Below are 55,499 nucleotides of genomic sequence, written 5' to 3' on the forward strand. Positions count from 1 at the left end.
CGAGGTGCGGGGCGTGGCGTACGTGCTGATGCGGGAGCGGGATCTGCACGCGGTGGCCGCGGACCGGTTCGAGGGCGCGGAGGACTCGACGGGCCTGTACCTCTGAGATGGCGGGTGTCGCCGGATCCGGCGACGAGGAAAGGGCTGGTGACCACGGTCACCAGCCCTTTTGCCGTTGTTTTGCTATGTTCGAAGGAGCCCGACGAGACGCGCCGTACCGGGATGCAGGCAAAGACGACGCACCAGGAATGGTTCCGTCTGCCGGAGGTGTGTCGTCGTGGCGTGGGTTCTGCTGGTTGTCGCCGGTCTGCTCGAGGTGGCCTGGTCGGTGGGGATGAAGTACACCGACGGGTTCACCCGGCTCGTGCCGAGCGTGTTCACCGGCGCCGGGATCGTGGCCAGCATGGTGCTGCTGTCGTACGCCGCGAAGTCGTTGCCGATCGGTACTGCGTACGGCGTGTGGGTGGGGATCGGCGCGGCCGGGGCGGCGGTGCTCGGCATGGTGGTGCTGGGTGAGCCGGTCACCGCCGCCCGTGTCTTCTTCGTCTGTCTGCTGCTGGTCGCCGTGGTGGGGCTCAAGGCGACCAGCGGCCACTGACGGTCGGTCCTACGGTTGGCCCCCGGTGGCCCCGGTGTCGGTGCCTCCGCCAGTGTCGAGGCCTCCGGTGCTGCCGCCGGGTGTGCCGCCGCCGGTGTCCGTGCCACCGCCCGTGGTCGCGCCGCCGTCCGTGCCCCCGCCCGTGGTGGCGCCGCCGTCGGCCGTTCCTCCGTCGGTGGTGGTGCCGCCCCCGTCGGTCGTCGTGCCGCCGTCGGTGGTGCCGCCGTCGGTGGTGGGGGTGCTGCCGGTGGTGCCGCCGTCGGTGGCCGGGGTGCTGCCGGTGGTGCCGCCGTCGGTGGGCGTGCCGGTGGTGCCGCCGTCGTCCTGGGAGCCGGTGCTCGGGTCGCCGGAGGGGTCGACCGGGGCCTGGGTCTGGTCGGCGCCCGGCTGGAGCTGGAGGTCGAAGTCTCTGACCGGCTTCCCCTTCAGGGCGTCGCGGGTGTACTGGGCCCAGATGGCGGTGGGCGGGCCACCGCCGTTCATCCGGGGCTGGCCCAGCGCGTAGTACAGCGACTTGTGGGCCGCGGTGACCGGGTCCTGGCCCATGACGGAGACCACGGTGGCGAGGTCCGGGGTGTAGCCCGCGAACCAGGCGGCGGTGTCCTCCTCGGCGGTGCCGGTCTTGCCGGCCGCGGGGCGGCCCGCGGCCTGGGCGGCGACGGCGGTGCCGTTGTCGACGACGCTCTGCAGGATCGAGGTGGTCGTGTCGGCGGCCTCACGGGTGACGGCCCGCCTGGTCTGCCGCTCGGGCAGCTCGATCTGCTGGGTGCCGTCCTTGGTGACCTTCTCGACCATGGTGTACGTGGCGCGCTCACCGTGGTTGGCGAGCGTGGCGTACGCCTCCGCCATGTCGAGGACGCTGGCGGTGGCGGTGCCGAGGGCGATGGACGGGTAGGGCTGGAGGTCCTTGGTGCCCTCGGGGATGCCGAGGTCGACGGCGGTCTGCTTGACCTTGGCCGGGCCGACGTCGACGGCCATCTGGGCGTAGACGGCGTTGACCGAGAGGTCGGTGGCCTTGCGGACGGGGATGTCGCCGTACGACTTCTCGTCCTCGTTGGCGGGGTTGTAGCCGCCGCCGGTCCAGCCCTGCACGGGGCGCCTGCTGGTGCCGTCGTAGATGGTGTTCGGGGTGATGGGCCGGCTGTCCTGCGTGGTGGAGCTGTTCTGGACGGCCGAGGTGAACACGAAGGGCTTGAAGGTGGAGCCGACCTGGAAGTCACCTCGGGTGGCGCCGTTGGTGTACTGCTTCACGTAGTCGATGCCGCCGTACATGGCGACGATCTTGCCGGTCTTGGGGTCGACGGAGGCGCCGCCGGCGCGGACGTAGTTGTCGGCCTTGCGGTTCTTCTTGTCGAGCTTGGAGATGAGCTGGTCGTCGACGGCCTTGACGAAGGCGTTCTGCCGGTTCTTCTGGATGGTGGTGGTGATGCGGTAGCCGCCGGCCTCGAGCTGGTCGGAGGTGACGATGTCGTTGCTGATCAGGTACTGCCTGGCCGCGTCGACGAGGTAGCCGCGCTGTCCGGACAGGCCGTTGGGGAGGGTCTGCTCCTTGGGCGTGGGGAACTTCAGGCCCACGCGCTCGCCCTTGGCGAGCCAGCCCTCCTTGACCATGCCGTCCAGGACGTAGTTCCAGCGGGCGACGGCGGCGGGCTTGTTCTCGGGGTGCGCGACGACGTCATACTCGCTGGGGGCGTTGACGAGGGCGGCGAGGTAGGCGGAGCGGGCCGGGTCGAGGTCCGCGGCGTCCTTGCCGTAGTAGGCCTGGGCGGCGGCCTGGATGCCGTAGGCGCTGCGGCCGAAGTAGCTGGTGTTGAGGTAGCCCTCGAGGATCTCGTCCTTGGACTTCTCGCGGTCCAGCTTCATCGAGATGAAGAACTCCTTGGCCTTGCGGGTGACGGTCTGTTCCTGGCCCAGGTAGTAGTTCTTCACGTACTGCTGGGTGATCGTCGAACCGGACTGCCTGCCCTTGCCCAGGGCCGTGTTCCAGCCGGCGCGGAGCATGGCCTTGGGGTCGACGGCGGACTCGGAGTAGAAGTCGCGGTCCTCGGCGGCCAGTACGGCGTGCTGGGCGGCCTCGGAGACCTGGGCGAGGCTGACGTTCTCGCGGTTGACCTTGCTGTCGCGGGTGTCGCGGGCGAGCTGCGAGCCGTCGGCGTAGAGATAGACGTTGCTCTGCTTGGTCGCGAGGGCGTTGGCGGACGGGATCTGCACGAGCGAGTAGCCGAGGAAGAACAGGCCGATGATCAGCATGACGCCGATCACGAAGGTGCCGAGCAGCATGCGCCAGGTGGGGATCAGGCGGCGCCATCCGGTCCGCTTGGGCCGCTTGGGCTTCTTGCCCTTGCCGCCTCCGCCACCGGCTCCGCCCCCGCTGTCCGCGTTGGCGGTGGCGGTGGCTTCGGTGGCGGCGGTGTTCCCGGAGGATGCGGCGGCTCCGGCCGTGGCGGCCCCGGCCTTGGCCGCACCGCCACCGGCCGTCGCGGCCCGGGCGCCCTTGGCCGCGCCGCTTCCCGCGGCGGCCTGAGCTGCCGCGGCCGCGCCGCCGGCCATCGCCGCCCGGCCCTTCCCGGCGCCGCCGGGCGTGGCGGCCCGGCCGCCGCTGCTCGCGGCGGAGGTGCCGTCGCCCGGCCGGGTCGGCTCGGACGTGGTGGGGGTCTTGACCTTGCGGAGGACCTGGGTCGTCTCGGGTACCTGGGCGGCCCCGGATCCCTGCGGGCCGCCGGACGCCTTTCCGCCGTCGCCCTTGCGGGCCGCTTCGGCTCCCTCGGCGGCGGAGGCGCTGACGCGCCGGAGCACCTGGGTGCTCTCGGCCGCGTCGGGCTTCTCGGGCTTCCCCGGCGCCCGCGACTGCCCCGACTGCTGGGGCACGCCGGGACGCTGAGACCCCTCGGACCGCCCCGTCCCCGGCTTCCGGGAACCCTCTCCCTCACCGGGCGCCTGCGGAGGCACCCCGGGCCGCCTGGCTCCGGCCGACCGCTCGGCCGCCGGCTCTTCGGAGCCCGAGGACCGCGTGGACGCCTGCCCCGGCTTCCCCGACTGGCCGGACCTCCCCGGCGCCCGCGACTGCCCCGACTGCTGAGGCAGGCCGGAACGCGGTGACCCGGCGGAACGCCCGGCCCCCTGCCCCTCGGCGCCGTCGGACTTCCCGGAGCCCTGCGGCTTGCCCGACTGCGGAGGCACACCGGGGCGCTGCGACCCCTCGGCCCCCGGCTTCCCGGAGCCCTCGCCCTTCCCGGGCGCCTGCGGAGGCACGCCGGGGCGGTGGCCCTCGGCGGCATCGGGCTTTCCGGGCTCCCGCGACTGTCCCCCCTGCTGGGCGGGCAGGCCGCCCTGCGGCTTGCCCGGCGCCCCGGCGCCAGTGCTTCCGTCGCCCGCGCGGCCGGCCCGGCCCATCTGGGCGGCCAGGGCCGCGCGGCGGGCCCGGGCGGCCTGGTCCACGCCGGTACCCGGCGACGGCTGACCACCGGAGACGCCGTCGGCCTGCGGCGCGGCCTTCTCCTCCCGGCCGGCCCGAGCCGACCCGGCGACCGAACCGTCCCGGCCCCGGTCCCGTCCCTGGCCCTGGCCCTTGTTCGAACCCGGCCGGTCCTTGCTGCCACCCCGGTCCTGGTCGTCACCGTCCCCGGGCCGGGTGTCTCCGGTGGCACCGCCGGCGGCCTCACCGGATTGTGCGGGCCCTGCAGCCGGCAGCGGTTGTTCCGGTGCCCCGCCCTTGTTCGGCTGCTGCGGCTGCGGCTCGTCGCTCATGTCGTGCACGGACTCCTGTTTCGCGTCGTACGTTTCCCGTACGCCTCGTACGCCTCTGCGGCCCCCAGTTTGAAGACTCTCGCACCTGGCGATCCGTTCCCGGAATCCGGCACGCTTCCGGCGCGAAATTGCGTCGCCGGTCGCCGGGCCTCCGGACTAGGCTCCTGCGCTTCGGTGTCGAGCGGTCCGGGGAGGTTGACTGACGTGGGCGCGGGACGGTTGTACGCCGCCGTCGCGACGGGGGGATTCAGACGGTACGCGACGTATCGGGCGGCCACTGCGGCAGGGGTGTTCACGAACACGGTCTTCGGACTGATCCTCGTCTACACCTATCTGGCGCTCTGGGAGGAGAAGCCCCACCTCGGGGGCTACGACCAGGCGCAGGCCGTCACGTTCGTCTGGCTGGGACAGGCCCTGTACGCGACGCTCGCGATCCAGGGGGGCGGCTTCGAAACCGAGTTCATGGAACGCATCCGTACGGGTGAGGTCGCGATCGACCTGTACCGGCCGGTGGACCTGCAAGTGTGGTGGCTGGCGAACGACTTGGGCCGGGCGCTGTTCCAGCTGCTCGGGCGCGGGGTGGTCCCGTTCGCGTTCGGGGCACTGGTCTTCCCGACGGCGCTGCCCGACGAGGTGGGTACGTGGCTGGAGTTCCTGGTCTCCGTGGCACTCGCGATGATCGTCAGTTTCGGTATCCGCTACCTGGTGGCGCTGACCGGGTTCTGGCTGATGGACGGCACCGGGGCGCTGCAGGCTCTGATGGTCACCGGCATCTTCTGCTCGGGGATGACACTGCCGCTGAACGCCTTCCCCGGGACGCTCGGCGAGGTCGTACGGGCGCTGCCGTGGGCGGCGCAGCTCCAGGTGCCGGCGGATGTGCTGATGGGGACGGCCGACCCGCTGCCCTCGTTCCTCTTCCAGGCGGCGTGGGCGGTGGTGCTGCTGGCGGCGGGGCGGCTGGTGCAGACGGCGGCGGCCCGGCGGGTGGTGGTCCAGGGTGGGTGAGTACAACCCGCTGGCCGAGGGGCTGCGCGCCTACCGGCTGATCGCCGGGATGTGGATCCGCTCCACGCTGACCTACCGGGCCTCCTTCGCGATGACCGCGTTCGGCGGACTGGTGGTGACGGGCCTCGACTTCGTGTCGATCATCCTGATGTTCTCGCGGGTCGACGTCCTGGGCGGCTACTCGCTGCCCGAGGTGGCGTTCCTGTACGGCCTGTCGGCGACGTCCTTCGGTATGGCGGACCTGGCGATCGGTTCGGCGGGCCGGCTGGGCACCCGGGTGCGCGACGGCACGCTCGACACCCTGCTGGTGCGGCCCGCGCCGGTGCTGGCGCAGGTCGCCGCCGACCGGTTCGCGTTGCGCCGGATCGGCCGGATCGCCCAGGGAACACTGGTGCTGGGCTACGCGATCGTCGCGTCGGACATCGCCTGGACACCGGTCAAGGCGCTGATGGTGCCGGGGATGCTGGTCTGCGGCGGGGTGATCTTCTCCGCGGTGTTCGTGGCGGGGGCGGCCTTCCAGTTCGTGGCGCAGGACGCGTCCGAGGTGCAGAGCGCGTTCACCTACGGCGGCCAGACGCTGCTGCAGTACCCGCCGACGGTGTTCGGCAAGGAGCTGGTGCGGGGGGTGACCTTCATGTTCCCGCTGGCCTTCGTCAACTGGGTGCCGGCCGCCTATGTGCTGGGGCGGCCGTATCCGCTGGGCGGGCTGCCGTGGTGGGCGGCCTTCGCGCCGCCGCTGGTGGCGGTGGTGTGCTGCGCGGCGGCGGGGCTGGCGTGGCGGACGGGCCTTCGGTCGTATCGGAGCACAGGGAGTTAGCGGTGGACGCGTTCATCGAGGTGGACAGGGTCGAGAAGGTCTTCGAGGTGCGCCGGAAGACCGGGTTCATGAAGCGGGAGCGGCGGCAGGTGCGGGCGGTGGACTCGATCTCGTTCACCGTGGCGCGCGGCGAGATGGTCGGTTACATCGGCCCGAACGGGGCCGGGAAGTCGACGACGATCAAGATGCTGACCGGGATCCTCACGCCGAGCGCCGGCCGGCTGCGGGTGGCGGGGATCGATCCGTCGCGCGAGCGGACCCGGCTGGCGCACCGGATCGGTGTGGTGTTCGGGCAGCGGACGACGCTGTGGTGGGACCTGCCGCTGATCGACTCCTACCGGCTGGCGCACCGTATGTACCGGATCCCGGACGCCCGTTACCGGGAGAACCTGGACCGCTGTGTCGAACTGCTGGAGCTGGGCGAGCTGTTGGACGTGCCGGTGCGGCAGTTGTCGCTGGGGCAGCGGATGCGCGGGGACATCGCGGCGGCCCTGCTGCACGATCCGGAGGTGCTGTACCTGGACGAGCCGACGATCGGTCTGGACGTGGTGTCCAAGGCCAAGGTGCGGGACTTCCTGAAGGAGCTGAACGCCGGGGGCGGCACGACGGTGCTGCTGACGACGCACGACCTGCAGGACATCGAGCAGTTGTGCTCCCGGGTGATGGTGATCGACCACGGGCGGCTGATGTACGACGGCGCCCTGGCCGGGCTGCACGAGGCCGGGGAGGGCGAGCGGACGCTGGTGGTGGACCTGGAGCGGGAGTTGCCGCCGATCGAGGCGCCGTCGTGCCGGGTGGTGCGGGTGGCGGGGCCGCGGCAGTGGCTGGCGTTCCCGGCCGGGCAGTCGGCGGCGCCGCTGGTGGCGCACATCGCGGCCGAGTACCCGCTGGTGGACCTGTCGGTGCGGGAGCCCGACATCGAGGCGGTCATCGCGAAGATGTACGCCGAGAAGGCGGTCTCGTAGGCTGCTGCCATGACCGACGACGCAAGTCCGGACCTCCGGGCGTCCGACGCCGACCGTGAGCGGGTCGCCGAGGTCCTGCGGGACGCCCTCGCCGAAGGGCGCCTGGACATGGGGGAGTTCGAGGATCGGCTGGAGGCGGCGTACCAGGCGCGCACCTACGGTGAGCTGACGCCGATCACCCGCGATCTGCCGGCCGGCGGCGCGGCGGCGCCCGCTCCCGTCTCCTTCTCCAAGGCGCCCGCGGAGCGGGGTGGCTGGGCGGGCCGGATCGTCGGGGGCGAGGGTTCCTCGACGGGCGGGTTCGCGGTGCTGTCGGGGTTCGAGCGCAGGGGCCGCTGGACGGTGCCGAAGCGGTTCAACTGCTTCGCCTTCATGGGCGGCGGCGAGATCGACCTCCGGGAGGCGAACTTCGCCGACCGTGAGGTGGAGATCAACTGCGTGGCGATCATGGGCGGGGTGCAGGTGATCGTGCCGCCGGGCGTCGAGGTGGTGGTGCGGGGCATCGGCGTGATGGGCGGCTTCGAGCACCCGAGGGACGACGCTCCGCCGGAGCCGGGCGCCCCGCGGGTGATCATCGGCGGCTTCGCCTTCTGGGGCGGGGTGGGCGTCGAGCGCAAGGTGACCCGGGCCGAGCGGCAGCGGCTGAAGGAGCAGCGCCGGCAGGAGCGGCTGGAGCGCAGGGAGGCCCGGCACGAACTGCACCGCGCGCGGCGCGAGGACCGGGAGCGGGACTAGTCCGGATCACGCCGGGAGCGGGGGTGGTTCCGATCGCGCCGGGCGCGGGGGTGCTGAGCGCGCTCCCCCGGGCCCGGCGGTCCGCGTCTACGAGGTGCAGACCTTGGTCAGTTCGCCCGCGGCGTCCGTGACGGGGCTGACGTCGGGGGTCCGGTCTCCGTTCGCGATGGCGGTGCGGACGTTGTCGACGGCCTTGGAGAGGTCGTCGACGGCCTTGTTGACGTCTGCGTCGTCCGTCTTGTCGCCGATCTTGTCCAGGTTCTTCTCGATGGAGTCGAGGGAGGCGTCGGCCTGGGTGGGGTCGTCGCCGGCGTTCTCCACGGCCTGCTGGAGGTCGGTGACGCTGTCGGCGATGGAGTCGGCGGTCTGTACGCAGTCCAGGGCCTTGTTCACGGCGTCGCAGCCGGTGGTGAGGCCGGCGGTGAGCGCGGCGGTCGCTAGGGCGGCGGCGACGGCGGTGAGCCGGCTTCGGCGTCGGCTGGCGGCCATGGTTTTGGGTCCCTCCCCTGGTACGGCTGGCCGGGCGCTCGGTGGTGGACCGCGCGCCCGTACCCATACGGACGTCGGGAAGGATGCGGGGGTTGCTCCCGCGTACCGGCTTTTTTGGCGGTCCCTTTACTTTGCGAGGGCGGCCGCCAGCGCCGACCGCTGGGCCGCCGCGAGCTGGTCGCAGCCGGCCACGGCGAGGTCGAGCAGGGCGTTGAGCTCGTCGCGGGCGAAGGGCTCGGCCTCGGCGGTGCCCTGGACCTCGACGAAACGGCCGTCGCCGGTGCAGACGACGTTCATGTCGGTCTCGGCGCGCACGTCCTCCTCGTAGCAGAGGTCGAGGAGGGGCACCCCGCCGACGATGCCGACGGAGACGGCGCTGACGGTTCCGGTGAGCGGCTGCCGGCCGGCCTTGATCAGCTTGCGGCCCTGGGCCCAGGCGACGGCGTCGGCCAGGGCGACGTAGGCGCCGGTGATGGCGGCGGTGCGGGTGCCGCCGTCGGCCTGGAGGACGTCGCAGTCGAGGACGATGGTGTTCTCGCCGAGCGCCTTGTAGTCGATGACGGCGCGCAGGGAACGGCCGATGAGCCGGGAGATCTCGTGGGTGCGGCCGCCGATCCTGCCCTTGACGGACTCGCGGTCGCCGCGGGTGTTGGTGGCGCGGGGCAGCATGGAGTACTCCGCGGTGACCCAGCCCTCGCCGCTGCCCTTGCGCCAGCGCGGGACTCCTTCGGTGACGGAGGCGGTGCAGAAGACCTTGGTGTCGCCGAAGGAGACGAGGACGGAGCCCTCGGCGTGCTTGCTCCAGCCGCGTTCGATGGTGACCGGGCGGAGCTGTTCGGGGGTGCGGCCGTCGATTCGAGACATGCGGACGAGCCTAGCCGTACGCGCGGAAGGGGCTCCTCCCGCGTCGGGAAGTGCCCCTTCCAGGCGAACCGGGAGGCTCACATCATGTCTTCGATCTCCGCGGCGATCGGGTCGGCGTCGGTGCCGATGACGACCTGGATGGCGGTGCCCATCTTGACGACGCCGTGGGCGCCGGCGGCCTTCAGGGCGGTGTCGTCGACGAGCGAGGGGTCGGAGACCTCGGTGCGGAGCCGGGTGATGCAGCCCTCGATCTCCTCGATGTTCTCGATGCCGCCGAGGCCGGCGACGATCTTCTCAGCCTTGCTGGCCATGTTGCTTCTCCCTGATCCGAACCGCTTTGTCGCAGTAACCCACAGTTGGCCCATCTTCGCGAGCGGCCGTGCGGTACGTGCCCAATGATGGCGATCACCACAGCGGAACCGTCCGTCGACTGGTCTACACCACCGGGGGGACGGCAGCCAAACCGGCTTGCGTGCCGAGGGGTTCGGCCGTCGGGCCGGTGTCCGAGGTCGAGGGGTCCAGGGAGGACGCCGATGAGCGGCGAGAGCACGGCCGGCCCCGCGCGCGTCCGGCTACACCGGCTCTACCAGGGCCTGCAGAAGATGGGCCGCAGTCTGCAACTGCCGATCGCCGTGCTGCCGGCCGCGGGCATCCTGATCGGGCTGGCCCAGCCGGGCGTGGTCGGCGAGGGCGGCCTCGGCTGGACCGCGGTCTCCAAGGTGATGCTGGGCGCGGGCGGCGCGCTGCTCGACGGCTCGCTGGGGCTGCCACTGCTGTTCTGCGTGGGCGTGGCGATCGGCATGGCCAAGAAGGCCGACGGCTCGACGGCGCTCGCGGCGGTGGCGGGCTTCCTCGTCTACTACGGCGTGCTGCACGAGTTCCCGGAGGACTGCCCGGCCGGCTCGAAGGCGGTCGAGCACGTCGGCTGCCAGGTGGCGGACGGATCGGTGACGGCCTTCACCTTCCAGAACCCGGGTGTCTTCGGCGGCATCGTGATGGGACTGCTGGCCGCCTTCTTCTGGGCCCGCTTCCACCGCACCCGGCTGGTGGACTGGCTGGGCTTCTTCAACGGCCGCCGGCTGGTGCCGATCATCATGTCGTTCGTCGCCATCCTCTTCGCGGGCCTGTGCCTGTGGGTCTGGCCGCCGATCGGCAGCGGCTTGGAGAGCTTCGGTCACTGGCTGCGCGACGCGGGGCCGTGGGGCGCGGGGCTGTTCGGCGTCGCCAACCGGGCGCTGCTGGTGATCGGGCTGCACCAGTTCCTGAACGTGCCCCTGTGGTTCCAGTTCGGCAGCTACACCAAGCCGGACGGCACGGTGGTGCACGGCGACATCAACATGTTCCTGTCGGGCGACCCGAACGCGGGCCAGTTCACCTCGGGGTTCTTCCCGATCATGATGTTCGCGCTGCCTGCGGCGGCGCTGGCCATCACGCACTGCGCGCGGCCGGAGCGGCGCAAGGAGGTCGGCGGGCTGATGCTGTCGGTGGCGCTGACGTCGTTCGTGACGGGCATCACCGAGCCGATCGAGTACTCCTTCCTCTTCGTCGCACCAGCGCTGTACGCGATCCACGCGGTGCTGACGGGGGTCTCGATGGCGGTGACGTGGGCGCTGGGCGTGCACGACGGCTTCGCCTTCTCGGCCGGCCTGATCGACTACGTCATCAACTGGCACCTGGCGACGAAACCGTGGCTCATCATCCCGATCGGCCTGTGCTTCGCGGCGGTCTACTACGTGGTCTTCCGCTTCGCGATCACCAGGTTCGACCTGAGGACGCCGGGGCGGGAGCGGGCGGAGGAGGTGGAGGACGTCACCAAGGCATAGGCGCCCCGCGAGGGCACGGCGAGTAGCGCGGCGGTAACGGGAATCGCGGGTTCCTTACACCGCCTTCATCGTGCTACAACAGGTCTACACCACTGAGTGGTGTAGACCAGAGACGCCGCCGTCCTCCCTCCCCACGCACGGGCGGCGCCATGCCCACATGGAGGAAGTTGTGACCACGGCCAGCGCCGCTCCCGCGGCCGAGAAGAAGAAGGGCGCCGGCGCGATGGCTGTGCTGCAGCGCATCGGCCGCAGCCTCATGCTGCCGGTGGCGGTCCTGCCGGCCGCCGCCCTCCTGGTGCGCCTCGGCAACACCGACATGCTGGGACGCCCGTCGTTCCCCACGTTCCTGACGAAGATAGCGGGCTTCATGGCCGCCGGCGGGAACGCGATCCTCGACAACATGGCGCTGCTGTTCGCCGTGGGCATCGCCATCGGCTTCGCCAAGAAGTCGGACGGCTCGACGGCGCTCGCCGCGGTCGTCGGCTACCTGGTCTTCAAGAACGTGCTAGGCACGTTCACCGACAAGAACCTGCCGAAGGTGGCGACCGCCGTCGACGGCAAGGTCGTCATGACGGACGCGCCGGTGGACGCCAAGGTCCTCGGCGGTGTGGTGATGGGCATCGTGGTCGCCCTGATCTACCAGCGTTTCTACCGCACCAAGCTGCCCGACTGGGCGGGCTTCTTCGGCGGCCGGCGCCTGGTCCCGATCCTGTCGGCCTTCGCCGGTCTGATCCTCGGCATCGTGTTCGGCTACATCTGGCCGGTCCTGGGCACGGGCCTGCACAACTTCGGTGAGTGGCTGGTCGGGTCGGGCGCGGTCGGCGCCGGCATCTTCGGTGTGGCCAACCGCGCGCTGATCCCGATCGGCATGCACCACCTGCTCAACTCGTTCCCCTGGTTCCAGGCCGGCGACTACCACGGCAAGAGCGGCGACATCGCCCGCTTCCTGGCCGGCGACCCGTCCGCCGGACAGTTCATGACCGGCTTCTTCCCGATCATGATGTTCGGCCTCCCGGCGGCCTGCCTCGCCATCGTGCACTGCGCCCGGCCGGAGCGCCGCAAGGTCGTCGGCGGCATGATGTTCTCGATCGCGCTGACCTCGTTCGTGACCGGTGTGACCGAGCCGATCGAGTTCACCTTCATGTTCATCGCGCCGGTCCTGTACGCCATCCACGCGGTCCTCACCGGCGTCTCGCTGGCGCTGACCTGGGCGCTGGGCATGAAGGACGGATTCGGGTTCTCGGCCGGCGTGGTCGACTTCGGCCTGAACCTGGGCATCGCGACCAACCCCTGGGGCCTGGTCCTGGTCGGTCTGTGCTTCGCGGTCGTCTACTACGTGATCTTCCGCTTCGCGATCATCAGGTTCAACCTGCCGACGCCGGGCCGTGAGTCCGACGAGGAACTGGCCGAGCTGCAGAAGGCGGAGGCCAAGTAGCCTCCCCGGCATGGCGAAGGCCCCCGGAGCCGCTCGGCTCCGGGGGCCTTTCCGTGTGCGTGTCCCGGGGTCAGATCTCGTACGTCGTCCCCGGCGCCGCCAGGTCCACCCGGCCGGTGAAGACCTCGCGGGCGTGGGCCGCGTTGAGCCGGGGGTCGGTCCAGGGCGGGATGTGGGTGAGGACCAGGCGGCGGGCGTTCGCGCGGGCCGCCGTCTCGCCGGCCTCGCGGCCGTTGAGGTGCAGGTCCGGAATGTCTTCCTTGCCGTACGTGAACGCGGCCTCGCACAGGAACAGGTCCGCGTCCCGGGCCAGCTCGTCCAGCGTCCCGGTGACGCCCGTGTCGCCGGAGTACGTCAGCACCTTCCCGCCGTGCTCGATCCGGATCCCGTACGCCTCCACGGGGTGCCGCACCCGCTCGGTGTGCACGGTGAACGGGCCGATCTCGAACGTGGACGGCTTGACGGTGTGGAAGTCGAAGACCTCGCTCATGGAGGAGGCGGAGGGGGTGTCGGCGTAGGCCGTGGTCAGGCGGTGCTCGGTGCCCTCGGGGCCGTAGACCGGTATCGGGGCGCAGCGGCCGCCGTCGAAGCGGTAGTAGCGCGCGACGAAGTAGGCGCACATGTCGATGCAGTGGTCGACGTGCAGATGGCTCAGGAAGATCGCGTCGAGGTCGTAGAGACCGCAGTGGCGCTGCAGCTCGCCGAGGGCGCCGTTGCCCATGTCGAGGAGCAGCCGGAAGCCGTCGGCCTCGACGAGGTAGCTCGAACAGGCCGATTCCGCGGATGGGAACGACCCCGAGCAGCCGACGACGGTGAGCTTCATGAAGCAGAAACCTCCGTTGGCGAAAGGCGGCGGGCGGGGAGCCGGCGCAACGGGCCGGGGCATGGCAAAGGGGGGTCGTGCGGTCCGTCGAGCGTAAGGCGCAAAAGCGCGGGTCGCTCCTCCGCCAGGGGCCGTTGTGGGCGAACTCACCTGTGCTGTCACCGGTTCGGCTGGAACAGGAGCGCGTAAGAACAGAGGAGGGCGCGCAATGCCGGGCGCGCGCCGGTAACGTCGTCCTCATGGACACGTCCTGGTGGCTGGCCCTCGCGGCGGTGGTACTGCTCGCGCTGGTCGCCACGCTCGTCGACGGCTGGGGGCGGGGCCGGCGGCCCGGCGGGCGCAGGCTGCGGCCGCCCGGACGCCCAGGGGCGCGGGACCGGGTCCTGACGCGCCCGCACCCCGGGGACATCTGGTGGGCGAACGTGCCCTACGAGGACCGGGCGGAGTCCAAGGACCGCCCCTGTCTGGTGCTGGCCGTACGCGGCAACCGGGCCACGGTCGCGAAGATCACCAGCAAGTACCACGACGAGCGTGCCGGGGTGATCCCGCTGCCGCCCGGCGCGGTCGGCGACGCGCACGGGCGGCCCAGCTTCCTGCAGACCGACGAGCTGCGGGAGGTTCCGGTGGGGGAATTCCGGCGCCGGGTGGGCGTGGTCGACCCGGTCCTGTGGGACCAGGTGCGGCACCTCGCGGGCTGAGCGGGGCCGGACGGCTACTGGTGGACCGTCACCGTGACCGTCCACTCCTGGATGCCCTTGCAGGAGACCTGGCCGGAGGCCGTGGGCTCGGGGCACATGGGCCGGGAGGACGTCAGCTTCGTGGTGCCGGCGGCCTTCGCCCGGTAGGCGGCACTGGCATCGCCCGGCTGGATGACGAAGCCCGAGTTGATCGCCTCCAGGGCGGGGCCGCTCGCCGCGACCGGCTTCCAGGGGCGGTCCTTGGTGCCGTCGAGGGTGAGCCGCAGCTCACCGCCCTTGGTCAGGCAGATGGTGTGACCGTCGTCTGCGGCGGTCAGCTCGGCGTGGGAGACGCACCCGCCGGAGGAGGGTGAGCCGCTCGCCGACGGTGACACCTTGCCGCTGCCGCCCCCGGTGTCGTCCCCGCCGTCCCCGCCGCTCTGCGAGCCGCAGCCCGCGAGGAGCAGCGCGGCTGCCGCGAGGGCGAGGGTCGTGGTTCGACGCATGGGGTCCGCCTTTCGTCCGTGGCCGGCTGTCCGGCCGCTGGTACGGATGTGACGTACCACCGGCGCGGACGGATCCCGCATACGGAGGACCAAATTCCCCGCAAGGGCGGGCCAGGGCCTCTCGCCAGGCGAGCCCGGCGTGATCCGAACGAAAGGCCCTAGGCCCAGAGCTGGCCGTGCAGGGTCTCGATGGCCTCTTCGGTGGTGGCGGCGGTGTAGACGCCGGTGGAGAGGTACTTCCAGCCGCCGTCGGCCACGACGAAGACGATGTCGGCGCTCTCGCCGGCCTTGACGGCCTTCCTGCCGACGCCGATCGCCGCGTGCAGGGCGGCGCCGGTGGAGACGCCCGCGAAGATGCCCTCCTGCTGGAGTAGTTCACGGGTGCGGGTCACCGCGTCGGCGGAGCCGACCGAGAAGCGGGTGGTGAGGACGGAGGCGTCGTACAGCTCGGGGACGAAGCCCTCGTCGAGGTTGCGCAGGCCGTACACCAGGTCGTCGTAGCGCGGTTCGGCGGCGACGATCTTCACGTCCGGCTTGTGCTCGCGCAGGTAGCGGCCGACGCCCATGAGGGTGCCGGTGGTGCCGAGGCCCGCGACGAAGTGGGTGACGGAGGGCAGGTCGGCGAGGATCTCCGGGCCGGTCGTGGCGTAGTGGGCGCCCGCGTTGTCCGGGTTGCCGTACTGGTAGAGCATCACCCAGTCGGGGTGCTCGGCCGAGAGTTCCTTGGCGACGCGCACGGCGGTGTTGGAGCCGCCCGCGGCCGGGGAGGAGATGATCTCGGCGCCCCACATGCCCAGCAGGTCCCGGCGCTCCTGCGAGGTGTTCTCCGGCATCACGCACACCATGCGGTAGCCCTTGAGCTTGGCGGCCATGGCGAGGGAGATGCCGGTGTTGCCCGAGGTGGGCTCGAGGATGGTGCAGCCCGGGGTCAGCCGGCCGTCCTTCTCCGCCTGCTCGATCATGTGCAGGGCCGGGCGGTCCTTGACCGAGCCGGTCGGGTTGCGGTCCTCCAGCTTGGCCCAGATGCGGACGTCGTCGGACGGCGAGAGCCGCGGCAGGCGCACCAGAGGGGTGTTGCCCACCGCGGCCAGCGGGGAGTCGTAGCGCATGGGGGATCAGGCCATGCCGCCGGCGACCGCCGGCAGGATCGTCACGCTGTCGCCGTCGGCCAGCTTGGTGGAGATGCCGTCGAGGAAGCGCACGTCCTCGTCGTTCAGGTAGACGTTCACGAACCGGCGGAGCTGCTCGCCGTCCACGATGCGGGCCTGGATGCCCGGGTGCCGGGACTCGAGGTCGGCGAAGAGTTCGGCGAGGGTGTCCCCGGTGCCCTCCACGGCCTTCTGGCCGTCGGTGTACGTGCGGAGGATGGTCGGGATGCGGACCTCGATGGCCATGGCGTCAGGGCTCCTGTCGGAATGAGTCAGGTCGGTGGGCGCGACAGCGCGGGCGTCTCGTGTACGCGGGGTGGGGCGCCGTCGGCTCACGGCCGTACGGCGGCAGGAGGGTGTTGCGTCAACAGATGGCGCTGGCCAGCCTGCACAGGTCGACGTGCAGCCGCGCCACGAGCAGCGTGCCCGGCGTCTTGTCGCTCACGTCTCGGATAACCATGAGGTCATCGTATCGATTCCCGCCCCCGCACTCGGAGTGTCGTCCCACACTTCGGATGGTCGTCGGCCACTGGCTGAGACTTCCGAGTTCAGCGCGCCTTCCGTTGCGCCCGGGACCTGGCCGCATGCCCGTCAGTACGCCTGCACGACCTTGACCTCCTCCTCCGTGACCTCGCCGTCGAGGATGCGGAAGGAGCGGAACTGGAAGTCGCCGAGGCCGTCGGTGTCGGCGGTGGAGACGAGGACGTAGTGGGCACCGGGCTCGTTGGCGTAGCCGATGTCGGTGCGGGAGGGGTAGGCCTCGGTCGCGGTGTGGGAGTGGTAGATGATCACCGGCTCCTCGTCGCGGTCGTCCATCTCGCGGTAGAGCTTGAGCAGGTCCTGCGAGTCGAACTCGTAGAAGGTGGGCGAGCGGGCCGCGTTCAGCATCGGGATGAAGCGCTCGGGCCGGCCGGCGCCCACCGGGCCCGCGACGACGCCGCACGCCTCGTCGGGGTGGTCCTCGCGCGCGTGGGCCACGATCTGGTCGTACAGGGCCTCGGTGATGGTCAGCATGGGGGTCAGGATAAGCGGAGGGGCCGCCCCGTACCGAGGTGTGGTACGGGGCGGCCCACATGCTGGACGTCCTGAGCGGTGGCCACCGGGACTGCCACGAGTACTCCCGGCGGCCGGACGTCCTGGGGGAAGGTTTCCGCGGCGGTCAGCCGACCTTCTCGAACGCCTGCTCGTCGCGGTCCGCGAGCTGCGGGGCGCGCGACTTCATGACCATCCAGCCGATGCCGAGCGCGACCGCCCAGCCCGCCATCACGTACAGGCAGACGCGGGAGTCGGCGTCGTACGCGATCAGGCCGGTGACGAAGAGCAGGAACGCGATGGCGATGTACGAGCACACCGCGCCGCCCGGCGCCGGGAAGGAGGAGGCGGGCAGCCGGCCCGCGTCGACCGCGCGGCGGTAGAGGACGTGGCTGACCAGGATCATCAGCCAGGTCCAGATGCCGGCCGCGGTGGCGACGGAGGTGACGTAGCCGAAGGCCTTCTCCGGGACGACGTAGTTCAGGACCACGCCGATGCCCATGAACAGCACCGAGACGGTGATGCCGAGCGCCGGGGTCTTGGTGGCCGACAGCTTCGCGAAGGCGCGGGGGGCCTCGCCGTTGTCGGCCAGGGTGCGCAGCATGCGGCCGGTGGAGTACATGCCCGAGTTACAGGAGGACAGGGCCGCGGTGAGCACCACGAAGTTCACGATGCCGGCGCCGGCCGGGATGCCGATGACGGCGAACGCCTTCACGAAGGGGCTGACGCCCTCGGCGAACTCGGTCCACTTGACCACGCACAGGATGACCGAGAGGGCACCGACGTAGAACAGGGCGATGCGCCACGGCAGGGTGTTGATCGCCTTCGGGAGGGTCTTCTCCGGGTTCTCGGACTCGCCTGCGGTGACGCCGACCAGCTCGACGGCGAGGTAGGCGAACATCACGCCCTGCAGGGTCATCAGCGAGGAGCCGACGCCCTTCGGGAAGAAGCCGTCGAACTGCCAGAGGTTCGCCACGTGCGCGGTGTCACCGGCGGCGCTGAAGCCGAAGGTGAGCACGCCGAGGCCGATCACGATCATGCCGATCAGGGCGGTGACCTTGACCATGGAGAACCAGAACTCGATCTCACCGAACAGCTTGACCGAGATCAGGTTGGCCACGAACAGGACCACGAGGAACACCAGGGCCGTGACCCACTGCGGGACGGCCGGGAACCAGTAGTTGACGTAGATGGCGGCGGCCGTCAGCTCGGCCATGCCGGTGACCACCCACATCAGCCAGTACGTCCAGCCGGTGAAGTAGCCGAAGAACGGGCCGAGGAACTCCCGGGAGTACTCGGCGAAGGAGCCGGAGACCGGACGGTAGAGCAGCAGCTCGCCCAGGGCCCGCATGATGAAGAAGATGATCACGCCGGCGAGGGCGTACATGAGGATGAGGCTGGGACCGGCCTTGGCGATGTTCGCCCCGGCTCCCAGGAACAGGCCGACGCCGATGGCGCCACCGATGGCGATCATCTGGACCTGACGGCTGCCGAGCCCGCGCTCGTACCCCTCTTCGGGGGCTTCTGTGACCCTCTCGGAGGCCATGTGTGGTGCGCCTTTCTCCATGCCGACCCGGGCCTTTCGTCGGCCTCGGATCGGGTTTCGATCCCCCCGGATTGATGGAGCTGGGCGGGGCTTCGCGAGCCCGCCCGTGCCTGGCCGGCGGTTGCCGGCTCGGTGGCGCACCCGGCCGGACATGGGTGGTGTCGGCCGGGCGGTCGTGAAGATTTATCACGGCCGCAATATTGAGCACAGGGGGCGGTTGTGACGCACCCCACAGGGAGAAGCGGACAAAGAGCGCCCGAATGTGTGAAAACCGGCTGGAGTGGTGACGCGATCGTTATCCGGATTTGAGTGTCCTTTGAGCGAACACCAAATCAGGATGATCAGGGCATCAAGGTCGTCACGAGCGTTTCCTGGAGCCCGCCCAGCCACAGATAGGCCATCACCATCGGCTTGCGCGCGTCCTCGTCCGGCAGCCGGTAGAGCAGTTCGGTGTCGTCCTCGTCGGTGATCTCCAGCCGGGCGCCGATCGCCAGCCGGAGGTCGTTGAGGGCGCCGAGCCACCAGCGCGACTCGTCCGGGGACAGCTTGAGGACCGCCCCGCCCGCGTCCGAGGCGTTCAGCGCGTCCAGGGTGCGGATCACCGCGAGCGCGTTCTCCCGCTTGCCGGCGCGCAGGTCGTTCTCGGTGTAGCGGCGGAACTCGGCGGAGTACGCCTGCCGCTCCTCCGCCTCGGCCGGCGAGCCGGGCTCCCGCTCGGGGTCGCTGTAGGCGTCCGGGAAGAGCCTTCTGAGGACCGGGTCGGCGGGCGGCTCGCTCGGTCCGTCGGCGAACAGCTCGGCCAGCGGGTCGGCGGCGGCGCCCTCGGCGGGGCCGGGGCCGATGAGCTCCAGGAGCTGCACGGCCAGTGACCGGATGATGGAGATCTCGACGTCGTCGAGGGCGACGGCCGCGCCGCCACCGGGGATCGGTTCGAAGGTTCCGGGCATGGAGGGGATCGCTACTTCCGGTCCTGCTGGAGGGTGGCCCACAGTCCGTAGCCGTGCATCGCCTGCACGTCGCGCTCCATCTCCTCGCGGGAACCGCTGGAGACGACCGCCCGGCCCTTGTGGTGGACGTCGAGCATGAGCTTGGTGGCCTTGTCCTTCGGGTAGCCGAAGTAGCTCTGGAACACGTAGGTCACATAGCTCATGAGGTTGACCGGGTCGTTGTGCACGATCGTGACCCAGGGGACGTCGGGCTCGGGTACGGCGAAGACCTCCTCCGCCGACTCGGTGCGTTCGATCTCTACGGGCGCGGGTGACGTCACACAGCCCATGCTGCCACGCGCGACAGTATTCGTCACACTGACGAAATGGGGGTAGCATCATCGTCATGCTGCACCTACCGGGGGCCAACCCCCGGGCCCCCGGCCGGTCCTGGGGTAGCCGGGCAGTCACGAGCTGACGGAGGTAGTGGTGGACGTGGCGGACCTGGGGCTGCCGGTGGACGTTCCCTCGACGGCGCTCTTCACGGACCAGTACGAGCTCACGATGCTGCAGGCCGCCCTGAAGGCGGGTACGGCCGAGCGCCGCAGCGTCTTCGAGGTCTTCACCCGGCGGCTGCCCCACGGGCGCCGTTACGGCGTGGTGGCGGGCACCGGGCGGGTGCTGGACGCGGTCGAGAACTTCCGCTTCGACGAGGGCGTCCTCGGCTTCCTGCGGGAGCGTGGGATCGTCGACGAGGAGACCCTGAAGTGGCTCGCCGGCTACCGCTTCAGCGGCGATGTGTGGGGCTACCCCGAGGGGGAGGTGTACTTCCCGGGCTCGCCGATCCTGCGGGTCGAGGGCTCCTTCGCCGAGTGCGTGCTGCTGGAGACCGTGATCCTGTCCATCCTCAACCACGACTCGGCGATCGCCGCCGCCGCGTCCCGGATGGCCTCCGCCGCCGGCGACCGGCCGCTGATCGAGATGGGTGCCCGCCGCACCCACGAGCTGGCCGCCGTGGCCGCCTCCCGGGCCGCCTACGTCGGGGGCTTCGCGACCACCTCGGACCTCGCGGCCGGCTTCCGGTACGGCATCCCGACCGTCGGCACCTCCGCGCACGCCTTCACCCTGCTGCACGACCGGGAGCGGGACGCCTTCCAGGCCCAGGTGGAGTCCCTCGGCCGGGGCACCACGCTCCTGGTGGACACCTACGACGTCGCCGAGGCCGTCCGTACGGCGGTGGAGGTGGCCGGGCCCGAACTGGGCGCGGTGCGCATCGACTCCGGGGACCTGCTGCTGGTCGCGCACCGGGTGCGGCAGCAGCTCGACGAGCTGGGCGCGACCGGCACGAAGATCGTCGTCACCTCCGACCTGGACGAGTACGCCATCGCCTCGCTGGCGGCGGCGCCCGTGGACGCGTACGGCGTCGGCACCCAGCTCGTGACCGGTTCCGGGCACCCGACGTGCTCGATGGTCTACAAGCTGGTCGCGCGGGCCGATTCCGCCGACCCGGCGGCGCCGATGGTGCCGGTGGCGAAGAAGTCCAGCGGGGGCAAGGCCTCCGTCGGCGGCCGCAAGTGGGCGGCGCGGCGGCTGGACCGGGACGGCGTCGCGGAGGCCGAGGTCGTGGGCACCGGACCGGTCCCCGACGAGCTCGCCGGACAGCAGCTCCTGGTGCGGCTGATCGAGGACGGCGAGGTCGTCGCGCGCGAGCCGCTGGACGTGCCCCGCGACCGGCACATCGCGGTGCGCGCCGCCCTGCCGCTGTCCGCGACGCAGCTCTCCCGGGGCGAGCCCGTCCTCCCGACGGAGTACACGCAGGGCCTCTCGGGTAGCTAAAGCAGGACGCCCGCCGCTCCCCCGCCCGTCGACCCCCTCCCGCAGGGCACGCGAAGTCTCTAGGCTCAGTTACTCAACCGGACAGTCGAAGGACACCCACCATGCGCCGCGCCTTGATCGTCGTAGACGTGCAGAACGACTTCTGCGAGGGAGGCAGCCTGGCGGTGGCCGGCGGCGCCGACGTGGCCGCCGCCGTCACCGAGCTGATCGGGCAGGCCGGGGGCACCGCGTACCGCCATGTGGTGGCCACCCGAGACCACCACATCGCGCCCGGCGGCCACTTCGCCGACGACCCCGACTTCGTCCACTCCTGGCCCGCGCACTGCGTCGCGGGCACCGAGGGCGTCGGCTTCCACCCGAACTTCGCGCCGGCCGTCGCCTCCGGCGCGGTGGACGCGGTGTTCGACAAGGGCGCGTACTCGGCGGCCTACAGCGGCTTCGAGGGCGCCGACGAGAACGGCGTCCCGCTGGCCGACTGGCTGCGCGCCCGGCACATCGACGAGGTGGACGTGGTCGGCATAGCCACCGACCACTGCGTACGGGCCACCGCGCTGGACGCGCTCCGGGAGGGTTTCCGCACGCAGATCCTCCTCGACCTGACCGCGGGCGTCGCCCCGGAGACGACGGAGCGGGCCCTGGAGGAGCTGCGCGAGGCCGGGGTGGAGCTCACCGGCAAGCCGGTGGTCGGCGGCTAGGGTCTTCCGTTCGGATCAGGCCGGACCAGGCTGTCCGCGGCCCGCCCGGGGTGCTCAGCCGCGCTGGGCCACGGCAGGTGCGCGCAGCAGGGCGCGGATCGGGTGCCACAGCTCGGTCACGGTGACATCGCTGTCCGGAGCCGTGCGCCATATCAGGCCGTCGGGATGGTGCAGCACCGCCGTGATCTCGTCCGGGGTCGGCGGGGCGGCGTTTCCCCGCAGGTAGATCGCGCGCAGACCCAGGTTGCGGAGCCTGGTCAGGGCTCGTGCGCGGTTCTGGGCGTGCACCAGGACGCGCACCCCGGCGGAGCCGCCGGCCGGGCTGGGGCTGGGCAGGTTGAGTGCCACCACCACCGTGCCGTTCGGCAGTTTGCTGAAGCCTCCTGCGGCCATGCGGTCACATCCCCGTTTCGGTCGGTGTCAATAAGCGAGCCACAGGACGCACCTAAACACGATCGGCGGCGACCCGCCAGGGGGTCACCGCCGATACGCTTTTGACCTGCGGATATATCCGCTACTTCACCGCGGGGCCGACTTCGAGCTCGATGGTCGTGCCGCCGCCGCTCTGCTTGACGATCTTGACCTTGGTGTTGGTGTCAGTGATCTTGACACCGCCCGTCGGGTTCGACGCGTCGTAGTAGGTGCTGGTGTGGTCGTTGAAGACCGGCACACCCTTCTGCGACTTGATCTTGAGCGCCTTGTCGGCCTTGTGCAGCGTGAACGCGTCCGTGGCGTCCAGGCCGAACGTCGAGTCGAAGGCCTGGATCCGGTTGCGCAGCAGCGTGCCGTCGGACCACTTGAGCGCCTTGTAGTGCGCGTCCACGGGCAGGATCAGACCGGTGCCCGGGTGACCGTTGGTGCTGTTCGTGTTGTTGTCCGCCTGGGAGGTGTCCCACTTCCAGATCAGCAGGCCGTTCTGGTACGGGTAGTGCTCCACCCAGTCCGGGCGCGACGAGAAGCCGAAGTTGTACGGACCGACCTTGAGGGTCTTGTCGTACGAGACGTACTGGCGGTTCTCGGCGAGGTAGTACTGCTTGTAGTCCTTGGTGAAGGACGCACCGACGCGGGAGAAGCCGTTGGCCGTCCAAGCGGCGTCCGCGGACTCGGCGTTGTCGGAGAACACCGGCGTGCCGTCGGCCGTCACCGTGATCTCGTCGGCCGTGAAGCCCTTCAGGGCCACACCACCGTCGGTCTGGTAGCGGAAGCGCAGCTGCACCTTCTGGCCGGCGTAGGCGTCCAGCGAGTACGACAGCTTCTTGTAGCCGTCGACCGAGCCGGTCAGGGCCGGCTTGCCGGAGGCGTCACGCGGGATGGCCTGGCCGTCCACCGTGCCGTCGAGGGCGGTCCAGTTGGCGCCACCGTCGGTCGACACCTCGGTGTAGAGGTAGTCGTACTCGGACTCGATGTCGTACCAGCCGTCGAGCGAGAGGGTGGCCGACGTCTTGCCCGTGAGGTCCACGGAGCGGGTCAGGGTGTTCTTGAGGTCGTCGCCGCTGCCGCTCCACCACTGGGTGGCGCCCTCGGCCGGGGTGACGATCTCGGTCTTCACGGCCTTGTTCGGCAGCGAGACGACCAGCGCCTGGCGGTACTTGGTGTTGTACTCGGCGACGCCCAGCTTGTGCCAGGACTTGACGCCCGCCTTGGCGGTGTCGTAGTTCAGCCAGCCGAGCTGCAGCTTGTCCCAGGCGTTCATGTCGCCGGGCAGGTCGCCGATGGACTCCTTGCCGGTACCCAGCCAGGAACCGGAGGACATCAGCGTCCAGAAGCCGGTGGAGTTGTCGCCGCCGGCGGTGTCGTACTCGTCCGGCAGACCGAGGTCGTGGCCGTACTCGTGGGCGAACACACCGAGGCCGCCGTTCTCCGGCTGGATGGTGTAGTCGCCGACCCAGACACCGGTGTCGCCGACCTGCGTGCCGCCGAGCTTGTTGTCGCTGGGGCCGGTTGCGCCGGCGTCGGTGCCGAAGGCGTACCAGCGGTGCGCCCAGATGGCGTCCGTGCCCTGGGCGCCGCCGCCCGCGGACTCGTCCTCACCGGCGTGCACGAGCTGGAAGTGGTCGACGTAGCCGTCGGGCTCGTTGAAGTTGCCGTCGCCGTCGAAGTCGTAGCGGTCCCACTGGTCGTACTTGGCCAGGTCCGCCTTGATGTCGGCGTCGGACTTGCCGGCCTTCTTCTGGTCGGCGACCCAGGCGCCCAGACCGTCGCGGACGACGTTCCACACGCTGGAGCAGTTGGTCTGACCGCAGGCGTTGTTGCCGTAACGGGCCTCGTTGTACGGGACCTTGACCCAGTCCGAGACCTCGCCGTCGACCGAGTAGCGGCCCGAGGACTGCTTCTCGTAGTACTTCTTCAGCGACTCCTTCTTCGAGCTGGTGCCGAAGTACAGGTCCTGGAAGTGCTTCTGGTTGTAGTCCTGCTGCCAGGCCGTCGAGTTGTCCTTCTTGCGGTCCGGCTTGGCGATCGTGTTGTGCAGCGGACCGGCGGTACCCCCGTACTTGGGGTCCGTCTGGTCGCCGAACTCGACCAGGATGGTGAAGATCTTGTCGGTCTTCTCCCGGCTCAGCTCGACGTACTTGCTGTCGCCCTTCTTGCTCTTGAGCTGGACGACCTTCGAGCCGTTGCGGTCCTTGGCCTTCGTCTTGCCTGCTATGAGCTGGTTCAGGGCCTCCTGACGCTGGGCGCGCTGCGTCTTGCTCAGCGGGCCGTCGAGGTCGTGGGCCTTCTGCTTCACCGGGGCCGGGTCGTGCCGGTTCGCGGCTGCCGACGGGGCCTGGGTGCTCGCCTCGGCGACCGCGAAGGTCGCGTAGGTGGCGGAGGCCGTCGCGAGCGCCACACCTATGGCGGCGGCTCTGAACGTCCAGGGTCTGCTGGTCACTTGAGTTCCTCCCCCGCGCCGCGCTGCACGGACAGGGGGTTCCCATTTGATGGAGAGTTCCGTGCGCGCACGTTCAACGCGTGTATCAAGTGACGTCATTTGACTAGAGGTTTAGAAGAAAAAACAGACCTTGACTTGAGCAGGACAAGTGCACTATGCGGAGAACAGGTTCGCTTTACGAACGCCGTGGGTGCCGTCCGACGGGCGCGTGGGACCGTCCGCTTCCCGGACCCCATGACTCCGTGCGCCCCCTGTGCACCGGTACCGTGGGTTAGGTCATGCTTACCGGGCGCGCTGCTCGGGCATGCACCGCGAAGAGAGTCGAACGGCACCCCGAATCCCCCGAGATGTTCCGAGGACACGATTGCCATGCCTCGTCCGACCGCCGCACAGCTCGCCTACGGTTCGTGCACCGTGATCCTGTCGACACTCGCCATGCTGTTGCTGTCGCAGGCGAGTTCGGGCCTCGCGATCTCCTTCATCGCCCTGGCCGCGCTCGCCCTGGGGCTGCTCGTCGCGATGACGGTGCCCCTGCCCAGGGCGCGCACCGTCGCGATGCCCGCCGAGGCGGCGCGGGAGAGCGAGCGGGTCCCGACCACGCTCTGAACGGCGCACACGTGAGCGGCGGGTCCGTGGCATCCACGAACCCGCCGCTGTCGTACCAGAACCCCGCGCGCCTCAGCGGGTGTCGACCTCCACCGTCTTGGCCGCCTTGTCGTGCAGGCCCTGTTTGTACGGCTTGTCGAAGTAGCTCCAGCCGCCGCAGATCACCGTCCAGACGCAGGCGCAGCAGAAGGCGAACGGCAGCCACAGCACCAGGGCGCGGACCAGCGAGGTCTGCGTCGAGGGCGTGGCACCGTCGTTCAGGTTGGCCACCCGCATCTTGAGCCACTTCTTGCCGAGGGTCTGCCCCGACTTGGCGATCAGGATCGTGTCGTAGGCGACGTAGAGGACGGCGGCGACGAAGGACTGCCAGAGGGACCGGCCGACCTCCATCCGGTTCCCGTTCACGTCGTACTGGTGCACCCCGAGGGGCCAGGTGACCAGCCAGACGACGATGCCCACGAGGATCATGTCGATGATGCGGGCGAGGGTGCGCCGGCCGCTGTCCGCGAGCGGGGGCATGCCAGCCAGGGGGTCGGCGGGGCCGCCGTACGGGCCACCGCCGTAGGGGCCCCCGGCGCCGTGGGGGCCGCCCCCGTAGGGGCCGCCACCACCGGGGGGTTCACCACCACCGCCGTAGGGGGGCGGCTGCTGTCCTCCCCAGGACGGCGGGGGCTGCCCGCCCTCGCCGGGGGGCGGCTGTCCGCCGCCGGGCGGCGGGGGCTGCCGGTCGCCGTACGGGCTGTCGTACGGCGAGCCCGCCCCCTGGTCCGACGGGGGCCGCTTCCTGAACGGGTCGTCCTCGGGGGGCTCCGCGCCGGAGCCGGGGGGCGGTTCACTGCTCATGTGCCCGAGTGGACCGCGAACGCAGCGGCTCCGCATCCGGCAGGCGGCCGTACGGGTTACGGGGCCCCGCCGGCCCGCGTCGGCCCCCCTCACTCCGCGCCGGTCCGTGCCGGTCCGCGTCGGTCCAGGTCAGTCCGGGTCAGTCCGCGACGAAGGTGTGGGCCGCCTTGTCGTGCCAGCACTGGCGCCACGGCCGGTCGAACAGGCACCACAGCACACCGAGCAGGCCGACGCCGAGCAGGCCGGGAACGCTGTAGACCAGCCAGCGGCGCAGGGCCGCGCCGAACCCCGGCGGCTCGTGCCCCTCGATGTCCCGGACCTCGATCCCGCACAGCTTCTTGCCCAGCGTGCGGCCCCACTTGGCGGTGGGCAGCGCCTCGTACAGCACGCCGAAGACCAGCAGGACGCCGAGGACGATGCCGAGCGCGGTGCCGGTCGTGCCGTCGATCAGCCAGACGGTGACGGTGCGGCCGGACAGCTTGGCCTCGTCGATCTTGTCCTGGATGTGGTCGACCGCCTGGGTGCCGAGCGGGACGGCGGCGGCCGCGGTGACGGCGCCGAGGACCAGGTTGTCGATCAGCCGGGCCGCGAACCGCTTGCCGAGACCGGCCGGACGGGCCGCGGCCTGCCGGCGGGCCACCGCCTGGAACGGGTCCTCGACCGGCGGCTTCCACGGCGCCACGGGCTGCTCGTCCGCTCCCCCGGCCAGCCGGTGCACCTGCTGCGCCCAGGACGCCTGGCCGCCACCGGGCCCGGCGGTCAGCGGCGTTCCGGAGCCGCCGGGCTGCCGGGCTGCCGACTGCTGCGGCACGGCCGGCTGGGACGCGGCCTGCTGCGGCGCGGCCGGCTGCGGCGCGGCCGGCTGCGGCGCGGCCGACTGGGGTGCGGCCGACTCGGGTGCGGCCGACTCGGGTGCGGCCTGCTGGGGTGCGGCCTGCTGGGGCACGGCGGAGGCCGCGGCCGCCGGGGCCGCCGAGACCTGGGGCGGCTGCGGGCTCTGTGCGCCCGCGGCACGCGCGGCGGCGGCCTTCCCGGCGCCGAAGCCGGGGCCCGCGGCCGGGCCCTGCGCACCCCCGCCGCCGGACCCGGCGGCGCCTCCCGGACCCGCCTGCGGCGCCACGGCGGGCCCCTGGGTGCCGAAGCCCCCGGAGGCCTGGCCACCGGAACCCGTGACGGCCGGGCCGAAACCAGGGGTGCCGGCGGTACCGGGGGCGCCGCCCGCTTCGGGGGCGGAGGCCGCGGGCGTGCCGGACTGCCGGCCCTGGGCCGGGTTCTGTCCCTGCCCAGGAACCTGACGGAACGTCATGGTGCCGGAGTCCTGGACGGCCGCGGGACCCGGGACCGGCCGGCGGAAGATGAAGGTGCCGCTGGGGTCGGGCTCGTCCTCGGCCGGCGGGATCGACGCCGTGCCGTCGGTACGGGCGGCGTGCCCGGCCGGCTGGGACGGGGTGTCCGCGGGGACCCGCGGGTCGGCGCCCCAGGCGGACGCCTGCCGCTGGTCGGGCCGCTCGGCGGCGGGTCCCGGCTGCGGGTCCTCGTCGAAGAAGTGCGGGCCCGTCTCCTCCACGGCCGGGACCGGCGGGTGGAACCCGGGCGGCGGGTTGAGCGGTTCGCCGTCCCGCGGCGCCGGCCGGCTGGTGCCCGGCACCCAGGAGGCGCCGTTCCAGTACCGGACGTAGCCGGGGATGGACGGGTCCGGGTAGTAGCCCTCGCGGGGCCTGTCGTCACCGGGGGCCGGGGTTGGGGCGCTCATGTCCGTCGTCCCGTATCTGCTCGGGGGTGGTAAGGGGCTCCACATCTATCAGACCGGCGCATGCCGCACCGCCAGTCCCGCCGTACCCACCCCTTTCCGGGCAACGCCGTCCACGGATCCCGCACCCGGCCGGAGAAACTTCCCCGAACCCGCGTAATGATCGTGCCCCTGCCCCCTCTCCCCCGGTGCGGGCCCACTCGGAAGCGGCCCCGGAAGAGAGGAAACACAGGTCATGCAGCAGACCGTGGTGGAACGGGAGCTGGAGATCCAGCTCGTCCTGTCGCCCGAGCGGAGCGTCCCGGTGCCGGCCCGGCTGGGTTACCGGTCCGGCGACCCCTACGCCGTGCACCTCACCTTCCACACCAACTCCGAGCAGCCCGTCGAGTGGACGTTCGCCCGGGAGCTTCTGGTGGACGGGGTATTCCGGCCGTGCGGACACGGCGACGTGCGGGTGTGGCCGACGAAGGCCGAGGGCCGTGGCGTCGTCCTGATCGCGCTGAGTTCGCCGGACGGCGACGCCCTGCTGGAGCTGCCGGCCACACCGGTCACCGCCTGGCTGGAGCGGACGCTGCGGGCGGTGCCGCCGGGCACCGAGGAGGGGCAGCTCGGCATCGACGACGCGCTCGACGAGCTGCTCGCCCGGTGACACCCGGCGGCGGCTCAGAAGAGCTTGCCCGGGTTGAGGATGCCGAGCGGGTCGAAGACCCGCTTCACCGCGCGCTGCATCTCCACGCCGACCGGCCCGATCTCCCGCGCCAGCCACTCCTTCTTGAGCACGCCCACACCGTGCTCGCCGGTGATGGTGCCGCCGAGTTCCAGGCCGAGCGCCATGATCTCGTCGAAGGACTCGCGGGCCCGCCGGGACTCGTCGACGTCCTGGGCGTCGAAGCAGACGGTGGGGTGGGTGTTGCCGTCTCCGGCGTGCGCGCAGACGCCGATGGTGAGGCCGTACTCGGCGGCGATCCGCTCGACGCCCTCGAGCATCGCGCCGAGCTTCGAGCGGGGCACGCACACGTCGTCGATCATCGTCGTGCCCTTGACCGCCTCCAGCGCGGTCAGCGAGAGCCGCCGGGCCTGCATCAGGAGTTCGGACTCGGCGGCGTCCTCGGCAGGGACCACCTGGGTGGCTCCGGCCGCCTCGCACAGCGCGCCGAGGGCGGCGAGGTCGGCGGCGGGGTCCGGGGTGTCGAAGGCGGCCAGCAGCAGCGCCTCGGTGGTCTCCGGCAGACCCATGTGGGCGAGGTCGTTGACCGCCTTGACGGTCGTACGGTCCATCAGTTCGAGGAGGGACGGCACATGCCCGCCCTCCATGATCCGGCAGACGGCGTCGCAGGCGGCGGCCGACGAGGCGAACTCGGCGGCCAGCACGAGCTGCGGGGGCGGCTTCGGCTTCAGCGCCAGCACGGCCCGCACGACGACGCCGAGGGAACCCTCGGATCCGACGAACAGGCGGGTCAGGTCGTAGCCCGCCACCCCCTTGGCGGTGCGCCGGCCGGTGGACATCAGCCGGCCGTCGGCGAGGACGACGTCGAGGCCGAGCACGTACTCGGCCGTGACCCCGTACTTCACGCAGCACAGTCCGCCGGAGGCGGTGCCGATGTTGCCCCCGATGGTGCACGTCTCCCAGCTCGACGGGTCCGGCGGGTAGTACAGGCCGTGCTCGCCCACCTCGCGGGAGAGCGCCGCGTTGACGACACCCGGTTCGACGACGGCGATCCGGTCGACCGGGCTGATCTCCAGGATGCGGTCCATCCGGGTCAGGGACAGCACGATGGAGCCGTCGGTGGCGTTGGCGCCGCCGGACAGGCCCGTGCGGGCACCCTGCGGGACCACGGGGACGCGCAGCTCGGTCGCGGTCCGCATGACGTGCTGCACCTGCTCGACGGTGCGCGGCAGCACGACCACGGCCGGGGCGCCGGACGGGCAGAAGCTCGCCATGTCGTTGGCGTAGGAGGCCGTGACGTCGGGATCGGTCAGGACGGCCTCGGGGGGCAGGCCGGCCAGGAGCCGGTCGGTGAGGTTGCTCGTCACTTCGTCGCGGGGCGCTTCGATACGGCTCACGATCACAGCGTGACACTCGGGGGCCATCGGTGTGAACCCCGTCCGTGCCGTCCTTGGGCCACCCGGATGTGCCCGGTGCACTGCCGCACAGTGAGCGGTATGGAGATCCGACCGTACGGCAGCTCCGCCCCCGGTACATCGCTGGTGGCCGAGCCGCCCCCGCCCCGCCGCGCCCGGCGCCTGCTGCGCCGCCTGCTGGTCACCGTGCTGGCGGGCTCGGCCGCGGCGGGCGGCGCGCTGATGCTGCTGCCGCCCAGGCCCGCGCACCACCGGGCGCCCGCGCCCGCCGCCGGCCCGCGGGCACAGGCGCCCGCGCTGACGGCCGCCGCGGTCACCTCCGGGGTGCCGGCCGCGCTGCCGGACCTGACGGCGCTGATCGGGCAGCAGGAGGGCGCGGTACGGGCCCGGCCCCGGGACGCGCGGGCCTGGGCGGTGCTGGGGTCCGCGTATGTGCAGCGGGGGCGGACAGCCGCCGACGCGGCGGACTTCCCGAAGGCGGACCGGGCACTGCGGACCTCGCTGGAGGTGGCCGGCACCCGGCCGGCGGAGCGGGCGGCGGCACTGGGCGGGCTGGCCGCGCTGGCGAACGCGCGGCGGGACTTCCCGGCGGCGAAACGGTACGGCGAGCAGGCGCTGAAGCTGACCCCGAAGCGCTGGTCGGCGTATCCGCCGCTGATCGACGCCTACACCGGGCTCGGCGACTACAAGGCGGCCCGGGGCGCCCTGGACAAGCTGCTGGGGCTGCGCACCGGGGCGGCCGACCGGCCGGCGGTGATGGCGCGGGCCTCGGCCGTCTACCGGGACCGGGGCTGGCGCGAGGACTCCGCGGCCCAGCTGACGGACGCGGCGGCGGCCGCCCGCACCCCCGCCGAGCAGGCCGCGTATCTGACCGGGGTGGGCCAGCTCGCCTGGGAGCGGGGCGACCGGGAGGACGCGCTGCGGCACTTCGAGGCGGCCGTACGGCTGGAACCCGGCCGGCGGGCCGCGCTGTCCGGGAAGGGCCGGGCGCTGGCCGCACTGGGCCGCACCGACGAGGCGGTGGCCGCGTACCGGGCGGCCATGGCCCGGCAGCCGGACGCGCGGGACGCGATGGAGCTGGGCGAGCTGTACGAGTCGCTGGGCCGGTACGAGGACGCCGAGCAGAGTTACGCCCTGCTGCGTGAGCAGGTCCGGCGGTCGGTGGCGGGCGGGGTCGACGAGGAGCTGCTGATCGGGCAGTTCGAGGCGGACCACGCCGACGCGGAGGACGCGGTGGAGCGGCTCCGCGAGGAGTGGCGGCGCCAGCCCGGGATCGAGGTGGCCGACGCCCTCGGCTGGGCGCTGCACCGGGCCGGCGAGGACACCGAGGCGCTGACCTACGCCTCGGCCGCGACGGACAAGGCGAAGGGCGGCGGGGTGCTCAGCGCCCTGTACGCGTACCACCGGGGCATGATCGAACGCGAGCTGGAGCTGGCCGGGCCGGCCCGGCGGCACCTCGAGGAGGCGCTGCGGATCAACCCGTACTTCTCGCCGCTCGGGGCCGCCGCGGCGAGCGAGGCCCTGCGAGGGCTCGGGGGGATTCCCGACGAGCCCGCGCCGGACGACATGTCCTGAGGGACGCCGCTACAGGTTGCCCCGCTTCTCCTGCTCGCGCTCGATCGCCTCGAACAGGGCCTTGAAGTTGCCCTTGCCGAAGCCCATCGAGCCGTGCCGCTCGATCAGTTCGAAGAACACGGTCGGCTTGTCCTGGACCGGCTTGGTGAAGATCTGCAGCAGGTAGCCGTCCTCGTCGCGGTCGGCGAGGATCTTCAGCTCGCGCAGGGTGTCCACGGGCACGCGGGTGTCACCGACCCACTCGCCGAGGGTGTCGTAGTAGGAGTCCGGGGTGTCGAGGAACTGGACACCGGCCGCGCGCATCGTCCGTACCGTCTGGACGATGTCGTTGGTGTTCAGCGCGATGTGCTGGACACCGGCGCCGCCGTAGAACTCCAGGTACTCGTCGATCTGGGACTTCTTCTTGGCGATCGCGGGCTCGTTGATCGGGAACTTCACCTTGAGGGTGCCGTCCGCGACGACCTTCGACATCAGCGCGCTGTACTCGGTGGCGATGTCGTCGCCCACGAACTCCTTCATGTTCGTGAAGCCCATGACCTTGTTGTAGAACTCGACCCACTCGTTCATCCGGCCGAGTTCGACGTTGCCGACGCAGTGGTCGACGGCCTGGAAGGTGCGCTGGGCGGGCTGCGCGACCATCGGCTCGGCCGCCACGTAGCCGGGCAGGTACGGGCCGTCGTAGCCGGTGCGCTCCACCAGGGTGTGGCGGGTCTCGCCGTAGGTGGCGATGGCGGCGAGGACGACGGTGCCGTGCTCGTCCTTCATCTCGTACGGCTCGGTGACCGAGCGGGCGCCGTGTTCGACGGCGTAGGCGTGGGCGGCGCGCGCGTCCGGGACCTCGATGGCCAGGTCGACGACGCCGTCGCCGTGCTCGGCCACGTGCTGGGCGATGAAGTGGCCCCAGGGGCTGCTCGGCTTGATCACCGAGGTGAGGACGAACCGTGCCGAGCCGTTCTCCAGCACGTAACTAGCGGTCTCGCGGCTGCCGTTCTCCGGTCCGGAGTAGGCGACCAGCTTCATGCCGAAGGCGCTGGAGTAGTAGTGCGCGGCCTGCTTGGCGTTGCCCACGGCGAAGACGACCGCGTCCATTCCCTTGACCGGGAAGGGGTCGGCCTGCCGTGCGGTGTCGGGAGTGTGGTCTGTGGTCTGCGTCATAGCGGAAGGGTGGACCGCACCTGCAAGGTGCGCAATAGTTCGCTTAATCACTGGGCAATGTGTTCAGCCCAACGGCCGTGTAGGCGGGCTTTCTGTACAGGATGACCATCCCCCGGGAGGTGCTGTGGCGATCGATCGCCTGGACGGCCGGATCATCGTGCTGCTGGCGCGGGAGCCGCGGATCGGAGTGCTGGAGATGTCCCGGCGGCTCGGCGTCGCCCGGGGGACGGTGCAGGCGCGTCTGGACCGTCTTCAGTCGAATGGAGTCATCCGCGGCTTCGGGCCCCAGGTGGACCCGGCGGCCCTCGGCTACCCGGTCACCGCGTTCGCCACGCTGCAGATCCGGCAGGGTCAAGGGGCCGACGTGAGAGCACACTTGGCGACCGTGCCGGAGGTGCTGGAGCTGCTGACCACCACCGGCAGCGGAGACATGCTGTGCCGGCTCGTGGCCCGCTCCAACGCCGATCTCCAGCGGGTGATCGACCGGGTCGTCGGTTTTGATGGCATCGTCCGGGCCTCCACGGCGATCGTCATGGAGAACCCCGTTCCGCTGCGGATCATCCCGCTGGTGGAGCAGGCCGCCGACGGCGAGTGAGCCGGGGGCCGGTGAACGCGCGCGGCTCGGACGACCGGAAAGGTTCCGACGAGCTGGGGTGAGGGCGCGTGAGCTTCTGGGAGTACCTGGGCAGCCGGCACCAGCAACTGCTCGCGGACGCCTACCAGCACGCCAGCGCGGTCTTCCAGTGCATGGTCGTGGCGACCGTCCTGGGTGTGCTGCTCGGGGTCGCCACCTACCACTCCGAGTGGGCGGGCAACCTCGCCACCACGACCACGGCGACCTTCCTGACCATTCCCTCGCTCGCGATGATCGGCCTGCTCATCCCGATCGTGGGCCTCGGGGTGGCGCCCACCGTGATCGCGCTGATCCTGTACGGACTGCTGCCGATCGTGCGGAACTCCATCGTGGGCCTGCGCGGCGTCGATCCGGCGCTGGTGGACGCGGCCCGCGGGATCGGCATGTCGCGGCCGGCGCGGCTGCTGCGTGTCGAGCTGCCCCTGGCCTGGCCGCCCATCCTGACCGGCATCCGGGTCGCCACGCAGATGCTGATGGGCATCGCGGCCATCGCCGCATACGCCTCCGGCCCCGGCCTGGGCAACGAGATCTTCCGCGGGCTGGCCTCGCTGGGCAGCAAGAACGCCCTCAACCAGGTGCTCGCCGGCACGATCGGCATCGTCATCCTCGCCCTGCTGTTCGACGCCGCGTACGTGCTTCTCGGCCGGCTGACCATTCCCAGGGGGATCCGTGGCTGAGACGACCTCCACGCACGGCGCCACGATCGAGCTGGAGAACCTGACCAAGCGCTACCCGGGCAATCCGCAGCCGGCCGTGGACAACGTCAGCATGGAGATCAAGGCCGGCGAGACGGTGATCTTCGTCGGGCCGTCGGGCTGCGGGAAGTCCACGACGCTGAAGATGATCAACCGGCTGATCGAGCCGACCGGCGGCCGCATCCGCATCGACGGCGAGGACGTCACCCGTATCGACCCGGTGCGGCTGCGCCGCAAGGTCGGGTACGCCATCCAGTCCTCGGGCCTGTTCCCGCACATGACGGTCGCGCAGAACATCGCCCTGGTGCCGCGGATGGTCGGCTGGCCGAAGGGGCGTGTGCGCGAGCGGGTCGAGGAGATGCTGGACCTCGTCGGACTGGACCCCGGCGAGTTCCGCGACCGCTATCCGCGCCAGCTCTCCGGCGGCCAGCAGCAGCGCGTCGGCGTGGCCCGGGCGCTGGCCGCCGATCCCCCGGTGCTGCTGATGGACGAGCCGTTCGGCGCGGTCGACCCGATCACCCGCGACCACCTCCAGGACGAGCTGATCCGGCTCCAGCGCGAGCTGCACAAGACGATCGTCTTCGTCACCCACGACTTCGACGAGGCGATCAAGCTGGGCGACCGGATCGCCGTCCTGCGCGAGCACTCGCACATCGCCCAGTTCGACACCCCGGAGGCCATCCTGACGAACCCGGCCGACGACTTCGTCTCCGGTTTCGTCGGCGCGGGCGCGGCCCTGAAGCGGCTCAACCTGACCCGGGTCCGGGACGTGGAGATGCGGGACTACCCGACGGTGACCGTGGACACCCCGCTGCAGCAGATCTTCGGGTTGCTGCGCGGCGGCGGCACCAACGAGATCCTGCTGCTCGACAAGCGGCGCCGCCCCTACAAGTGGCTGCGGCGCGGCGACCTGATGCGGGCCCGCGGCTCGCTGGCCCGTGCGGGCACGCTGGTGCACGACACGGTGACCCGGGACGCGACCCTGCGCGACGCGCTGGAGGCGGTGCTCACGGACAACGCCGGACGGGTCGCCGTGACCGGGCGGCGCGGGGCGTACATCGGCGTCGTGGACATGGAGACGCTGATGAACTCCGTGCACGAACTGCTGGAGGCCGACCGGCTGGAGGCCATGGAGGCACAGGCCGAGCTGGAGGAGGCCCGCAGCCAGCAGACCCATTTCGAGCAGGAAGGGCACGGAGGGGAGACGAAGGCGTGAGCACCGAGCAGCGGCCCGGGGGCGAGCACGAGGTCGAGGGGCTGCCCGTCCGTGACGGGGGCGAGGCGGAGCAGGAGGCCCCGCCGCCCCGGCAGCGCCCGCCCGCGCGCCGGTTCACCTGGCAGCGGCTGACCGTCCTGCCCGCGCTCCTGATCCTGCTGCTGCTGGGGACCTGGCTGTGGTTCCGCCAGGCGGACCTGGACACGATCTCGCGGAACGCGCTCTCGGGCGGCCAGGTCTCCAAGGCGCTCTGGCAGCACGTGCAGTTGACGGTGATCTCGACGTTCTTCGTGCTGATCATCGCGATCCCGCTGGGCATCCTGCTCACCCGCGGGGCCATGCGGAAGGCGACCCCGCTGGCGATGACGATCGCCAACATGGGCCAGGCGACTCCGGCGATCGGCCTGCTGGCGCTGCTGGTGATCGTGCTGGGGACGGGCACCAGGGCGGCCCTGATCGGCATCATCGTCTACGCCGTGCTGCCCGTGCTGGCCAACACCATCGCCGGCCTGAAGGCCAACGACCCGACGCTGCTGGAGGCGGCCCGCGGCATCGGCATGTCCCCCCTCGGGGTCCTCACCCGTGTCGAACTGCCCCTCGCCGTCCCGCTGATCCTCGCCGGCATCCGTACGGCGCTGGTCCTCAACGTCGGTACGGCGACCCTGGCGACCTTCGGCGGGGGCGGCGGCCTGGGCGTGCTGATCACCACCGGTATCACCACCCAGCGCATGCCGGTCCTGGTGCTCGGCGCCCTCCTCACCATCGCCCTCGCCCTGCTGGTCGACTGGCTGGCGTCGCTGGCGGAGGTCATGCTCCGGCCGCGCGGTCTCGAGGCGGGAGCATGAGGCGCCGGGTGTCGGTGCTGCTGGCCACGCTGCTCGTCGTACCGTCCGGCTGCGGGCTGACCAGCGGCTCCCCGATGGTCGACGACGTCCGGCCGGGGTCCATCGGGGCGGGCGAGCCGCTGAAGGGCGCCCATCTCACCGTCACCTCCAAGGAGTTCACCGAGCAGCTCATCCTCGGCGCGATCATGGGGATCGCCTTCCAGGCCGCCGGCGCGGACGTCCTGGACCGGACCGGCATCCAGGGCTCCATCGGTTCGCGGGAGGCGGTCAAGAACGGGGACGCGGACGCGCAGTACGAGTACACGGGCACGGGCTGGATCACCTACCTGGGCAACAGCCGGCCGATCCCCGACCCGCGCAAGCAGTGGGAGGCGGTGCGCGCGGCGGACCTGAAGAACGGGCTGACCTGGCTGGAGCCGTCGAAGCTCGACAACACCTACGCGCTCGCCATGAACCAGGCCAACTTCAAGAGGTACGGCACGAGAACGCTGTCCGAGGTGGCCGCGCTGTCCAAGAAGGATCCGGGAGCGGTCACCCTGTGCGTGGAGGCCGAGTTCGCCAACCGGGCGGACGGGCTGCCCGGCATGGAGAAGGCGTACGGGATGAGCGTGCCGGCGAAGAACGTCACGCAGATGGACACCGGGATCATCTACACCCAGGTGGCGAAGGGGGCGTGCACCTACGGGGAGGTGTTCACCACCGACGGGCGCATCAAGTCGATGAACCTGGTGGTGATGGCGGACGACAAGAAGTTCTTCCCCAACTACAACGCGACGCCGGTGGTCAACAGCCGGGTGCTGGAGAAGTGGCCGGCCATCGCGAAGGTCATCGAACCGGTCAACGCCAGGCTGGACAACTCGGTGGCGCAGACGCTGAACGCCCGGGTGGACGTCGACGGTCAGGATCCGCACCAGGTGGCACTGGACTGGATGAAGGCGGAGGGGTTCGTGAAGTAGCCGTTCCTCCCGGCCCGACCGCCCCGGAACAGCCGTACCAAGAAGTCGATGCAAAGCCGACCTGCGCGCGGCGGCCGCCGCGCACCACCTCACCGCCGAGGCCAGGCCCCCGGTCGAACTGCGCACCCGCGTCGGCTGGACGCTGGTCGAACTCGGCCTGCGGCTCGCCGCGGCCCCCAGGCCGGTCCAGGCCGCCTGCTAGAGCGGAAGGGCCCTAGCAGCTCGGGACCCCGCCCTTGCCCTTCTCCAGGGCCACCAGGGAGTTCACCGCGCCCTCGAGCGTGGTCACCGGGACCAGCCGCAGGCCCTTCGGCAGCTCCGACTTGGCGTCGGCGCACTCGGCCTTCGGCACCAGGAAGACGGTGGCCCCGTCCCGCCGGGCGGCCTGGGTCTTCAGGGCCACCCCGCCCACCGCGCCGACCTTGCCGGCCGCGTCGATCGTGCCCGTACCGGCGATGGTGCGGCCACCCGTGAGGTCACCGCCGCGGCCGTCGCCGTCCAGGGTGTCGATGATCCCCAGGGTGAACAGCAGCCCCGCGCTCGGCCCGCCCACGTCGGCGAGCTTCAGCCGGACCTTGACCTTGTCGGGGCTCAGGTCCAGGTACTTCAGCGCCGCCTGGGTCGCCGCGTCCTGGGACTGGCGCATCTGCTTCGCGTTGTACTTCTCGATGTCCTTGACGCTGTTCCCGCTCGGGTAGACCGCGTCCCGGGGCATCACGGCCCGGTCCGTGCGGAACCAGTTGCCGAGCACGTCCGCGAGCGACACCCGGGTGTCCGGGCCGGTCGCCTCGATGGTCGTCATCCGCAACTGCCCGCTGGTGTCCCGGGCCGGCGCCCCCGAGACGGTGATCACCCGGGTGCTCCGGTTCTTGCCGAGCACGTCCGCCGTCATCCCGGGCTGCGCCACCGAGAACGGCAGCGGCGCGAAAACCGCCGTGGCGAGCAGGGCCACGACGGGCAGGGCGCAGACGGCGACGGCCTGGGAACGCGTGAGACGTGAGAGCACGCAATCAATCTACGTGACCCCTCGGTGGCGGCCCACCACAGCTCAGCGCAGTGCCTCCGCGACCTCCCGGGCCGCGTCCATCACCCGTGGCCCCACCCGCTCCGGCACGGCGTCCGCCAGCATCACCACGCCCACACTGCCCTCGACCCCCGTCACGCCGACGAGGGGCGCCGCGGCCCCGCAGGCACCCGCCTCCAGCTCCCCGTGGGTCAGGGTGTACCCGGGGTCGGCCTGCGGCGACTGCCGGGCGGAGAGAATCGCCCGGCCCGCGGCACCCCGGTCCAGCGGATGGCGGAAACCGGCCCGGTAGGCCACGTGGTAGTCCGTCCAGGTCGGCTCGACCACCGCGACGGCCAGCGCCTCGGTCCCGTCCACCAGGGTCAGATGCGCCGTCGCCCCGATGTCCTCGGCGAGCGACCGGAGCGCGGGCAGCGCCGCCTCCCGTACCAGCGGATGCACCTGCCGGCCGAGCCGCAGCACCCCGAGCCCGACCCTGGCACGGCCGCCCAGATCACGCCGTACGAGCGCGTGCTGCTCCAGCGTGGCGAGCAACCGGTACACCACGGTCCGGTTGACGCCCAGTTTGTTGGAAAGCTCGGTGACGGTCAGCCCGTGGTCGGTGTCGGCCAGCAACTTGAGGACACGCAGTCCCCGGTCGAGCGTCTGGGAGGTCTCCGCGGTCACGACGCCCACTCCTTCGGCGGTGAGGTCGGCGGACCCCGGAGCGACGGATGCGACACCGAGTCCCGACGGCGACGCGCTTCAGAGGCCGCCGATCGGCAGGACGCCCGGCGGCTCCGGGCCATGTCGCTTCACGGCTGCGCTCCGCGGCGGCGCTGCCACGGGGCGTGTGCGTAGCCGGACAGTAGCGAAGCCGGTTCGCTGAGCGGAAGCCTCCGTCCAGAATCCGGTCACGGCCGGATCCGGACTGCCTGAATTCGTCCCCATACGCACGTACCCCAGGCTTTTACCGCATCCGCGTCGCCCACTCCTGCACCTTGGCGATCCGCTGTCGCAGCTGCCCTGCCGTCGCCTCCGCGCTGGCCGGTCCCCCGCACACCCGGCGCAGCTCGGTGTGGATGACACCGTGCGGCTTGCCGCTCTGGTGGACGTAGGCGCCGACGAGGGTGTTGAGCCGCTTGCGCAGCTCCATCATCTCCTTGTGGCTGACCACCGGCCGGCGCTCTGCGGGCAGTTCCAGCAGGTCGGCCTCGGTGTCCGGCTTCTTGCGGCTGTGCGCGATCTGCCGGGCCTGCCGCTTCTGCAGCAGCATCTGCACCTGGTCGGGCTCGAGGAGGCCGGGGATGCCGAGATAGTCCTGCTCCTCCTCGCTGCCCGGGTGGGCCTGCATGCCGAACTCGGCGCCGTCGTAGAGGACACGGTCGAAGACGGCCTCGGACTCCAGCGCCTCGAAGGCGAACTGCTCCTGCTCGCCGGTGTCCTCGTCCTGCTCCTTGTTCGCCTCCTCCATCTCCTTCTCGGATTCGGCGTACGGGTCCTCCTCGCCCTCCTTCTTCGGCTTGTCGAGGGCGTGGTCCCGCTCCTTCTCCATCTCGTTGGCGAAGGTCAGCAGGTCCGGGACGGTCGGCAGGAACACGGAAGCGGTCTCGCCGCGCCGCCGGGACCGCACGAAGCGGCCGACGGCCTGCGCGAAGAACAGCGGGGTCGAGATGGTGGTGGCGTACACCCCGACCGCGAGCCGGGGCACGTCGACGCCCTCGGACACCATGCGCACCGCGACCATCCAGCGGTCGTCGCTGCCGCTGAAGTCGTCGATCCGCTTCGAGGCGCCGGCGTCGTCGGACAGCACGAGGGTCGCCTTCGTGCCGGTGATCTCCCGGATGAGCTTGGCGTAGGCGCGGGCGGAGTCCTGGTCGGAGGCGATGACCAGGGCACCGGCGTCCGGGATGCCCTTTCTCACCTCGGTCAGCCGCTGGTCGGCGGCGCGCAGCACGCTGGGCATCCACTCGCCGCGCGGGTCGAGGGCGGTGCGCCAGGCCTGGCTGACCGCGTCCTTGGTCATCGGCTCGCCGAGCCGGGCGGCGATCTCGTCACCGGCCTTCGTGCGCCAGCGCATGTTGCCGCTGTAGGAGAGGAAGATGACCGGCCGGACGACGTGGTCGGCGAGGGCGTTGCCGTAGCCGTAGGTGTAGTCGGCGGCGGACCGGCGGATCCCGTCCTGCCCCTCCTCGTACGCGACGAAGGGGATCGGGTTGGTGTCGGACCGGAAGGGCGTACCGGTCAGGGCGAGCCGCCGGGTCGCGGGCTCGAACGCCTCCAGGCACGCCTCGCCCCAGGACTTGGAGTCACCGGCGTGGTGGATCTCGTCGAGGATCACCAGGGTCTTGCGCTGCTCGACGCGGTTGCGGTGCAGCATCGGGCGGACGCCGACGCCCGCGTAGGTGACGGCGACGCCGTCGTAGTCCTTGCCGAGCGGGCCCGCGCTGTACTCGGGGTCGAGCTTGATCCCTATCCGTGCCGCGGCCTCCGCCCACTGCTTCTTCAGGTGCTCGGTCGGCGCGACCACGGTCACCTGCTGCACGACGTGGTGGTGCAGCAGCCAGGAGGCGAGGGTCAGCGCAAAGGTCGTCTTGCCGGCGCCCGGCGTGGCCACCGCGAGGAAGTCACGCGGCTGCTCCTGGATGTACTTCTCCATCGCCCCCTGCTGCCAGGCACGCAGCTTGCTGGCGGTGCCCCAGGGAGCCCGGCCGGGGAAGGCCGGCGAGAGGTGGTGGGAGTGTGCGGCGGAAGCGGCGGTGGTAGTCACGGTCTCCGTGGATCAGGGGGTCGGGCGGCTCGGCTACGTATGACAACCGGGCCACCCTACCGGCGCCCCGGCGGCGCCGACGCGCGAACGGGGCCGGGGCGCCGTCGGGTGGGACTCACGTCACAGTCAGCCTGCGAGGCCGGGCGACCGATCCGCGATCTCGGGCACGTCCAGGGCGCGCTGACGGACATCCGGCACGAAGCGCTCGGGCCCGTCGGCATCGAAGTCCGCGTCCAGCGGGTGCCCGTTCATGTGCAGGAACACCCGCCGCGCCAGAAGGCGGGTTCAGTCCAGCCATGCCGTAGCGGTACTACGTGGTGCCGGTCAGTGGCCTTCAGAGGTTCGGAGCCGTCGCGTCACCCAGGCCCCCACCAGCGCCACCGCCGTCATCGGCAGGAAGACGGCGGCGAAGGCGGCGGGGTGCGATCCGCCGGCCGCCGAGGCGGACGGGGCCGCCGCGCTGCCGCCGCCCAGGGCCGCGAAGGCCGCGCCGGTCGCCGCGAGGAGGACGACGTTGGAGAGGGCGTCGGAGATCTGGAGCGCGGCGGAGTTGGCGCCGGCCTCCCGGGGCGCGGAGAGCTGGAGCAGGAGCACGCTGGTGGAGGAGATCACCAGCCCCATGCCGAAGCAGCCGAAGCCCCAGGCGACGGCGACGGTCCAGACCGGCACGGAGTGCAGCAGCACGCTCGGCGCGGTGAGGATCGCGGCGGCGACCAGCACCATGCCGGCCGTCATCAGCCGTTCCCGGTACGGCTCCACGCGGGGCCGCGACTGCACCCACGAGCCCAGCGCCCAGGTGACCCCGCCGGCCGCCAGCGAGAACCCGGCGAGCGTCGGCGACAGCCCCCGCTGGGTGACCAGCATCAGCGGGACGAAGGACTCGGCGGCGATGAAGGACCCGGCGGACACCCCGCGCAGCAGCACGACGGAGGGCAGCCCGCGCGCGGCGCGGTAGGTGCCGCGCGGAAGCAGCCCGAGGACGGCGGGCACGAGCAGGGCCGCACCGGCGAGACCGGGGACCAGCGACAGCCATCGCAGGTCCTGGGCGGCGTACTGCAGGAGTCCCGCGCCGAGGGAGATGGCGAGGGCGAGCCGGATGCGGCGCCGGTCGAAGGAGGCGGCGGCGTCGGTGCCGTCCACGGGGCCCGCCGCCCGGCGCCGTATCTGCGGCAGCGCGAGCGCGAGCGGGAACACGACCAGGACGGGGATGCCGAGGAACACCCAGCGCCAGCCGAGGTGCTCGGTCACGGCGCCCGCGGCGAGCGGGCCGACGATGGACGGCACGACCCACCCGGCGGCGAAGGCCGCCATGATCGCGGGCCGCAGCCGCTCGGGGTAGGCGCGCCCGACGACGACGTACAGCGCCACGATGACCAGCCCGCCGCCGAGGCCCTGCACGGCCCGCCCCAGGATGAACACCCACATGGCACCGGCGGTCCCGGCGACGACGAGCCCGGCGGCGAAGGCGGCGATCCCCGTGGTAAGCGGGCCGAGCGGCCCACGCCGGTCGGACCACTGGCCGGCGAACACCATCCCGAACAGGCTGGTCGTGAAGTACCCGGAGAACGCGAACGCGTACAGCGCCAGCCCGTCCAGCTCGCGCGCGGCCACGGGCATCGCGGTTCCGACGGCGGTCGCCTCGAAGGCGATGAGCAGCACGACGGAGACGATCCCGACACTGAGCGCCCGGTGTTCCCGGCTCAGCACGCCGCCGCCGTCCTTCTCGACGGCATCACTCACCACAGCGGTGTCACGGGACTCGAGGGCACTCATGGTCGCCAGGGTAAGGTCCACAGCCGGGTTTGACCCCTGTCGGTGGTCCCGCCCGGACTCCGACCTTGGTCGTAGACCCCCGGCTCCCGCTTTCATGAACGGCGTATGGCAGTCCCGTTGCGGGGCCGCGGTTTCCCTTGAGCGGCCGTCCCGGCCCGCCCTACGTTCGTCTCAGCACGACAGGACCGTGTGCCCGAGTGGTTCAGGGAGTCGCCTGCAAAGCGACTTACGCGGGTTCGATTCCCGCCACGGTCTCCAGCTACAGCACCCCGCCCGCCTCGTCCTGGAACAGTTGTGTCCAGTAGTGCCAGGCGGTGTCCGGCAGGGTGGCCGTGGGGTCCACCGCGGTGAGGGTGTGGATCATGGTTGCGGCCAGGTGGTCGTAGGCCTCTGTGCTCAGCTCGTTCGACAGGTGTTCGTCGATGGTGCGCTCGTGGTGCAGGAGCCACAGGGTGAAGGCCAGCGTGGAGACGTCGGTGTTCAGCGGGTGGAGCGTCGCCTCGGGCTCGCTGAAGGTGAGCACCGCGCCCGTTCTGCCGTCGACCACCAGGCTGTTGTCCTCGATCAGGTGGCCGAGGCGGATCAGGTGACCGGCGTGGGCGGGAAGGTCGTCCAGCGGGTAGTCGTCGCAGCGCTCGGTGGTGAAGTACTCGGTGAGCGTCGGCAGCGGGACGTCGGTGTCGGCGTGGAAGACGACCGCCTCCTCCGGCAGGCCCGTCTCGCGCAGGAAGCGGCGGGTCGGCTCGTGGGTGAGCGTGGCCGGGAAGTCGACCTCCTCGAACCGCGCCACCCGGCCCTGGCCGAACTCCTGCTCCAGCAGGCGGGCCGGAACGTCCAGGGTGAGACCGGACGTGGTGCCCGGCCCCGCGACGAGGGCCAGCGGGCGGATCAGGGCCGCGGCCTTCCAGTAGGGCGGCACCCTGCCGTCCGTGCCCTCCGCGAACAGGGCGAGCAGACGGCGCGACGCCTCGGTCACCGTCCTCGGGCCGTACTTGCCCGCCAGGGAAGCGAAACGGCCGCGCAGGCCCGCCAGTTCCTCCGTGACCGCGGCGAAGCGCAAGAGGGTGGACAGCGAGGGCGCGAAGGGGCGCGGGTCGGACGGGCCGACGAGGTAGGCCGTGGTCAGCTCACCGGTGTCGCCGTCCAGCAGGATCGACTCGCGCTCCATGCCGGCCGGGTGCAGCAGTTCGCCGATCACCAGGCGGCCGCGCAGTTCCTCCGCCAGGTGGAAGGGGCCGTCGGTGGCGTCGCCGAGGGTGCGCAGGCCGTGCGCGCGCAGCGGGGAGAAGGTCAGCAGGGCGGTGTCCGCGGGCAGTCCGGGGCCCGTGAGCAGTCCGCGGGTCGGGGCGTGGGTGATGTGACGGCCCAGTTCCGCCTCGGTCAGTGTGATCGCCGGGATCCCGGCGTCGGTCGTGCTCATCGCTCCCCCGCGATCGTCCCCGTGCGTGCCTGTGTGCGTGCGTCGTCGTGCGCGGCGCCCGGGCAGGTGCCCCCGACTGCTCAGCACACTACGCCGCACCACTGACAACGGCCCTCACCAGGAAGGACGTCGGACGGACCGGTTCCGTTGCCCGCCCTGCCCACGCACGGCCGTCGCCGCGCGCGGGCGTGGTCACTGGGACGTCACCACGGCCGCCTGCGGGCGGATCGGCAGGCGGTTGACCGGGCGGCCCGTCGCCGCGCGGACGGCGGAGGCGATCGCCGCCGGGGACGTCACCACCGGGACCGCGCTGACCGGCTTGGCCCCGAAGGGCGCGACCACGTCACGTTCCTCGACCAGCTTCACGATCCGGATGTCCGGCGCGTCCAGGGCGGTCGGCAGGGCGTATCCGGTCAGGTCGGGGTGGCGGATCAGACCGCGCGGGGTGCGCAGGTTCTCGGTGAGGGCGATGCCCACGCCCTGGGTGACGCCCGCCTCGATACGGGCCGCGAGCTGGGCGGGGTTGAGGACCCGGCCGACGTCCTGGGCGACCGCCAGCTCCACCACCCGGACCGAGCCGATCTCGATGTCGACGTCCACCACCGCGCGGATCGCGCAGAAGGCGAGGCCCACGAAGGCGTCGCCCTGGCCGGCGGCGTCCAGCGGCTCGGTGGGGTGCGGACGGCACTGGGCGGTGGCCCACAGCTCCTTGCCGTCCATCGCCTCGGTGACGGTGGTCGACAGCACGCCGTCATAGGAGGTGATCTTGCCGTCCGTGATCTGCAGCAGCTCGGTGGACATGCCGAACTTGTGGGCCAGGGGCTGCAGGAGCTGGGTGCGGACCATCTTCGCCGCCCGCTCCACCGCGCCGCCCGACACCCAGGTGTGGCGGCCGCGGCAGCCCGGGCCGGCCGGGGGCTGGTCGGTGTCGACAGGTGCCACGTGCACCTCGTCGATGCCGAGCGTCTCCTGGACGATCTGGCGGGCGAGGGTGGTGAAGCCCTGGCCCGTCTCAACGGCCCCGCAGAGCACGGTGGCCACGCCGTCGTGCACCTTCACCGTCGCCGTGGAGACCTCGTCGGCGCCCTCGGCGCCGAGCATGTGCACCATGCCCAGGCCGTAGCCGACGCCCCGGCGCACCGCGCCCGGCTCGCCCGCGCCCTCGGGGCCGCCGGGCAGGAGCCACTCCTCCTCCGGGGTGTCCACGGGCAGCTCGGGCAGCGGGAAGTCACGGACCGCCTGCAGGAGTTCGGCCACCGGGGCCGGGCAGGTCACGGTCTGGCCGATGGGCAGGACGTCACCGGTCGCGAGCGCGTTGCGCAGGCGCAGCTCGGCCGGGTCCAGGCCCAGTTTCTTCGCCAGCTTGTCCATCTGGGCCTCGTAGGCGGCGCACACCTGCATCGCGCCCTCGCCGCGCACATGGCCGGAGGGCGGGTTGTTGGTGCGTACGGCCCAGCCCTCGATGAAGGCGTTCGGGACGACGTACGGGCCGCACGCGAACGACACGGCGGCGGCGAGGGCATCGGCGGAGGTGTCCGCGTAGGCGCCCGCGTCGAGCAGGATCTGCGCCTCGACCTTCACCAGCCTGCCGTCGGCGTCCGCGTGGTGGCGGTAGCGCAGCAGGGTGGGGTGGCGGTGGGCGTGGCCGAGGAAGGACTCCTCGCGGGTGGCCGTGATCTTCACCGGGCAGCCGGTCTTCAGGGCGAGCAGGCCGAGCGGGAGCTGGAAGCCCTGGTCCTCGCGGTCGGCCGTGGCGCCGGGCACCCCGGTGACGACGATCTTCACCCGGTCCGGGGACAGGCCGTAGCAGGCCGCGGCCGTGTTGCGGTCGGTGTGCGGGTCGGTGGACGCCAGGTACAGCTCCACACCGCCGTCGGGGCGGGGCACGGCGAGGCCGGCCTCGGCGCCGATGGGGGCCGGGTCCGCGCGGCCGATGCGGTACTGGCCCTCGACGACGACCTCGCCGGCCGCCTCCGGGTCGCCGTGGTGCAGCGGGATGTGCCGGATCAGGTTGCCGTCCGGGTGCAGCGGTTCGGCCTCGAAGGCGTGCTCGGGGTCGGTGACCGGGTCGAGGACCTCGTACTCGACGATGACGGCCGCGGCGGCCATCCGCGCGGTGTCGGGGTGGTCGGCGGCGACGGCGGCGATGGGCTCGCCGTGGTGCCGTACGACCTCGGAGGCGAACACCGGGCGGTCCGGCGTGCCCCGGCCGTGGCGGGGGGTGCCGGGGATGTCCTCGTGGGTGACGACGGCGCGTACGCCGGGCATCTCGCGCGCGTGGGTGGTGTCGATGGAGACGATGCGCGCGTGCGCGTGCGGGGAGCGCAGCACGGCGGCCCACAGCAGCCCCTCGGCCCACAGGTCGGCCGCGTAGGGGAAGGTGCCCTCGGTCTTGGCGCGGGCGTCGGCGTGCGGCAGCGAGGCGCCGAGGCCGTGCGGCAGCGGCTCGGGGTCGGCGGCCGGTACCGCCGCGGTGGCGGTCGCGGTGGCGGCTTCGTTGGTCACGCCTGGCCTCCGTCCTGGCCGTACTGCTGGTCGTGCGGTCCCGGTGTGCCGAAGGTGCCGGGGCTGTCGAAGAGCCCCGGTGACTCGAAGGCCGCCGGGTTGACGCCGCCGGCGCCCGGGCCCGCCTGGTGCGGGATGCGCGCCTCGTCGGTGTCCGGGCCCTCGTCGGCCCCGGAGTCCGCCTCGCGCTCGGCGACGACTTCCTTGACGGCGTCCAGGACGCCCCGGTAGCCGGAGCAGCGGCACAGGTTGCCGCACAGGGCCTGGCGGGTCTCCAGCTCGGTCGGCGCGGGGTTGCCCTCGAGGAGGTCGTGCAGGGTCATCGCCATGCCGGGCACGCAGAAGCCGCACTGCACGGCGCCGCAGCGGGCGAGCGCCCGCTGCACGTCGGAGGGCCGTCCGTCGGCGGCCAGGCCCTCGACGGTGCGCACCTCGCTGCCGGCCGCGGTGACGGCCGGGACCAGGCAGGAGGCCACGAGACGGCCGTCGACCTGCACGTTGCAGGCGCCGCACTCGCCCTGCGAGCAGCCGTCCTTGGCCCCGGCGAGGCCGAGCCGCTCGCGCAGGACGTAGAGCAGGGACTCGCCGATCCAGGCGTCGCTGACGGGCCGGTCGGTGCCGTTGACCCGCAGGACGTAGGAGGCGAGGGGGTGGTCGTCGTGGGGCGGCGGGACGGCGGGGTCGTCCCCGGGCGCGTCGTCCCGGTCCGCGGTCCGGGCGGCCGGGTCCTCGTCGGCCGCCGCGTCCTCGGGCGCCGGTGACCCGTCCGCGGCGGGTCCGGCGCCGGTGTCCGCGGGCGCGCCCGTCCCGTCCGCCGGTGCCGCGGGGGCCTCCGGCGCGCGGGCCGGCGTCGCGGGGTCCGCGGCGGCCGGCGCCGCTCCCGTGTCCGGCGCTTCCAGGGCCTCGGGGGCCGACTGGTGACCGGCGGGTCCGTCGTGCCGTTCCGAGCCGTCGGCGGGGCCCTCAGGGGCCTGCGCGGCCGGGTCCGGGTCGTAGGGCTGCGCGGGCGCGAACTCCGGTGCCGTGGAGGCTTCGGCGCCGGGCGGCGTGAACTCCGTCGCCGGGGACCTGCCGGCGGTGCGGGACGCGGCGTCCGGCTCCGGCTCTCCCCACGGCTGCGCGGCGGTCCCCGTCGCCCAGGGTGCGGGCGCGCCGCCGGGCAGGGTGGCCGGAGGGGTGCCGCCCCACTGCTCGACCAGCGAGGACGTGGTGAACTCGCCCGACTCGTCCGGGAGATCACCGCCGGCGACCGGGATGGACCACTGTCCGGTGACGTCGTGTCCGGGGGCGGGCGGGGCCGCGGGCTCCTCGAAGGTCCACTGCTGGGTCGCGGCGGGCTGGTACGTGAACCGGTCGCCCGTGCCCGGCTCCTGGGGCACGGCGCTCGGGTCGGGCCACCGGCCGCCGCCGTCGGGCGCGGGCCAGGCGTCGGCGGGACCGTCGGGGGGCGCCGCCGTTATCCGTGGCGGTACGTAGCCGTGTCCGGGGGCGGCCAGGGGGCTGTCGCCGGACAGCAGGGCGTCGATGCCGCCCTCGGGGAGCTTGACGAAGGCGGTGGCGCCGTCGTCGTAGTCGCCCTGGGGCAGCGGGTCCCAGCGGCCGCCGCTCTGCCCGGTGCCCTCTCCGTGCTGGTCGTCGGTCACGACAGCGCCCTCCCCAGTGCTCGTCGGGCCAGCGCGGCGACGGTGCGCCGCAGGTGCAGTACGGCGGGCGGCAACGGGATCACGGAGCCGTCCGGCTCGGGGGCCGGGTCCGGGATGCAGGCCGCCGCGACGTACTCCCCGAAGGCGTGCAGGGCCTCGGGTACGAGAGCGCGGTCGTTGTCCCAGTCGATGAGCTGGGCGACCCACTGCTCGGCGTCCAGGGGGCGCAGCGGCATCGGCGCTATGGCACCGACCGCACAGCGCACCCCGCGCCGGGCCGGGTCGAGCACCACCGCCACCGACGCCAGCGCCCGGCCCGGGCCGGTCCGTCCGGTCGCCTTCAGGAAGACCTGCGGGGCGTGCAGCAGCGGTACGCGCACGTAGCCGATGAGTTCGCCGCCGCGCAGCATCTCCACGCCGGCCAGCAGGTGCGAGACCGGGATCTCCCGGCGGGCTCCGTTCGGGCCCGCGATGATCAGTGTCGCCTCGAGGGCGGCCAGCACCGGCAGCGCGTCGCCGGTGGGGGCGGCCGAGGCGATGTTGCCGCCCAGGGTGCCGGCGTTGCGGATGTGCGGCGGTCCGGCGGCGCGGGCGGCGGCGGCGAGCGCCGGGATCAGGGCCGCGAAGTCGGGGCGGCCCATGCGCGCGTGCGTGAGGCCCGCGCCGAGCAGCGCGTGGCCGTCCTGGTACTGCCAGCCGCGGATCTCGCTGATCCGTCCGAGGCCCACCAGGGCGGCGGGCCTGAGCTGGCCGGAGTTCACGGCGGCCATGAGGTCGGTGCCGCCCGCCACGGGGACGGCGGCGGGCATGGCGGTGAGGGCCGCCACGGCCTCGTCCAGTGTCGTGGGCAGCGTGACGGCCTGCGCCGCCTGCGGTGCGTGCGTGGTCAAACCGGCTGCCCCTTCCCGCTGCCCCACCTGGTCCCACCTGTGTGGCCGTACGGTACGTGCTCACAGGGCGGACGTGGCAACTCTGGCACATCTTCGCAAGGGCCGGGCGCGGGGGTCCGTCAGGAGGCGTTCACCCACCTCATCGACGACATGTTCCGTTTTCGAACGGCATCACCGGTGCGCACGGATTGCCACTCTTCGGTGGCTCCGCGGCGTTTTCCGTCATTCGTTCTACGAGCACCCGTTCCGTCCGCGGACAGGGCGCAAGCTGCCCGGCGTCGCGGCGCGGGCGTGACTCCGCGGACACGACCTAGCGGTTCGGGGGCGTGCCGTCGATCGGGCGGCCGAGGACGCCGGGGCGCCGCTGCCAGGGCCGCGGCCCGCCGGGTGGCCGGTACCCGACGCCGAGGGCGTCAAGTCGCCGGTAGTGGGCGGCCATACGGCGTTCGAAGTCCGTGAAGTCCCGCTCCGCCGGGGCGGGCAGCCGGCTCCAGGCGACCTCGGCGAGGGCGGCGAGCCGGGGAAAGGCCTGGTAGTCCACGCGCGCCGCGTCCTCCAGCACCTCGGTCCACACGTTGGCCTGGGTGCCCAGCACGTACCGGGCCTCCTCGGCGGTGAGTTCGGCCGGTACCGGCTCGAACCGGTAGACGTCCTCCAGGGTGCGCACGAAGCCGATCGGCACGGGCTCGTCGTCCCCGGGCGCCTGCCGGTGGTCCAGGTAGACGTACTGCTCCGGGCACATGACGACGTCGTGCCCGGCCCGCGCGGCGGCGACGCCGCCCGCGTAGCCGCGCCAGGAGGACACCGCGGCGCCGGGCGCGAGTCCGCCCTCAAGAATCTCGTCCCAGCCGATGAGGCGGCGCCCGCGCGCGGCGAGCCAGGTGTCGAAGTGGCCGATGAACCAGGACTGCAACTCGTCCTCGCCGGCGAGCCCGAGGTCCGCGATCCGGCTCTTCGCGGCCGGCGAAAGGCGCCACTGGTCCTTGCGGCATTCGTCGCCGCCGATGTGCACGAACTCCGAGGGGAACAGTTCCAGCACTTCCTCGAACACCCCCTCGTAGAAACGGAGGGTGGTGTCGGTGGGGGCCAGAACGTTGGCGGAGATTCCCCAGTTGTCCCAGACGGTGAGCGCGGAGGTGTCCACGACATCGGTGTTGCCGAGTTCCGGATACGCGGCGATGGCGGCCTGCGAGTGGCCCGGTACGTCGATTTCCGGGACGACGGTGATATGCCGCTCGGCGGCGTAGGCGACGATCTCCCGGATGTCGTCCTGCGTGTAGTGGCCCCCGTGCGGCTTCTCCTCCCACAACGGTGAGGCGCGGTGACCGAATTTCGTCCGAGCCCGCCACGAGGCGATCTCGGTCAGCCTCGGGTACCGCCCGATCTCGATCCGCCAGCCCTGGTCGTCCGTCAGATGGAAGTGGAAGACGTTGAGTTTGTGCGCGGCCATCAGGTCCAGGTACCGCAGCACCCCTTCCTTGGGCATGAAGTGCCGGGCGACGTCCAGCATGAGACCGCGCCAGCCGAACCGGGGGGCGTCCTCGACGGTGACCCGCGGCAGGTCCCAGTCCCGGTCCGGACGCAGCGGCGCGCGGCGGAACGCGTCGGGTCCGAGCAGCTGCCGGAAGGTCTGGGCTCCCCAGAAGACGCCGGCGGCGCTGCCGCCCTGGATGCGCAGCGGACGGGCGTCGGTGAGGAGGCGGTAGCCCTCGGGGGGCAGGTCGGGCTCGATGCTCAGCACGACGCGGTCGTCCCCGCGGCCGGCCTCCGGCAGCGGCAGGCCGGTCGCCGCGCCGAGGGTGGCCCGTAGCCACCGTGCGACGCCCTCGGTGCCGGGCCGCGCCTCCAGCGCCGTGCCGGCGCCGATGCTCGTGTGCCCGGCGGCGTTCCGCGAACAGCGCGCCGGAGCCGGGATCAGATCCACCTTGTCAGTCACATCAGTCCTTGACGAAGGAAAGCGTTCCTACGGGGGAACTGCGCCGCGGCGCGGTGCATTCTCCGCCGTGCGCGACTTCGAGGAGGCTATTGCCGACATGAGCATGCCGACAAGAGGTCTGGACCAGTTAGCGGCCGGAAAACACAAAGGCCCCCGGGGTCCGCGTCCGCGGCGCGTCCCGGGGGCCCGAGGTCTTCAGGCGGACGACGGGCGGGCGCCTACTTGTCGCCGCCCTTGTCGTCGCCGCCGCTGCCCATGGACTCGTAGATCTCCTTGCACATGGGACACACGGGGTACTTCTTCGGGTCGCGGCCGGGCACCCACACCTTGCCGCACAGCGCCACGACGGGGGTGCCGTCGAGGGCGCTCGCCATGATCTTGTCCTTCTGGACGTAGTGGGCGAAGCGCTCGTGGTCGCCGTCGCCGTGGGACACCTGTGGCGTCGGCTCTACGAGGGTTCCCGTACCAGTCCCGCGCTCGGGCTCGAGAGTGCTCATATCGCCAAGGGTACTGAAGCGCGCAGGCATCAGTTGAGCGACGGGTCGTCGGGATACGTGGCGACCATCGCCAGCTCGTTGCGCTGGCGGCGCAGCACCTCGCGCCAGAGGGTCTCCGGCTCCGGGCAGGACACGTCACCCGGCTCGGACTCCACGACGTACCAGGCGCCCTCCACCAGCTCGTCCTCGAGCTGACCCGGGCCCCAGCCGGCGTAACCGGCGAAGATCCGCAGCGAGCCGACGGCCGAGGCGAGCAGCTCCGGCGGGGCCTCCAGGTCGACCAGACCGATCGCGCCGTGCACCCGCCGCCAGCCGAGCGGGGCGCTGTCCCCGTTCGCGCCGCCCGGGATGACCGCGACGCCGAGCGCAGAGTCCAGTGAGACCGGACCACCCTGGAAGACCACTCCCGGCTCGCCGGCCAGATCGGCCCAGCCCTCCAGGATGTCGCCCACCCCCACCGGGGTGGGGCGGTTGAGGACGACACCGAGGGAGCCCTCCTCGTCGTGGTCGAGAAGCAGCACGACCGCACGGTCGAAGTTCGGGTCCGCCAGGGCGGGGGTTGCCACGAGCAGCCGCCCTGTGAGCGAGGACACCTCGGTCATGCCAGACATGATCCCGCATCTTCCCCCACTGTGGGGAGCCAATCGGGGTGCGCGAGTGAACGCAGCTCAGGGCGCATGGGGGCGCGCCCGCACCGGTGACCCCTCGTGCCCGGCGGTGAACGGTTCGTGTTGTGACACAGCTATGACGCGACTGGGCGGTACTTGGGCTTACAGGAGGGGGGTAATAGGCGATTACCCTGTCTCTCCGGCCCCTGCGCAAAGTGATCGGCCGGCCCCTGCCCGACTCATCGGAACGCGAGATTCATGACCGTCAACGACGATGTCCTGCTTGTCCACGGCGGAACCCCGCTGGAGGGCGAGATCCGTGTCCGCGGTGCGAAGAACCTCGTACCGAAGGCCATGGTCGCCGCCCTGCTGGGCAGTGCGCCGAGTCGACTGCGCAACGTTCCGGACATCCGTGACGTGCGTGTCGTGCGCGGCCTGCTGCAGCTGCACGGGGTCACCGTCCGTCCGGGTGAGGAACCCGGTGAGCTGGTGCTCGACCCGACGCACGTGGAAAGCGCCAACGTCGCTGACATCGATGCCCACGCGGGTTCCAGCCGTATCCCGATCCTCTTCTGCGGCCCGCTGCTGCACCGTCTGGGCCACGCGTTCATCCCGGGCCTCGGCGGCTGCGACATCGGCGGCCGGCCCATCGACTTCCACTTCGACGTGCTGCGGCAGTTCGGCGCGACCATCGAGAAGCGGGCCGACGGGCAGTACCTGGAGGCGCCGCAGCGGCTGCGCGGCACGAAGATCCGGCTGCCGTACCCGTCCGTCGGCGCGACCGAGCAGGTGCTGCTGACCGCGGTACTGGCCGAGGGCGTCACGGAGCTGTCCAACGCGGCCGTCGAGCCGGAGATCGAGGACCTCATCTGCGTGCTGCAGAAGATGGGCGCGATCATCGCGATGGACACCGACCGCACGATCCGCATCACCGGTGTGGACAAGCTCGGCGGCTACACCCACCGCGCCCTCTCGGACCGCCTGGAGGCCGCCTCCTGGGCGTCGGCGGCGCTGGCGACCAACGGCAACATCTACGTCCGCGGCGCGCAGCAGCGCTCGATGATGACGTTCCTGAACACCTACCGGAAGGTGGGCGGCGCCTTCGAGATCGACGACGAGGGCATCCGCTTCTGGCACCCCGGCGGGCAGCTCAAGTCCATCGCGCTGGAGACGGACGTGCACCCGGGCTTCCAGACCGACTGGCAGCAGCCGCTGGTGGTCGCCCTGACCCAGGCGACGGGCCTGTCCATCATCCACGAGACGGTGTACGAGTCCCGGCTCGGCTTCACCTCGGCGCTGAACCAGATGGGCGCCCACATCCAGCTCTACCGCGAGTGCCTGGGCGGCTCCGACTGCCGCTTCGGCCAGCGCAACTTCCTGCACTCCGCGGTCGTCTCGGGGCCCACCCGGCTCCAGGGCGCCGACCTGGTCATCCCCGACCTGCGCGGCGGCTTCTCGTACCTGATCGCGGCCCTGGCCGCCGAGGGCACCTCCCGCGTCCACGGCATCGAACTGATCAACCGCGGCTACGAGAACTTCATGGAGAAGCTCGTGGAGCTGGGTGCGAAGGTCGAGCTGCCGGGCAAGGCACTCGGCTAGACGGCAGCCGAAAGGGCGGCCCTCCTCGGGATGAGGGGGGGCCGCCCTTTCGGCGTTCTCGGCTCAGGCGCTCCAGGGGACCGGCGCCCCCGCGCGGAGCGCTTACTTGCCCTTGGCCGCTTCCTTGAGCTTGGAGCCCGCGGAGACCTTGACGCTGTAGCCGGCCGGGATGTTGATGGGCTCGCCGGTCTGCGGGTTGCGCGCGGTACGAGCGGCACGGTGGGTGCGCTCGAAGGTCAGGAAGCCGGGGATGGTGACCTTCTCGTCGCCCTTGGAGACGATGTCGCCGACGACCTCGGCGAACGCGGCCAGAACGGCGTCGGCGTCCTTGCGGGTCACCTCGGCGCGGTCGGCCAGCGCGGCCACCAGCTCACTGCGGTTCATGTTGTTACTCCCGTGTTCTTCTTGCCGTTGAGGCGTGAGGTGAGATCGATGCCGATGCGCTCGCGCCCAAAGACGCATCCTGCCCCTACCTGCGGCGGTAATGCCAATCCGGCACCCGTAGGAGTCGTGAGAACACCCTAGGGAGTCACACGAGAAGCGCCTGCTCGGCCGTCACCCTAGAGGGCGCCCGCCGGTGGGGGGTTCCGCGACGCGCCGGTACGGGGGCTGCCGTGTCCATCCTCACAGCCCCTGCACCATACGGTACGGCGCCTACAGCGCCGCGCCCACCGCCTTCGCGGCCTCGCGCACCGCGCCCGCCACCGCGCCCGCGACCTTCTCGTTGAAGACGCTCGGAACGATGTAGTTGGGGTTCAGCTCGTCCTCGGTCACCACGTCGGCGAGGGCCTTCGCGGCGGCGAGCATCATCTCGGTGTTGACCGTACGGGACTGCGCGTCCAGCAGGCCGCGGAAGACACCCGGGAAGACCAGCACGTTGTTGATCTGGTTCGGGAAGTCCGAGCGGCCGGTGGCCACGACGGCGGCCGTCTGCCGGGCGATCGCGGGGTCGACCTCGGGATCGGGGTTCGCGAGCGCGAACACGATGGCGCCGTCGGCCATGGCGGCCACGTCGTCACCGTCGAGGACGTTCGGGGCCGAGACGCCGATGAAGACGTCGGCGCCGCGCACGGCCTCCTTCAGGGTGCCGGTGAGGTTCTCGGGGTTGGTGTTGTCGGCGATCCAGCGCAGCGGGGAGTCGGCCGGGGCGTCCACCAGGTCGTCGCGGTCCGAGTGGACGACACCGCGGATGTCGGCCACGACGGCGTTCTTCACACCGGCGGCGATCAGCAGCTTGAGGATGGCCGTACCGGCCGCGCCGGCCCCGGACATCACGACCCGGATGTTCTCGATCGCCTTCCCGGTGCAGCGCAGCGCGTTGGTCAGGGCCGCGAGGACGACGATCGCCGTGCCGTGCTGGTCGTCGTGGAAGACGGGGATGTCGAGGGCCTCGCGCAGCCGGGCCTCGATCTCGAAGCAGCGGGGGGCGGAGATGTCCTCGAGGTTGATGCCGGCGAAACCGGGGGCGATCGCCTTGACGATCTCGACGATGGCGTCGGTGTCCTGGGTGTCCAGGCAGATCGGCCAGGCGTCGATGCCGGCGAAGCGCTTGAAGAGGGCCGCCTTGCCCTCCATGACGGGCAGCGCGGCCTTCGGGCCGATGTTGCCCAGGCCCAGCACGGCGGAGCCGTCCGTCACGACCGCAACGGAGTTGCGCTTGATGGTGAGGCGGCGGGCGTCCTCGGGGTTCTCGGCGATCGCCATGCAGACGCGGGCCACGCCGGGCGTGTAGACCATCGACAGGTCGTCACGGTTGCGGATGGGGTGCTTGGACGCCATCTCGATCTTGCCGCCGAGGTGCATCAGGAACGTACGGTCGGAGACCTTGCCCAGGGTGACGCCCTCGATGCCCCGGAGCTTGCCCACGATCTCGTCGGCGTGGGCCGTGGAGGTGGCCGCGATGGTGACGTCGATGCGGAGCTTCTCGTGGCCGGACGCGGTGACGTCGAGGCCGGTGAC

At 71.8% G+C, this 55,499-nt stretch carries 53 protein-coding genes, 1 tRNA gene and 1 riboswitch (2 of these 55 cut by a window edge); of the genes, 21 read left to right on the top strand and 33 right to left on the bottom strand.

Going from position 1 to position 55,499, the window contains the following annotated elements; all coding sequences use genetic code 11:
* Both ACZ6B1_RS07515 and sugE read left to right on the top strand, forming a co-directional pair.
* A protein-coding gene (locus ACZ6B1_RS07515; protein ID WP_250400707.1) for a GroES family chaperonin crosses the window boundary here: on the top strand, positions 1-106 show its 3' end. Its footprint begins 197 nt before the window's first position; the window shows 106 of its 303 coding nt (coding positions 198-303); the start codon falls outside the window, past its left edge; the stop codon is at positions 104-106.
* A 68-nt stretch (positions 107-174) separates the two neighbouring features.
* Positions 175-244, top strand: a riboswitch (guanidine-III (ykkC-III) riboswitch).
* 33 nt (positions 245-277) lie between these two features.
* Positions 278-598 carry a quaternary ammonium compound efflux SMR transporter SugE gene (gene sugE, locus ACZ6B1_RS07520; RefSeq protein WP_468775814.1) on the top strand — a complete coding sequence of 107 codons (321 nt, stop codon included), beginning with the start codon at positions 278-280 and terminating at the stop codon, positions 596-598.
* Positions 599-607: 9 nt separating this feature from the next.
* Here the strand turns inward: sugE and ACZ6B1_RS07525 are convergent, their stop codons facing one another.
* Positions 608-3,148 carry a transglycosylase domain-containing protein gene (locus tag ACZ6B1_RS07525; RefSeq protein ID WP_468776060.1) on the bottom strand — a complete coding sequence of 847 codons (2,541 nt, stop codon included), beginning with the start codon at positions 3,146-3,148 and terminating at the stop codon, positions 608-610.
* Positions 3,149-4,549: 1,401 nt separating this feature from the next.
* Between ACZ6B1_RS07525 and ACZ6B1_RS07530 the strand changes: the two genes are divergently transcribed.
* From ACZ6B1_RS07530 to ACZ6B1_RS07545, 4 genes are read left to right on the top strand one after another with little or no spacing between them, the layout of a single operon-like run.
* Entirely contained in the window at positions 4,550-5,350 is an 801-nt protein-coding gene (locus ACZ6B1_RS07530; protein ID WP_468775816.1) for an ABC transporter permease, read from the top strand.
* A 49-nt stretch (positions 5,351-5,399) separates the two neighbouring features.
* Positions 5,400-6,167 carry an ABC transporter permease gene (locus tag ACZ6B1_RS07535; protein ID WP_468776062.1) on the top strand — a complete coding sequence of 256 codons (768 nt, stop codon included), beginning with the start codon at positions 5,400-5,402 and terminating at the stop codon, positions 6,165-6,167.
* A complete protein-coding gene (locus ACZ6B1_RS07540) occupies positions 6,125-7,132 on the top strand; it encodes an ABC transporter ATP-binding protein (RefSeq protein WP_468775818.1) in 1,008 nt (335 codons plus the stop codon). The genes ACZ6B1_RS07535 and ACZ6B1_RS07540 overlap by 43 nt, the downstream gene beginning before the upstream one ends.
* Before the next feature lie 9 nt (positions 7,133-7,141).
* Positions 7,142-7,867, top strand: coding sequence for a DUF1707 SHOCT-like domain-containing protein (locus ACZ6B1_RS07545; protein WP_468775820.1), 726 nt, complete (start codon positions 7,142-7,144; stop codon positions 7,865-7,867).
* An 87-nt stretch (positions 7,868-7,954) separates the two neighbouring features.
* On the opposite strand, the gene ACZ6B1_RS07550 is transcribed toward ACZ6B1_RS07545, so the two are convergent.
* The 3 genes from ACZ6B1_RS07550 to ACZ6B1_RS07560 form a co-directional block, all read right to left on the bottom strand.
* Positions 7,955-8,356: a prefoldin domain-containing protein gene (locus tag ACZ6B1_RS07550; protein WP_468775822.1), complete on the bottom strand. Its 402-nt coding sequence runs from the start codon at positions 8,354-8,356 to the stop codon at positions 7,955-7,957.
* Positions 8,357-8,482: 126 nt separating this feature from the next.
* Positions 8,483-9,220: a ribonuclease PH gene (gene rph, locus ACZ6B1_RS07555; protein WP_468775824.1), complete on the bottom strand. Its 738-nt coding sequence runs from the start codon at positions 9,218-9,220 to the stop codon at positions 8,483-8,485.
* 77 nt (positions 9,221-9,297) lie between these two features.
* Positions 9,298-9,531: a PTS sugar transporter subunit IIB gene (locus ACZ6B1_RS07560; RefSeq protein ID WP_199210715.1), complete on the bottom strand. Its 234-nt coding sequence runs from the start codon at positions 9,529-9,531 to the stop codon at positions 9,298-9,300.
* A 222-nt stretch (positions 9,532-9,753) separates the two neighbouring features.
* Here ACZ6B1_RS07560 and ACZ6B1_RS07565 point away from each other — a divergent pair, with 222 nt between their 5' ends.
* Both ACZ6B1_RS07565 and ACZ6B1_RS07570 read left to right on the top strand, forming a co-directional pair.
* Positions 9,754-11,043: a PTS transporter subunit EIIC gene (locus ACZ6B1_RS07565; RefSeq protein WP_468775826.1), complete on the top strand. Its 1,290-nt coding sequence runs from the start codon at positions 9,754-9,756 to the stop codon at positions 11,041-11,043.
* A 169-nt stretch (positions 11,044-11,212) separates the two neighbouring features.
* The gene (locus tag ACZ6B1_RS07570) at positions 11,213-12,478 is read left to right on the top strand and encodes a PTS transporter subunit EIIC (protein ID WP_365126901.1); all 1,266 of its coding nucleotides are present in this window, start codon (positions 11,213-11,215) and stop codon (positions 12,476-12,478) included.
* A 70-nt stretch (positions 12,479-12,548) separates the two neighbouring features.
* On the opposite strand, the gene ACZ6B1_RS07575 is transcribed toward ACZ6B1_RS07570, so the two are convergent.
* A complete protein-coding gene (locus ACZ6B1_RS07575) occupies positions 12,549-13,301 on the bottom strand; it encodes an MBL fold metallo-hydrolase (RefSeq protein ID WP_468775829.1) in 753 nt (250 codons plus the stop codon).
* A 239-nt stretch (positions 13,302-13,540) separates the two neighbouring features.
* Between ACZ6B1_RS07575 and ACZ6B1_RS07580 the strand changes: the two genes are divergently transcribed.
* Entirely contained in the window at positions 13,541-13,999 is a 459-nt protein-coding gene (locus ACZ6B1_RS07580) for a type II toxin-antitoxin system PemK/MazF family toxin (RefSeq protein WP_468775831.1), read from the top strand.
* 14 nt (positions 14,000-14,013) lie between these two features.
* On the opposite strand, the gene ACZ6B1_RS07585 is transcribed toward ACZ6B1_RS07580, so the two are convergent.
* The 8 genes from ACZ6B1_RS07585 to clpS form a co-directional block, all read right to left on the bottom strand.
* Positions 14,014-14,484, bottom strand: coding sequence for a hypothetical protein (locus ACZ6B1_RS07585; RefSeq protein ID WP_468775833.1), 471 nt, complete (start codon positions 14,482-14,484; stop codon positions 14,014-14,016).
* Between the two features lie 158 nt (positions 14,485-14,642).
* Positions 14,643-15,593, bottom strand: a complete 951-nt coding sequence (locus tag ACZ6B1_RS07590; RefSeq protein ID WP_143638453.1) for a PLP-dependent cysteine synthase family protein — start codon at positions 15,591-15,593, stop codon at positions 14,643-14,645.
* Between the two features lie 6 nt (positions 15,594-15,599).
* Complete coding sequence (locus tag ACZ6B1_RS07595; RefSeq protein WP_143638451.1) at positions 15,600-15,878, bottom strand: MoaD/ThiS family protein; 279 nt, start codon at positions 15,876-15,878, stop codon at positions 15,600-15,602.
* Positions 15,879-15,996: 118 nt separating this feature from the next.
* Positions 15,997-16,092: a putative leader peptide gene (locus tag ACZ6B1_RS07600; RefSeq protein ID WP_401131596.1), complete on the bottom strand. Its 96-nt coding sequence runs from the start codon at positions 16,090-16,092 to the stop codon at positions 15,997-15,999.
* A 131-nt stretch (positions 16,093-16,223) separates the two neighbouring features.
* The gene (locus tag ACZ6B1_RS07605) at positions 16,224-16,646 is read right to left on the bottom strand and encodes a M67 family metallopeptidase (protein ID WP_468775835.1); all 423 of its coding nucleotides are present in this window, start codon (positions 16,644-16,646) and stop codon (positions 16,224-16,226) included.
* Positions 16,647-16,791: 145 nt separating this feature from the next.
* A complete protein-coding gene (locus tag ACZ6B1_RS07610) occupies positions 16,792-18,210 on the bottom strand; it encodes an amino acid permease (RefSeq protein WP_468775836.1) in 1,419 nt (472 codons plus the stop codon).
* A 341-nt stretch (positions 18,211-18,551) separates the two neighbouring features.
* Complete coding sequence (locus ACZ6B1_RS07615) at positions 18,552-19,157, bottom strand: DUF2017 domain-containing protein (protein ID WP_468775838.1); 606 nt, start codon at positions 19,155-19,157, stop codon at positions 18,552-18,554.
* 11 nt (positions 19,158-19,168) lie between these two features.
* A complete protein-coding gene (gene clpS / locus ACZ6B1_RS07620) occupies positions 19,169-19,486 on the bottom strand; it encodes an ATP-dependent Clp protease adapter ClpS (RefSeq protein WP_351665270.1) in 318 nt (105 codons plus the stop codon).
* A 139-nt stretch (positions 19,487-19,625) separates the two neighbouring features.
* On the opposite strand from clpS, the gene ACZ6B1_RS07625 reads away from it, so the two are divergent.
* Together ACZ6B1_RS07625 and ACZ6B1_RS07630 are read left to right on the top strand one after the other, a co-directional pair.
* The gene (locus ACZ6B1_RS07625) at positions 19,626-20,972 is read left to right on the top strand and encodes a nicotinate phosphoribosyltransferase (RefSeq protein WP_468775840.1); all 1,347 of its coding nucleotides are present in this window, start codon (positions 19,626-19,628) and stop codon (positions 20,970-20,972) included.
* A 101-nt stretch (positions 20,973-21,073) separates the two neighbouring features.
* On the top strand, positions 21,074-21,667 hold the full coding sequence (locus ACZ6B1_RS07630) for an isochorismatase family protein (protein ID WP_468775842.1): 594 nt from the start codon (positions 21,074-21,076) through the stop codon (positions 21,665-21,667).
* 54 nt (positions 21,668-21,721) lie between these two features.
* On the opposite strand, the gene ACZ6B1_RS07635 is transcribed toward ACZ6B1_RS07630, so the two are convergent.
* Positions 21,722-22,060, bottom strand: coding sequence for a hypothetical protein (locus ACZ6B1_RS07635; RefSeq protein WP_468775844.1), 339 nt, complete (start codon positions 22,058-22,060; stop codon positions 21,722-21,724).
* Between the two features lie 121 nt (positions 22,061-22,181).
* Entirely contained in the window at positions 22,182-24,539 is a 2,358-nt protein-coding gene (locus tag ACZ6B1_RS07640; RefSeq protein WP_468775846.1) for an immune inhibitor A domain-containing protein, read from the bottom strand.
* A 369-nt stretch (positions 24,540-24,908) separates the two neighbouring features.
* Between ACZ6B1_RS07640 and ACZ6B1_RS07645 the strand changes: the two genes are divergently transcribed.
* The gene (locus ACZ6B1_RS07645; RefSeq protein ID WP_468775848.1) at positions 24,909-25,145 is read left to right on the top strand and encodes a hypothetical protein; all 237 of its coding nucleotides are present in this window, start codon (positions 24,909-24,911) and stop codon (positions 25,143-25,145) included.
* Positions 25,146-25,217: 72 nt separating this feature from the next.
* Here ACZ6B1_RS07645 and ACZ6B1_RS07650 read toward each other — a convergent pair whose 3' ends face one another.
* Positions 25,218-25,988: an RDD family protein gene (locus tag ACZ6B1_RS07650; protein WP_468775850.1), complete on the bottom strand. Its 771-nt coding sequence runs from the start codon at positions 25,986-25,988 to the stop codon at positions 25,218-25,220.
* A gap of 139 nt (positions 25,989-26,127) precedes the next feature.
* Positions 26,128-27,741, bottom strand: coding sequence for an RDD family protein (locus tag ACZ6B1_RS07655; RefSeq protein ID WP_468775852.1), 1,614 nt, complete (start codon positions 27,739-27,741; stop codon positions 26,128-26,130).
* Positions 27,742-27,973: 232 nt separating this feature from the next.
* Between ACZ6B1_RS07655 and ACZ6B1_RS07660 the strand changes: the two genes are divergently transcribed.
* On the top strand, positions 27,974-28,387 hold the full coding sequence (locus ACZ6B1_RS07660; protein ID WP_468775854.1) for an SsgA family sporulation/cell division regulator: 414 nt from the start codon (positions 27,974-27,976) through the stop codon (positions 28,385-28,387).
* Between the two features lie 14 nt (positions 28,388-28,401).
* Here the strand turns inward: ACZ6B1_RS07660 and ACZ6B1_RS07665 are convergent, their stop codons facing one another.
* Complete coding sequence (locus tag ACZ6B1_RS07665) at positions 28,402-29,808, bottom strand: FAD-binding oxidoreductase (protein WP_468775856.1); 1,407 nt, start codon at positions 29,806-29,808, stop codon at positions 28,402-28,404.
* Between the two features lie 93 nt (positions 29,809-29,901).
* Here ACZ6B1_RS07665 and ACZ6B1_RS07670 point away from each other — a divergent pair, with 93 nt between their 5' ends.
* The gene (locus ACZ6B1_RS07670) at positions 29,902-31,395 is read left to right on the top strand and encodes a tetratricopeptide repeat protein (RefSeq protein WP_468775857.1); all 1,494 of its coding nucleotides are present in this window, start codon (positions 29,902-29,904) and stop codon (positions 31,393-31,395) included.
* 9 nt (positions 31,396-31,404) lie between these two features.
* Here ACZ6B1_RS07670 and hppD read toward each other — a convergent pair whose 3' ends face one another.
* Positions 31,405-32,550: a 4-hydroxyphenylpyruvate dioxygenase gene (gene hppD / locus ACZ6B1_RS07675; RefSeq protein WP_468775859.1), complete on the bottom strand. Its 1,146-nt coding sequence runs from the start codon at positions 32,548-32,550 to the stop codon at positions 31,405-31,407.
* A gap of 124 nt (positions 32,551-32,674) precedes the next feature.
* Between hppD and ACZ6B1_RS07680 the strand changes: the two genes are divergently transcribed.
* From ACZ6B1_RS07680 to ACZ6B1_RS07700, 5 genes are all read left to right on the top strand, one after another.
* A complete protein-coding gene (locus tag ACZ6B1_RS07680) occupies positions 32,675-33,145 on the top strand; it encodes an Lrp/AsnC family transcriptional regulator (RefSeq protein WP_199210734.1) in 471 nt (156 codons plus the stop codon).
* Between the two features lie 68 nt (positions 33,146-33,213).
* The gene (locus ACZ6B1_RS07685; protein WP_468775861.1) at positions 33,214-33,861 is read left to right on the top strand and encodes an ABC transporter permease; all 648 of its coding nucleotides are present in this window, start codon (positions 33,214-33,216) and stop codon (positions 33,859-33,861) included.
* Positions 33,854-35,095 carry a betaine/proline/choline family ABC transporter ATP-binding protein gene (locus ACZ6B1_RS07690; protein WP_468775863.1) on the top strand — a complete coding sequence of 414 codons (1,242 nt, stop codon included), beginning with the start codon at positions 33,854-33,856 and terminating at the stop codon, positions 35,093-35,095. Before ACZ6B1_RS07685 ends, ACZ6B1_RS07690 begins: the two co-directional genes overlap by 8 nt.
* Positions 35,092-35,940: an ABC transporter permease gene (locus ACZ6B1_RS07695; RefSeq protein WP_468775864.1), complete on the top strand. Its 849-nt coding sequence runs from the start codon at positions 35,092-35,094 to the stop codon at positions 35,938-35,940. The genes ACZ6B1_RS07690 and ACZ6B1_RS07695 overlap by 4 nt, the downstream gene beginning before the upstream one ends.
* Positions 35,937-36,896, top strand: coding sequence for a glycine betaine ABC transporter substrate-binding protein (locus ACZ6B1_RS07700; protein ID WP_468775866.1), 960 nt, complete (start codon positions 35,937-35,939; stop codon positions 36,894-36,896). The genes ACZ6B1_RS07695 and ACZ6B1_RS07700 overlap by 4 nt, the downstream gene beginning before the upstream one ends.
* Before the next feature lie 214 nt (positions 36,897-37,110).
* Here ACZ6B1_RS07700 and ACZ6B1_RS07705 read toward each other — a convergent pair whose 3' ends face one another.
* The 5 genes from ACZ6B1_RS07705 to ACZ6B1_RS07725 all read right to left on the bottom strand — a co-directional run bounded on the left by ACZ6B1_RS07705 (position 37,111) and on the right by ACZ6B1_RS07725 (position 42,442).
* Positions 37,111-37,902, bottom strand: a complete 792-nt coding sequence (locus ACZ6B1_RS07705; protein WP_468775868.1) for a S16 family serine protease — start codon at positions 37,900-37,902, stop codon at positions 37,111-37,113.
* A 42-nt stretch (positions 37,903-37,944) separates the two neighbouring features.
* Positions 37,945-38,586 (bottom strand): IclR family transcriptional regulator, encoded by a 642-nt coding sequence (locus ACZ6B1_RS07710; protein WP_468775870.1) that lies wholly within the window; start codon positions 38,584-38,586, stop codon positions 37,945-37,947.
* A 283-nt stretch (positions 38,587-38,869) separates the two neighbouring features.
* Positions 38,870-40,669 (bottom strand): DEAD/DEAH box helicase, encoded by a 1,800-nt coding sequence (locus ACZ6B1_RS07715; RefSeq protein WP_468775872.1) that lies wholly within the window; start codon positions 40,667-40,669, stop codon positions 38,870-38,872.
* Positions 40,670-40,795: 126 nt separating this feature from the next.
* Positions 40,796-40,921, bottom strand: coding sequence for a hypothetical protein (locus tag ACZ6B1_RS07720; RefSeq protein ID WP_468775874.1), 126 nt, complete (start codon positions 40,919-40,921; stop codon positions 40,796-40,798).
* 72 nt (positions 40,922-40,993) lie between these two features.
* On the bottom strand, positions 40,994-42,442 hold the full coding sequence (locus tag ACZ6B1_RS07725; protein WP_468775876.1) for an MFS transporter: 1,449 nt from the start codon (positions 42,440-42,442) through the stop codon (positions 40,994-40,996).
* A 183-nt stretch (positions 42,443-42,625) separates the two neighbouring features.
* On the opposite strand from ACZ6B1_RS07725, the gene ACZ6B1_RS07730 reads away from it, so the two are divergent.
* Positions 42,626-42,700: transfer RNA gene (locus ACZ6B1_RS07730), tRNA-Cys, on the top strand.
* Between the two features lies 1 nt (position 42,701).
* On the opposite strand, the gene ACZ6B1_RS07735 is transcribed toward ACZ6B1_RS07730, so the two are convergent.
* The 7 genes from ACZ6B1_RS07735 to ACZ6B1_RS07765 all read right to left on the bottom strand — a co-directional run bounded on the left by ACZ6B1_RS07735 (position 42,702) and on the right by ACZ6B1_RS07765 (position 51,935).
* Positions 42,702-43,862, bottom strand: a complete 1,161-nt coding sequence (locus ACZ6B1_RS07735; RefSeq protein ID WP_468775878.1) for an SUKH-4 family immunity protein — start codon at positions 43,860-43,862, stop codon at positions 42,702-42,704.
* 192 nt (positions 43,863-44,054) lie between these two features.
* On the bottom strand, positions 44,055-46,367 hold the full coding sequence (locus ACZ6B1_RS07740) for a xanthine dehydrogenase family protein molybdopterin-binding subunit (RefSeq protein ID WP_468775880.1): 2,313 nt from the start codon (positions 46,365-46,367) through the stop codon (positions 44,055-44,057).
* Entirely contained in the window at positions 46,364-48,010 is a 1,647-nt protein-coding gene (locus ACZ6B1_RS07745; RefSeq protein ID WP_468775881.1) for a (2Fe-2S)-binding protein, read from the bottom strand. Before ACZ6B1_RS07745 ends, ACZ6B1_RS07740 begins: the two co-directional genes overlap by 4 nt.
* Complete coding sequence (locus ACZ6B1_RS07750) at positions 48,007-48,900, bottom strand: FAD binding domain-containing protein (RefSeq protein ID WP_468775883.1); 894 nt, start codon at positions 48,898-48,900, stop codon at positions 48,007-48,009. The genes ACZ6B1_RS07745 and ACZ6B1_RS07750 overlap by 4 nt, the downstream gene beginning before the upstream one ends.
* A 310-nt stretch (positions 48,901-49,210) precedes the next feature.
* On the bottom strand, positions 49,211-50,836 hold the full coding sequence (locus ACZ6B1_RS07755) for a beta-N-acetylhexosaminidase (RefSeq protein WP_468775885.1): 1,626 nt from the start codon (positions 50,834-50,836) through the stop codon (positions 49,211-49,213).
* Positions 50,837-51,054: 218 nt separating this feature from the next.
* On the bottom strand, positions 51,055-51,333 hold the full coding sequence (locus ACZ6B1_RS07760) for a DUF3039 domain-containing protein (protein WP_143638399.1): 279 nt from the start codon (positions 51,331-51,333) through the stop codon (positions 51,055-51,057).
* 29 nt (positions 51,334-51,362) lie between these two features.
* On the bottom strand, positions 51,363-51,935 hold the full coding sequence (locus ACZ6B1_RS07765) for a YqgE/AlgH family protein (RefSeq protein WP_445051431.1): 573 nt from the start codon (positions 51,933-51,935) through the stop codon (positions 51,363-51,365).
* A gap of 264 nt (positions 51,936-52,199) precedes the next feature.
* Here ACZ6B1_RS07765 and murA point away from each other — a divergent pair, with 264 nt between their 5' ends.
* Positions 52,200-53,540, top strand: coding sequence for a UDP-N-acetylglucosamine 1-carboxyvinyltransferase (murA, locus tag ACZ6B1_RS07770; RefSeq protein ID WP_468775887.1), 1,341 nt, complete (start codon positions 52,200-52,202; stop codon positions 53,538-53,540).
* Positions 53,541-53,642: 102 nt separating this feature from the next.
* Here the strand turns inward: murA and ACZ6B1_RS07775 are convergent, their stop codons facing one another.
* Positions 53,643-53,924 carry an HU family DNA-binding protein gene (locus ACZ6B1_RS07775; protein ID WP_067001509.1) on the bottom strand — a complete coding sequence of 94 codons (282 nt, stop codon included), beginning with the start codon at positions 53,922-53,924 and terminating at the stop codon, positions 53,643-53,645.
* Between the two features lie 270 nt (positions 53,925-54,194).
* Positions 54,195-55,499, bottom strand: the 3' portion of a protein-coding gene (locus ACZ6B1_RS07780; protein ID WP_468775889.1) for an NAD-dependent malic enzyme. Its footprint extends 111 nt past the window's final position; the window shows 1,305 of its 1,416 coding nt (coding positions 112-1,416); its start codon lies beyond the right edge, outside the window; its stop codon occupies positions 54,195-54,197.

It is taken from the genome of Streptomyces sp. NPDC041129, from assembly GCF_055592265.1.

Excerpts from the sequence above, each read along its gene's own strand:
- ACZ6B1_RS07600 (WP_401131596.1), bottom strand. The coding sequence starts at position 16,092 with ATGGTTATCCGAGACGTGAGCGACAAGACGCCGGGCACGCTGCTCGTG.
- ACZ6B1_RS07725 (WP_468775876.1), bottom strand. The coding sequence starts at position 42,442 with ATGAGTGCCCTCGAGTCCCGTGACACCGCTGTGGTGAGTGATGCCGTC.
- ACZ6B1_RS07560 (WP_199210715.1), bottom strand. The coding sequence starts at position 9,531 with ATGGCCAGCAAGGCTGAGAAGATCGTCGCCGGCCTCGGCGGCATCGAG.
- ACZ6B1_RS07610 (WP_468775836.1), bottom strand. The coding sequence starts at position 18,210 with ATGGCCTCCGAGAGGGTCACAGAAGCCCCCGAAGAGGGGTACGAGCGC.
- ACZ6B1_RS07650 (WP_468775850.1), bottom strand. The coding sequence starts at position 25,988 with ATGAGCAGTGAACCGCCCCCCGGCTCCGGCGCGGAGCCCCCCGAGGAC.
- ACZ6B1_RS07760 (WP_143638399.1), bottom strand. The coding sequence starts at position 51,333 with ATGAGCACTCTCGAGCCCGAGCGCGGGACTGGTACGGGAACCCTCGTA.
- ACZ6B1_RS07580 (WP_468775831.1), top strand. The coding sequence starts at position 13,541 with ATGGACACGTCCTGGTGGCTGGCCCTCGCGGCGGTGGTACTGCTCGCG.
- ACZ6B1_RS07525 (WP_468776060.1), bottom strand. The coding sequence starts at position 3,148 with ATGGCCGGCGGCGCGGCCGCGGCAGCTCAGGCCGCCGCGGGAAGCGGC.
- ACZ6B1_RS07735 (WP_468775878.1), bottom strand. The coding sequence starts at position 43,862 with ATGAGCACGACCGACGCCGGGATCCCGGCGATCACACTGACCGAGGCG.
- ACZ6B1_RS07630 (WP_468775842.1), top strand. The coding sequence starts at position 21,074 with ATGCGCCGCGCCTTGATCGTCGTAGACGTGCAGAACGACTTCTGCGAG.
- ACZ6B1_RS07575 (WP_468775829.1), bottom strand. The coding sequence starts at position 13,301 with ATGAAGCTCACCGTCGTCGGCTGCTCGGGGTCGTTCCCATCCGCGGAA.
- ACZ6B1_RS07595 (WP_143638451.1), bottom strand. The coding sequence starts at position 15,878 with ATGGCCATCGAGGTCCGCATCCCGACCATCCTCCGCACGTACACCGAC.
- rph (WP_468775824.1), bottom strand. The coding sequence starts at position 9,220 with ATGTCTCGAATCGACGGCCGCACCCCCGAACAGCTCCGCCCGGTCACC.
- hppD (WP_468775859.1), bottom strand. The coding sequence starts at position 32,550 with ATGACGCAGACCACAGACCACACTCCCGACACCGCACGGCAGGCCGAC.
- ACZ6B1_RS07550 (WP_468775822.1), bottom strand. The coding sequence starts at position 8,356 with ATGGCCGCCAGCCGACGCCGAAGCCGGCTCACCGCCGTCGCCGCCGCC.
- clpS (WP_351665270.1), bottom strand. The coding sequence starts at position 19,486 with ATGGGCTGTGTGACGTCACCCGCGCCCGTAGAGATCGAACGCACCGAG.
- ACZ6B1_RS07655 (WP_468775852.1), bottom strand. The coding sequence starts at position 27,741 with ATGAGCGCCCCAACCCCGGCCCCCGGTGACGACAGGCCCCGCGAGGGC.
- ACZ6B1_RS07765 (WP_445051431.1), bottom strand. The coding sequence starts at position 51,935 with ATGACCGAGGTGTCCTCGCTCACAGGGCGGCTGCTCGTGGCAACCCCC.
- ACZ6B1_RS07720 (WP_468775874.1), bottom strand. The coding sequence starts at position 40,921 with ATGAACGGGCACCCGCTGGACGCGGACTTCGATGCCGACGGGCCCGAG.
- ACZ6B1_RS07585 (WP_468775833.1), bottom strand. The coding sequence starts at position 14,484 with ATGCGTCGAACCACGACCCTCGCCCTCGCGGCAGCCGCGCTGCTCCTC.
- ACZ6B1_RS07670 (WP_468775857.1), top strand. The coding sequence starts at position 29,902 with ATGGAGATCCGACCGTACGGCAGCTCCGCCCCCGGTACATCGCTGGTG.
- ACZ6B1_RS07615 (WP_468775838.1), bottom strand. The coding sequence starts at position 19,157 with ATGCCCGGAACCTTCGAACCGATCCCCGGTGGCGGCGCGGCCGTCGCC.
- ACZ6B1_RS07535 (WP_468776062.1), top strand. The coding sequence starts at position 5,400 with ATGTGGATCCGCTCCACGCTGACCTACCGGGCCTCCTTCGCGATGACC.
- murA (WP_468775887.1), top strand. The coding sequence starts at position 52,200 with ATGACCGTCAACGACGATGTCCTGCTTGTCCACGGCGGAACCCCGCTG.
- ACZ6B1_RS07775 (WP_067001509.1), bottom strand. The coding sequence starts at position 53,924 with ATGAACCGCAGTGAGCTGGTGGCCGCGCTGGCCGACCGCGCCGAGGTG.
- ACZ6B1_RS07545 (WP_468775820.1), top strand. The coding sequence starts at position 7,142 with ATGACCGACGACGCAAGTCCGGACCTCCGGGCGTCCGACGCCGACCGT.
- ACZ6B1_RS07590 (WP_143638453.1), bottom strand. The coding sequence starts at position 15,593 with ATGCGCTACGACTCCCCGCTGGCCGCGGTGGGCAACACCCCTCTGGTG.
- ACZ6B1_RS07635 (WP_468775844.1), bottom strand. The coding sequence starts at position 22,060 with ATGGCCGCAGGAGGCTTCAGCAAACTGCCGAACGGCACGGTGGTGGTG.
- ACZ6B1_RS07605 (WP_468775835.1), bottom strand. The coding sequence starts at position 16,646 with ATGCTGACCATCACCGAGGCCCTGTACGACCAGATCGTGGCCCACGCG.
- ACZ6B1_RS07700 (WP_468775866.1), top strand. The coding sequence starts at position 35,937 with ATGAGGCGCCGGGTGTCGGTGCTGCTGGCCACGCTGCTCGTCGTACCG.
- ACZ6B1_RS07660 (WP_468775854.1), top strand. The coding sequence starts at position 27,974 with ATGCAGCAGACCGTGGTGGAACGGGAGCTGGAGATCCAGCTCGTCCTG.
- ACZ6B1_RS07645 (WP_468775848.1), top strand. The coding sequence starts at position 24,909 with ATGCCTCGTCCGACCGCCGCACAGCTCGCCTACGGTTCGTGCACCGTG.
- ACZ6B1_RS07565 (WP_468775826.1), top strand. The coding sequence starts at position 9,754 with ATGAGCGGCGAGAGCACGGCCGGCCCCGCGCGCGTCCGGCTACACCGG.